Below are 57,671 nucleotides of genomic sequence, written 5' to 3' on the forward strand. Positions count from 1 at the left end.
CAGACTGGTATTTCAACGACGACTCCACCCGAACTGGCGTCCGAGCTTCACAGTCTCCCAGCTATCCTACACAAGCCGAACCGAACACCAATATCAAACTGTAGTAAAGGTCCCGGGGTCTTTCCGTCCTGCTGCGCGAAACGAGCATCTTTACTCGTAGTGCAATTTCACCGGGCCTATGGTTGAGACAGTCGAGAAGTCGTTACGCCATTCGTGCAGGTCGGAACTTACCCGACAAGGAATTTCGCTACCTTAGGATGGTTATAGTTACCACCGCCGTTTACTGGCGCTTAAGTTCTCAGCTTCGCCACCCCGAAGAGTGACTAACCGGTCCCCTTAACGTTCCAGCACCGGGCAGGCGTCAGTCCGTATACATCGCCTTACGGCTTCGCACGGACCTGTGTTTTTAGTAAACAGTCGCTTCTCGCTGGTCTCTGCGGCCACCCCCAGCTCAAGCAGCAAGTGCTATCACCAGGTGTGGCCCCCCTTCTCCCGAAGTTACGGGGGCATTTTGCCGAGTTCCTTAACCATAGTTCACCCGAACGCCTCGGTATTCTCTACCAGACCACCTGAGTCGGTTTAGGGTACGGGCCGCCATGAAACTCGCTAGAGGCTTTTCTCGACAGCATAGGATCATCCACTTCACCACAATCGGCTCGGCATCAGGTCTCAGCCACAAGTGCGACGGATTTACCTATCGCACGGCCTACACCCTTACCCCGGGACAACCACCGCCCGGGATGGACTACCTTCCTGCGTCACCCCATCACTCACCTACTGCAAGTCTGGTTCGTCGGCTCCACCACTCCCCTTCACCCGAAGGATCCGGGACGGCTTCACGGACTTAGCATCGCCTGGTTCGATGTTTGACGCTTCACAGCGGGTACCGGAATATCAACCGGTTATCCATCGACTACGCCTGTCGGCCTCGCCTTAGGTCCCGACTTACCCTGGGCAGATCAGCTTGACCCAGGAACCCTTGGTCAATCGGCGCAAACGTTTCTCACGTTTGTATCGCTACTCATGCCTGCATTCTCACTCGTGAACCGTCCACAACTCGCTTACACGGCTGCTTCACCCGGCACACGACGCTCCCCTACCCATCACGATCCCCGTTGGGGGTATATATCGCAATGACACGACTTCGGCGGTACGCTTGAGCCCCGCTACATTGTCGGCGCGGAATCACTAGACCAGTGAGCTATTACGCACTCTTTCAAGGGTGGCTGCTTCTAAGCCAACCTCCTGGTTGTCTCTGCGACTCCACATCCTTTCCCACTTAGCGTACGCTTAGGGGCCTTAGTCGATGCTCTGGGCTGTTTCCCTCTCGACCATGGAGCTTATCCCCCACAGTCTCACTGCCGCGCTCTCACTTACCGGCATTCGGAGTTTGGCTAAGGTCAGTAACCCGGTAGGGCCCATCGCCTATCCAGTGCTCTACCTCCGGCAAGAAACACACGACGCTGCACCTAAATGCATTTCGGGGAGAACCAGCTATCACGGAGTTTGATTGGCCTTTCACCCCTAACCACAGGTCATCCCCCAGGTTTTCAACCCTGGTGGGTTCGGTCCTCCACGAAGTCTTACCTCCGCTTCAACCTGCCCATGGCTAGATCACTCCGCTTCGGGTCTTGAGCGTGCTACTAAAGTCGCCCTATTCGGACTCGCTTTCGCTACGGCTACCCCACCCGGGTTAACCTCGCAACACACCGCAAACTCGCAGGCTCATTCTTCAAAAGGCACGCAGTCACGAGACACCAAGCAAGCTTGATGTCCGACGCTCCCACGGCTTGTAGGCACACGGTTTCAGGTACTATTTCACTCCGCTCCCGCGGTACTTTTCACCATTCCCTCACGGTACTATCCGCTATCGGTCACCAGGGAATATTTAGGCTTAGCGGGTGGTCCCGCCAGATTCACACGGGATTTCTCGGGCCCCGTGCTACTTGGGTGTCTCTCAAACGAGCCGTACAGATTTCAGCTACGGGGGTCTTACCCTCTACGCCGGACCTTTCGCATGTCCTTCGCCTATCCATACGGTTTCTGACTCGTCTCACAGCCGGCAGACTGTGAAAGAGAGATCCCACAACCCCGTATACGCAACCCCTGCCGGGTCTCACACGCATACGGTTTGGCCTCATCCAGTTTCGCTCGCCACTACTCCCGGAATCACGGTTGTTTTCTCTTCCTGCGGGTACTGAGATGTTTCACTTCCCCGCGTTCCCTCCACACTGCCTATGTGTTCAGCAGTGGGTGACAGCCCATGACGACTGCCGGGTTTCCCCATTCGGAAACCCCCGGATCAAAGCCTGGTTGACGACTCCCCGGGGACTATCGTGGCCTCCCACGTCCTTCATCGGTTCCTGGTGCCAAGGCATCCACCGTGCGCCCTTAAAAACTTGGCCACAGATGCTCGCGTCCACTGTGCAGTTCTCAAACAACGACCAACCACCCGTCACACACCACCTACATGGTGCTTCACCGGGGCCGGCAACTGAAGGAAAGTTCATTCCCTCAGACACCCAACAGCGTGCCCGACCAGATTCCGTCCGGAGATCATGTTTTCCACGCTCTTGCGAGCAGTACTAACAGCCTCCGGCCCGTGAAACCGGCCGAATAATCAACGTTCCACCCATGAGCAACCACCGTCGGACGTTCGCCGACGTTGTGGCCCTGGATCTCTTGCGAGATCTAGATGCTCCTTAGAAAGGAGGTGATCCAGCCGCACCTTCCGGTACGGCTACCTTGTTACGACTTCGTCCCAATCGCCAGTCCCACCTTCGACAGCTCCCTCCCTTGCGGGTTGGGCCACCGGCTTCGGGTGTTACCGACTTTCGTGACGTGACGGGCGGTGTGTACAAGGCCCGGGAACGTATTCACCGCAGCACTGCTGATCTGCGATTACTAGCAACTCCGACTTCATGGGGTCGAGTTGCAGACCCCAATCCGAACTGAGACAGGCTTTTTGAGATTCGCTCCGCCTCACGGCTTCGCAGCTCATTGTACCTGCCATTGTAGCACGTGTGCAGCCCAAGACATAAGGGGCATGATGACTTGACGTCGTCCCCACCTTCCTCCGAGTTGACCCCGGCAGTCTCCTGTGAGTCCCCATCACCCCGAAGGGCATGCTGGCAACACAGAACAAGGGTTGCGCTCGTTGCGGGACTTAACCCAACATCTCACGACACGAGCTGACGACAGCCATGCACCACCTGTACACCGACCACAAGGGGGCGACCATCTCTGGCCGTTTCCGGTGTATGTCAAGCCTTGGTAAGGTTCTTCGCGTTGCGTCGAATTAAGCCACATGCTCCGCTGCTTGTGCGGGCCCCCGTCAATTCCTTTGAGTTTTAGCCTTGCGGCCGTACTCCCCAGGCGGGGAACTTAATGCGTTAGCTGCGGCACCGACGACGTGGAATGTCGCCAACACCTAGTTCCCACCGTTTACGGCGTGGACTACCAGGGTATCTAATCCTGTTCGCTCCCCACGCTTTCGCTCCTCAGCGTCAGTAATGGCCCAGAGATCCGCCTTCGCCACCGGTGTTCCTCCTGATATCTGCGCATTTCACCGCTACACCAGGAATTCCGATCTCCCCTACCACACTCTAGTCTGCCCGTATCGAATGCAGACCCGGGGTTAAGCCCCGGGCTTTCACATCCGACGCGACAGACCGCCTACGAGCTCTTTACGCCCAATAATTCCGGACAACGCTCGCGCCCTACGTATTACCGCGGCTGCTGGCACGTAGTTAGCCGGCGCTTCTTCTGCAGGTACCGTCACTTTCGCTTCTTCCCTGCTGAAAGAGGTTTACAACCCGAAGGCCGTCATCCCTCACGCGGCGTCGCTGCATCAGGCTTTCGCCCATTGTGCAATATTCCCCACTGCTGCCTCCCGTAGGAGTCTGGGCCGTGTCTCAGTCCCAGTGTGGCCGGTCGCCCTCTCAGGCCGGCTACCCGTCGTCGCCTTGGTGAGCCGTTACCTCACCAACAAGCTGATAGGCCGCGGGCTCATCCTTCACCGCCGGAGCTTTCCACCACCAAGAGATGCCCCTAGTGGTTGTATCCGGTATTAGACCCCGTTTCCAGGGCTTGTCCCAGAGTGAAGGGCAGATTGCCCACGTGTTACTCACCCGTTCGCCACTAATCCCCACCGAAGTGGTTCATCGTTCGACTTGCATGTGTTAAGCACGCCGCCAGCGTTCGTCCTGAGCCAGGATCAAACTCTCCGTGAATGTGTACCCGTAATCGGGTGCAAACCACGAGAGCGGAACCACCGGAGGAATAGTCCGATGGTTCACAGCGTCCTCGCTGTGTTTGTTTCAAAGGAACCTCGTCCCAGCTGATGCTGGAGACGGGGTATCAACATATCTGGCGTTGATTTTTGGCACGCTGTTGAGTTCTCAAGGAACGGACGCTTCCTTTGTACTCACCCGAGTTGCTCTCGGGCTTTCCTCCGGGCAGTTTCCCTTCGGTCTTGCTGTCTTGCGTTTCCAACCTTACCAGATCCGTTTTCCGTTCCGTTTCCGGTCGGAATTCTTTTCCGGTGGCCGCTGGAGGGACCTTACCTAATTGATTGCCTTGCGGCTTTCTTTCGGTGAGTCCGACTTTATCAGAAGCTTTTGACCGGGCTGACCGGCCGTTCGTTCCTGATTCATCGGGTGGACTCGCTCGGCAATCGTGCATTCACGAGGAGTCGGTAGATTTTCACTGCCGCCCTGGGGTATGACCACCTCTAGGCAACTGTTCGAATCTACCTCCCCGCATCGGCCGTGTCAACAGCTCTTGCGGGAACGAAGAGGAGACTAACAGCCCGACGGGGGTGGACGCACATCAGGCGGCGGTGGGGACCGCGGCGCTGCGTTCGTGCTCCTCGACATCGCCCGTGTCACCGGCCCGGACGGCGCGTCCGCCCAGGACGTAGACGTACGCGAGGAAGGCGAGTTCGGCGAGGACGCCGATGGTGATGCGGGCCCACGTGGGGAGGCCGGACGGGGTGACGAAGCCTTCGATGGCGCCGGACACGAAGAGGACCAGCGCCAGGCCTATCGCCATGCCGAGGGCGGCTCGCCCCTCCTCGGCCAGGGCGGACCGACGGGTGCGGGGCCCTGGGTCGATGACGGTCCAGCCGAGCCGCAGCCCGGTGCCGGCGGCCACGAAGACGGCGGTCAGTTCCAGCAGGCCGTGCGGGAGGATCAGGCCGAGGAAGACGTCGAGACGGCCGGCCGAGCTCATCAGGCCGATGCCGACGCCCAGGTTGAGCATGTTCAGGAGCAGGATCCAGAGAACCGGCAGGCCGAGGAAGATCCCCAGGACCAGGCACATCGCGGCGGCCTGGGCGTTGTTCGTCCATACCTGGGCCGCGAAGGACGCGGCGGGATGGCTGGAGTAGTACGTCTCGTACTGACCACCGGGTCGGGTCATCTCGCGGAGCGCGTCCGGGGCGGCGATGCCGGCCTGGACTTCCGGGTGGGTACCGATCCACCACCCCAGGAGCACGGCGACAAGGGTGGAGAGCAGGGCTGTGGGAACCCACCAGTGACGGGATCGGTAGACCGCTGCGGGGAAGCCATGGGTCAGGAAGCGGGTGACGTCGCGCCAGGAGGCGCGCCGATTGCCCGTGACGGCGCTGCGCGCGCGTGCCACCAGTTGGCTGAGGCGCCCGGTGAGCTGCGGGTCGGGAGCGCTCGACTGGATCAGTGAGAGGTGGGTGGCGGTGCGCTGGTAGAGGGTGACGAGTTCGTCGACCTCGGCTCCGTCGAGGCGGCGCTGGCGGCGGAGCAGGGCGTCGAGGCGGTCCCACTCGGCACGATGGGCGGACACGAAGACATCGAGGTCCATCGGGTGTGCTGCTCCTTGTCCCTCGCACTGCGTGCCGGCTTGTCGTGCTGGTCCTGCTGATCGCACTGGTCGTACTGGGGCGCGATATGACCTCAGCTTGGCAGACTGGCCACTCTCAGGGCAGGTCAGGGGATGAATCCGGAAGGGACTACGGGTGTGAGTGAGCTAGTGACGGGCGAGGCGGTGGCGCTGGAGCTGCGCCCCGCGAAGCTGCCGAGCCGAGCGCTGGCCGTGCTGCTCGACCTGGTCGTGGCCGTGGTCGTCTACCTCGCGGTGGTCCTGGTCCTGGTGCTGTCGACGGCCGGTCTCGACGAGGCGGCGCAGATGGCGATATCCATCGCGAGCTTCCTGCTCGTCCTGGTGGGCGGGCCGATCGCGGTGGAGACGCTGAGCCATGGGCGTTCGCTGGGGAAGCTCGCCTGCGGGCTGCGGGTGGTGCGGGACGACGGGGGCCCGATCCGGTTCCGGCACGCGCTGGTGCGCGGGGCGGTCGGCGTGGTCGAGATCTTGATGACGTTCGGGGTCGTCGCCTGCATCGCCTCGCTCGTGTCGGCGCGAGGGCGTCGGCTGGGTGACGTGTTCGCGGGGACCTTGGTCGTGCGGGAGCGGGTTCCGGCCGGGCGGGCGGCGTTCGTTCCTCCGCCCCCGCCGTGGCTCGCGGGGCAGTTCTCCGCGCTGGACCTCTCCGCCGTGCCGGACGGGCTGTGGCTGGCCATCCGCCAGTACCTGACGCGGATGCGGCAGCTGGACCCGCATGTAGGCGCGGCCATGGCGGAACGTCTCGCCTCGGACCTCGCGGCCCGTACCGGGGCCCCGGCGCCCCACGGGGTGCCGCCGGGCGCGTATCTGGCGGCCGTGGTGCACGAGCGGCAGGCCCGGGATGCTCGCCAGGCCTTCCAGGGCAGGCCCGGGGTGGGTTCGGGTGCCGGTGTGGGCGCGATTGCAGGTGGTCCGGCCCCGGCTCCCGGCGGCGGCTTCGGGTACGCACCGCCTGCGGGAGCCGCTGGTCCCGCCCCCGTACCCCCACTCTCGCCCCCGCCTGGGCCTGCCGCCGGTGTTCCCGGCCCGGCCGCTCCCGGCGTCCCGCCCGCCTCCGAGCCGCCGCACGCGCCGTCTCCCGAGCGGCCGCCGAGCACCGGGTTCGCCCCGCCCGCCTGAGTCCTGGCGCCTGAGCCCTGGCGCCTGCGTCCCGGATCCGGCCGTGGGGCGCCGACACAGCGTCGGGCGGTCCGTCGGTCGCTCACCGGCGACGCGGGGCGGACCGTGCACTTCAGTCGAACGTGGACGGCGGTGTCTCCAGGTGCTCCAGCTCGATTCCGGGTGCTGCCAGGACGACGTCGCCAGCCAGGTGAACGGTGTGCCTCTCGCCTGTGTCCAGGGCTGTGACCTGGTATTCGTCCACCATCAGGGGGCCGTTGTCAGTGGCGTGTGCTTGTCTTTCGATCAAGGCCCAGGACTGGTCGAGGGTGCGCGGTGCCAGGACCGGGTCGGTGAAGGCGACGAGGCGTACGCGGGTGGCCGGGGCGGAGGGGGTGAGGCGCAGCAGGCGGGCAGTGGCGATCAGGAACGCCGGGGAGGTGCCGGTGAAGGCGTGGGCACGGACATTGCCTTCGGTGGCCTCCGTGCCGGTGGGGTCGGTGCGGACCCAGGTGACGCCGTCGAGGGCGGCGCCGCGGACCTGCCAGCTCGCGGCGTGGAGTTCGAGGCGGATGGGGCGGCCGAGTTCGTCGATGGCCAGGTCGACGGAGCCGGCGTGGTCGCCGGAGGGGGCGGTCAGTTGGGAGACGTAGCGCCAGCCGGAGGGGCCGGGCGCGCAGTGGAAGTGTTCTTCGGCGAGGAGGGTGTGGTCGTGCGGGTCATGGAGCGAATACCGGCCGCGGGGCATGGGGGTCCTGGGTCTTGACGGGCGGGTCCGGCCGACGGGACTGAGGCACCGAACGGGCAGGCCCCCGGCACGGGGGTGCGGGGGCCTGCCTGGGTGCTTCTGCCTGGGTGGGTGCGTCGAGGTGCGACGCACCCACCGCCGGGCGGATCAGTAGCGGTAGTGGTCCGGCTTGTACGGGCCCTCGACCTCGACGCCGATGTACGCGGCCTGCTCCGGTCGGAGGGTCGTGAGCTTCACGCCGAGCGAGTCGAGGTGGAGGCGGGCGACCTTCTCGTCGAGGTGCTTGGGCAGCGTGTACACGCCGATCGGGTACTCGGACTGCTTGGTGAAGAGCTCGATCTGGGCCAGCGTCTGGTCCGCGAACGAGTTGGACATCACGAACGACGGGTGGCCGGTGGCGTTGCCCAGGTTCAGCAGGCGGCCCTCGGACAGCACGATGAGCACCTTGCCGTCGGGGAACGTCCAGGTGTGCACCTGCGGCTTGACCTCGTCCTTGACGATGCCGGGGATCTTGGCCAGGCCGGCCATGTCGATCTCGTTGTCGAAGTGGCCGATGTTGCCGACGATGGCCTGGTGCTTCATCTTGGCCATGTCCGAGGCCATGATGATGTCCTTGTTGCCGGTCGTGGTGATGAAGATGTCGGCCTTGTCGACGACCTCGTCGAGGGTCGTGACCTGGTAGCCGTCCATCGCCGCCTGCAGGGCGCAGATCGGGTCGATCTCGGTGACGATGACACGGGCGCCCTGACCGCGCAGGGACTCCGCGCAGCCCTTGCCGACGTCGCCGTAGCCGCAGACCACGGCCGTCTTGCCGCCGATGAGGACGTCGGTGGCACGGTTGATGCCGTCGATCAGGGAGTGGCGGCAGCCGTACTTGTTGTCGAACTTCGACTTGGTGACGGCGTCGTTCACGTTGATCGCCGGGAAGAGCAGGACGCCGTCGCGCTGCATCTCGTACAGGCGGTGGACGCCGGTGGTGGTCTCCTCGGTCACGCCGCGGATCTCCGAGGCGAGCTGGGTCCACTTCTGGGAGCCCTCGGTGATGGTGCGGTTGAGGAGTTCGAGGATGACGCGGTGCTCCTCGTTCTCGGCGGTGTCGACCGCCGGGACCTCGCCGGCCTTCTCGTACTCGACACCCTTGTGCACCAGGAGGGTGGCGTCACCGCCGTCGTCGAGGATCATGTTCGGGCCGCCGGTGGGGCTGTCCGGCCAGGTCAGCGCCTGCTCGGTGCACCACCAGTACTCCTCCAGCGTCTCACCCTTCCAGGCGAAGACCGGGACGCCCTGCGGGTTGTCCACCGTGCCGTTCGGGCCGACCGCGATCGCGGCGGCGGCGTGGTCCTGGGTGGAGAAGATGTTGCAGGAGGCCCAGCGGACCCGGGCGCCGAGGGCGACCAGGGTCTCGATGAGAACAGCGGTCTGCACGGTCATGTGCAGGGAGCCGGTGACTCGGGCGCCGGCCAGCGGCTGGGACTCGGCGTACTCCTTGCGGATCGCCATCAGACCGGGCATCTCGTGCTCGGCGAGGGTGATCTCCTTGCGGCCGAAGGCGGCCAGGGAGATGTCGGCGACCTTGAAGTCCTGCCGGTTGTCGACAGTCGTCATTGCGAACTGCTCCTCGGTGTCGGGTCGAGGGTGGGTAGGGCTGGTCTGCGCGGCGGCGGACACAGGGGTGCCCCGAAGGAGACACGGGCATGCCCGCGTGCGCGCAGCGCAGTCCGTCGGAGGCCCTCTCTCCCTCGGTCGGTCCGCGGTGGGACCGCCCGACCGCCATCAGCAGCGACGTCTGGCTCCGTCCCAAGCTACACCGGTTGGCTCGGCCTGCCCCAGTCCGCCTGCGAACAGATCGAGCCGAAGAGAGCGGTCCGGCGGGGAACGGGCAGGGGCCCGTCGCGGTCGTTCGTGCGACGGGCCCCTGTGTTCGGCGCCTGGTGGAGCGGCCCGAAAGGGCCGGTGGGTCAGTGCTCGGCGGGAGCGGTCGGGCCGCCAGGGGCGGCTTCGGGGTCGGCGCCCCGGGCGGCTTCGGCCTCGCTGTAGATGTCGGGCTCCAGGTAGATGACGCGGGCGATCGGGACGGCCTCGCGGATGCGGGCCTCGGCCGCGTTGATGGCGTTCGCGACCTCGGTGGCCGTGTCGTCGTGCTGGACGGCGATCTTGGCGGCGACGAGGAGCTCTTCGGGGCCGAGGTGGAGGGTGCGCATGTGGATGACGCGGGTGACGGTGTCACCGTCGACGACGGCCTTCGCGATCTTCTCCACGTTCTCGGCGCCGGCGGACTCGCCGAGGAGGAGGGACTTGGTCTCGGCGGCGAGGACGATCGCGATCAGGATGAGCAGGACGCCGATGCAGAGGGTGCCGATGCCGTCCCAGACGCCGTCACCGGTGATCAGGGCGAGGCCGACGCCGCCGAGGGCGAGGATCAGGCCGACGAGGGCACCGAGGTCCTCCAGGAGGACGACCGGCAGCTCGGGGGCCTTGGCGTGGCGGACGAACTCGGTCCAGGACTTCTTGCCCCGCAGGACGTTGGACTCCTTGATGGCGGTCCGGAAGGAGAAGGTCTCGGCGATGATCGCGAAGACGAGGACGCCGACCGGCCAGTACCAGGCCTCGATCTCGTGCGGGTGCTTGATCTTCTCGTAGCCCTCGTAGAGGGCGAACATGCCGCCGACGGAGAAGAGGACGATGGAGACGAGGAAGGCGTAGATGTAGCGCTCACGGCCGTAGCCGAAGGGGTGTTCGGCGGTCGCCTCGCGTTTGGCCTTCTTGCCGCCGAGGAGCAGCAGGGCCTGGTTGCCCGAGTCGGCCAGCGAGTGCACGGACTCGGCGAGCATCGACGACGAGTGGCTGAAGAGGAACGCCACGAACTTCGCTACCGCGATCGCGAGGTTGGCGGCGAGTGCCGCCACGATCGCCTTGGTGCCGCCTGACGCGCTCATGTGTCCGAGGTGTCCCTTCGCCTACGCATACGTCTGTGCGTGGGATGGGTACCCACGCTTCGGTCCGTCACCGGCCGGGCTTTGCCCGCCTTTTGCAGGGGGCATTGTTGCAGCCCGGCCCGGTGTCGGTGCGTCGGGTCGTGGATCGGGAGGGAACGCGGACCGGAAGGGGGCGTGGATCGGAAGGTGGCGTGGATCGGGGGTACGTCAGGCCGTCACGCGATCACGGTCGCGCGGAACAGCGTGCCAGGGCCGGACACCTCGGCCTTCTCGTCCGCCGGTACGAAGACGGACTCGCCGGGGGCGAGCGTATGTTCGCCCGCGCGGACCGAACCGGCGGTGCAGAGAAAGATCTGCGGGGTGGCGCGGGTGAGGTCGTGCGGGGCGGTGGCCTCGGGTAGGACGAAGCGGGAGAGGCGGAACTCGTCGATGGGCGTCTCGTAGACCTCTTCGCCGTCGGGGGACGCCTCCGGGCGCAGCACGCCCGGGTCGGTCGCCTCGAAGCGGACGATGCGCAGGAGTTCGGGGACGTCGACGTGCTTGGGGGTGAGGCCGCAGCGCAGCACGTTGTCGGAGTTGGCCATGATCTCGACGCCGAGGCCGTTCAGGTACGCGTGCGGGATCCCGGCGCCCAGGAACAGGGCCTCGCCGGGCTGCAGGCGTACGTGGTTGAGGAGCATGGCGGCGATGATGCCGGGGTCGCCCGGGTAGTGGTGGGCGATGTCGGCGTAGGGGGCGTGGGCGCCGCCGAGGCGGGCGCAGGCGGCCGCGGCCTCGGTGACGGTGTGGGCCATCTCCTCGGGGTCGGCGCCCAGAACGGCGGTCAACACCTCGCGCAGCGCCGCCTCTTCGGGGTGGGCGTGCAGGAGGTCGACGTACGGCTTGAGGGAGTCGACGTCGAGGGCGGCCAGCAGCTCGGCGGCCCGCAGCGGTTCGCGGAAGCCGCACAGGCCGTCGAACTCCGTGAGGGCGCAGATCAGTTCCGGCTTGTGGTTGGCGTCCTTGTAGTTGCGGTGGCCCGCGTCGATGGGGATGCCGCGCCGCTGCTCGTCCTCGTACCCCTCCCTGGCCTGTTCGAGGTCGGGATGGACCTGGAGGGAGAGGGGCGCGCCGGCGGCGAGGAGCTTCAGGAGGAAGGGGAGGCGGGGGCCGAACTTCTCGACGGTCCGGGTGCCCAGCTCGCGTTCCGGTGCCTCGTCGATCACCTGGGTGAGGGGGCCGCGCCCGGTGCGCGAGGGTGCGCCGGGGTGGGCTCCCATCCACATCTCCGCCTGCGGCTCGCCGGTGGGGGCCACTCCGAGGAGCTCCGGGATGGCGGTGGTCGAACCCCAGGCGTAGGGGCGGACGGTGTTGTCGAGGCGGTCCATGGTGTGTGTTTCTCCGTACGTGGGGAGCCGGCCGGGCCCCGGTCGAGGTCGGACCCGGTCGGGATCGGGCTCCGCGTGGGTCGGGCTCCGGAAGCGTCCGCGAGGATCAGACCCCGGAAGCGAGCGACAGGTAAACGGCGGCGAAATCGGTGATGGCGATCATCTCCGCGAGGGTCTCCAGGTCGCTGCCATCCTCGGGTTCCAGCTCGCTGATCGCGGTGTCGTGGCCGAGGGCCAGCTCGCGGGCGGCCGGGACGGCGCTGAGGCCACCGGTGGGGCGGTCGCGCAGGAGCACCACGCGCGCGTGGAGGGCGGGCGTCTCCTCGACGCGGTCGCGGAAGAAGTCGTCGGGGTCGGCGCTCGCGGCGAGCGGACCGGACAGCAGCACGGTGTGCGAGGCGAGCGCCTCCGGCAGTTGTGCGGCGAGGGCCGGGCGCCCCGCCAGTTCGGCGAGCGCGGAGGCGAAACGGCGGCCCACGGGGCCTGCGGCCTGGCCCTCGGTCCAGATCACCGGGAGGGCGTCGGCCAGCTCGGCGGCGAGTGTCTTGGCCGGGTTGCTGTAGGTGGCGATGGCGGGGCCGCAGCGCTCGGCGACGTGGTCGAGGCGGTCGGCGACCTTCTGCAGGGCGTCCGGAGCGGCGGCGACCAGGCCGGTGCGGTCCAGCAGCGCGAGCATCGGGGTGAGCAGCGCCCACAGCACGCCGGGGGCGGCGGCGCCGAGGGGTACTTCCTGCTCGTACGGGCCGGTCGCCATCGGTACGAAGAGTCCGTGGGCGCCTTCCACGGCCTCGGCGACCGGGGTACGGGGCGGGGCGACGGCCACGACCGTGCAGCCGCGCCGGTAGGCCTGGTCGATCAGGAGCGACAGGCCGGGTTCGGCGCCGTCGGCGGTGGCGACCATGAGGAGGTCGACCGAGCCCGCCCAGCCCGGGAGCTCCCAGCGGAGGGCACCCGCCGCGGGGGCCACGCCGGTGGGGTGCAGGCGGGTGATGAGGCAGCTGGATCCGGCGAGGGCGCCGAGCAGGTCGGCGACGCCCGCGGAGGCCATGCCGGGGCCCGCCATCAGGAGGGCGCGGGGCCTGCCGTCGGGTTTCAGGTCGGGGATGCCGGCCTCGGTGCCGAGCCGGATGGCCGTGCGGACCCTGGCGCCCGCCTCGGCGGCGCCGCGGAGCAGGTCGCGGCGGTCCGCCTCCGACAGGGCGTCGGGGGTGTCTAGCAGCGATTCGTCGAGCATGGGCGGCAGCCTCCGATGGCCGGGTGCTCTGATACGCCTCTTCGCCGGGTTTCCCGGCTCGTGCGGGGTTACGCCTCGCACGGGAGCGTGATCGCGCGGGACCTGCGGGTCACGCGGGGCGGCGGGCCTCGTCGACGAGGAGTACGGGGATGCCGTCCCGGATCGGGTAGGCGAGGCCGCAGGTCTGGCTCGTGCAGGTCAGCTCGGTGTCCTCCTCCGTGAGGGGGGCGTGGCACGCCGGGCAGGCGAGGATCTCCAGGAGGCCGGCTTCGAGCGGCATGTCGGGGTCCCTTCGGGGGCAAGTTCGTGCGGTGCGGCCTGGTCAGAGTACCGCCGTGCGAGGGTTGGCGCCGGGGTTGGGGGCCGGTGCCGTTTGCGCCCGCGCCGCCCTCACCCGTCCCGCCTCAAGGGGCTGCGCCCCGTTGGCCCCCACACGTCCGCCCGGTGGGGCTTCTCGCGCAGTTTCCCGCGCCCCTGGAAAAGCAGGGGCTGCGCCCGGTGCTCTTCCAGATCAGGACCTGATGATCGCCAGGACCTCGTCCCTCACCCTTGCCATCGTCGCCTCGTCCCTCGCCTCCGCGTTCAGTCGCAGGAGGGGTTCCGTGTTGGAGGGGCGGACGTTGAACCACCAGTCGGTCGCGGAGACCGTGAGGCCGTCGAGGTCGTCGAGGGTGATGTCCTCGCGGTTGCCGTAGGCGGAGCGGATCGCGGCCAGGCGGCCCGACTGGTCGGCGACCGTGGAGTTGATCTCGCCGGAGCCGGCGTAGCGGTCGTACTCGGCGAGGAGGCCGGAGAGGGGGCCGTCCTGGCTGCCGAGGGCGGCGAGGACGTGGAGGGCGGCCAGCATGCCCGTGTCGGCGTTCCAGAAGTCCGCGAAGTAGTAGTGGGCGGAGTGCTCGCCGCCGAAGATGGCGCCGGATCTGGCCATCTCGGCCTTGATGAAGGAGTGGCCGACTCGGGTGCGCACCGGCGTACCGCCGTTCTCGCGCACAACCTCCGGGACGGACCAGGAGGTGATCAGGTTGTGGATGACCGTGCCCTTGCCGCCGTGCCTGGCGAGTTCGCGGGAGGCGACCAGGGCGGTGATCGCGGAGGGCGAGACGGCGTCGCCCCGCTCGTCGACCACGAAGCAGCGGTCGGCGTCGCCGTCGAAGGCGATGCCGAGGTCGGCGCCCTCCTCGCGGACGCGCTTCTGGAGGTCGACGATGTTCGCCGGGTCGAGGGGGTTGGCCTCGTGGTTCGGGAACGTGCCGTCCAGCTCGAAGTACATCGGGACCAGGTCCAGCGGCAGGCCCGCGAAGACCGTGGGGACGGTGTGGCCGCCCATGCCGTTGCCCGCGTCGACGACGACCTTCAGGGGGCGGACGGAGGTGAGGTCGACGAGGCCGCGCAGGTGCGCCGCGTAGTCCTCCAACGTGTCCCGGTGGGTGATCGTCCCCGGTGTGGCGGCCGGGGCCGGGGCTCCCGACTCGCTCCAGGCCTCGACCAGCTCGCGGATCTCGGCGAGACCTGTGTCCTGGCCGACGGGGGCGGCTCCGGCGCGGCACATCTTGATGCCGTTGTACTGGGCGGGGTTGTGGGAGGCGGTGAACATCGCGCCGGGCAGGTTCAGCGCGCCGGACGCGTAGTAGAGCTGGTCCGTGGAGCAGAGGCCGATCTCGGTGACGTCCACGCCGAGCGCCGCCGCGCCGCGTGCGAAGGCTCGGGACAGGCCGGGCGAGGAGGGCCGCATGTCGTGGCCGATCACGACGGCGTCCGCGCCGGTCACCTGGGCGAAGGCCGCGCCGAAGAGTTCGGCCAGGGGCTCGTCCCACTGGTCCGGGACCACCCCGCGTACGTCGTACGCCTTCACGATCGTCGACAGATCAGCCGCCACGGCCACACCCTCCTGAAGTCCCCACCGGATCACCCCAAACTACCCGGGCGCACCGACAGCCGACGGTGCTACCTCCGAGTGGCCGCCCGGGAGGGCGCCGGTGCGGCTGGAGGCCCCTCAGGGAAGCATCCATTCCAGTACGGGCGTGCTCTGCCCCACCACGATCAGGCACATCACCAGCAACAGCCCGAGGCTCCATGGCAGCACCTTGCGCAGCAGGTCGCCCTCGCGCGCGGCGAGGCCGACGGCGGCGCAGGCGATGGTGAGGTTCTGCGGGGAGATCATCTTGCCGAGGACCCCGCCGGAGCTGTTGGCGGCGGCGAGCAGTTCCGGCGACAGGCCCGACTCGCGGGCCGCGCTCACCTGGAGGGCGCCGAACAGGGCGTTGGCGGAGGTGTCCGAGCCGGTGACCGCGACGCCGAACCAGCCTAGGACGGGCGACAGGAAGGCGAGGCCCGCGCCGGCCGCCGCCACGAAGTGGCCGATGGTGGCCGCCTGTCCGGAGAGGTTCATGACGTAGGCGAGGGCGAGCACGGACGTCACGGTGAGGATCGCGAACCGCAGTTCGTGGACCGTCGCGGCCCACTCCCTGACCGCCACGCGCGCGTGGACACCCAGGACGACGGCCGTGCACACACCGGCGAGCAGCACCAGCGTGCCGCCGGTGGACACGATCGGCCAGGTGAAGACGTTGCCCCCGACGGGGTCGCCGGCGGGGTCCGTGACGTTCAGGAAGGGCCAGTCGTACGTCCGTGTCGCCCCGGCCAGCCAGTTCTTCACCGCCGGGATCTGGGCGACGGAGAAGATCACGACGATCAGCGCGTACGGGGCGTAGGCGCGCAGGACTTCGCGCCGGGAGTCCCGCTCGTCGAGGTCGTGGCTGCGTACGCCGGTCAGGACGGCGGCGCGCACGGGCTCGGCGGCGGGCCGACGGGCCCGCGGTACGGCGACGAGGGCGGCCGCCCCCAGCAAGGCGGCCCCGATGTCGGCGAGTTGCGCGGAGACGTAGTTGGAGGCGATGAACTGGGCGACGGCGAAGGCGAGTCCGCACGCGAGGGCGGGTGCCCAGGTCTCGCGCAGCCCGCGCCGCCCGTCGACGAGCCAGACCAGGACCAGGGGCACCACGAGGGCGAGCAGCGGTGTCTGGCGGCCGACCACGGACGCGACGGTGTCCAGGGGCAGTTCGGTGACCTGGGCGAGGGTGACGACCGGGGTGCCCATGGCGCCGAAGGCGACGGGCGCGGTGTTGGCGACCAGGGCGACCACGGCGGCCTTCACCGGTTCGAAGCCGAGCGCGACGAGCATGACGGAGCAGATGGCGACCGGCGCGCCGAAGCCGGCGAGGGCTTCCAGGAGCGCGCCGAAGCAGAACGCGACGACGAGCGCCTGGATGCGCGGGTCGTCGGAGAGTCGTCCGAAGGAGCGGCGCAGGATGTCGAAGTGCCGGGTGTGGACGGTCATCCGGTACACCCACAGGGCGTTGACGACGATCCACATGATCGGGAAGAGGCCGAAAGCGGCCCCCTGGGCGGCGCTGGAGAGCGTCTGGGCGAGCGGCATGCGGAAGGCGAGCCAGGCGACCAGAAGGGCCGTCAGGAGGCCGATGAGGCCTGCCAGATGGGCTTTCAGTCGCAGACCGCCGAGCAGGACCAGGACGGTGGCGAGAGGCAGGGTCGCGACGAGGGCGGACAGGCCGAGTGAACCGGCCACGGGTTCCAGTTGCTGGACGTACACGGAGCCTCCCCGGATTCCGCGATGCGGAAGCGGCTTCTCACGGCACGGGCACCCGGAATGATCGCGTCCGCACCGACACGACGTCAACGGGTGCGCGCCACGGAGCGGAACGGCGCGATCGGAAACAGCCACGACGGGATGGAGGGCGGTGGGATGGATTCGCCGATTCGCGGACTCACGGGCTCACGGGCTCACGGGCTCACGGGCTCACGGGCTCACGGCAACGAGCCCTCGCGGGGCTTCAGTTCGCCGTCGGAGAGCGCGTGCTCAGTTGTCCGGTGAGCGCAGCACCCGGAGGTGGCCGCGGCGGGCGACCTCCATCGGGTCGGCCGTGCGGGCGCCGCCACCGGCCTCGGCCGCGCGCTGCTGCGGGCGGGCCGCCTCGCGCACGGCGTTGGCGAGGGCCTCCAGGTCGTCACCGCTGGGGCGCGCGGGGGCCGAGGCGTCCAGCAGCCGTACGACCTCCCAGCCGCGCGGCGCGGTGAGGCGCTCGGAGTGCTCGGCGCACAGGTCGTAGCAGTGGGGTTCGGCGTAGGTGGCGAGGGGGCCGAGGACCGCGGTCGAGTCGGCGTAGACGTACGTCAGCGTCGCGACGGCGGGGCGGCCGCAAGCGGTGCGCGAACAGCGACGTACAGGGCTCACGACGTTGGACGGTACCGCACTCTTGAGCGGGCCGCGACGACTCTGCACCAGGTCACTCCCCCGTGTCGTGCTGTGAAACGCCCCACACACCCCTCCGAACCCACGGCGTTGACCTGCGAGTAACCCCGCGTCCGGAGTGCCGAACGACGCCGAACGCGATCAATTTCCTGTACAAACCAGTCCAATTGGCGCGAGTTCGCCGGTCTCGTGGAGATACGGAAACGAGCCCAACCTTGGCTGGAATGGTCATCCCGCGACATGCCCAGCGGCGCGCCGATGTGTCGCCGTACGGCGCGCCGGTTGGACGTGCCAGGTCAGCGGTGTGGGTCCGGAGGCGTGGCCGGGAGTGTGGAGCCGGACGGGCGGACCGTCCGGGGACTACGCTTCACAGGTGATGGACGACCTCGTACCGCCCCGCGCCGCCTCCGCACCCGGGCCCCGCCGCCGTGATCGGCACGGCAGGGGGATGCGCGGGCCGATCGCGCCGCCGCAGGTGCCGCTCGCGGCGAGCCGCGCGGACGTCTTCGCCGATCTCGTGCAGGACTCCGTGGAGCGGCTGGAGCGGCGGTGGCCGCAGCTGGCCGACGTCGACTTCCTCGTGCTGGAGGTGCCGCGGCTCGACGGGCCGTCGGACGGGGCGTGGAACGACGAGGCGGTGCCGCTCGGGGGGATCGTGGGGGCGCGGGAGGGGCGGCCGGCCCGTGTGGTCGTGTATCGGCGGCCGGTGGAGATTCGTACCAAGGGGCGCGAGGAGCGGGCCGCGCTGGTGCATGAGGTCGTGGTGGAACAGGTGGCCGAGTTGTTGGGGCTGAATCCGGAGACTGTGGATCCTCGGTACGGGGAGGACTGACCCGGGGGTGGGGATTCGCCCCGGAGGGATTTCGCCCCTGCCGCCCCTACCCGTCCCATCCTCGCAAGGGGCTGCGCCCCTTCGACCCCCGCACGTCCGTCCGGGGCTGGTCGCGCAGTTCCCCACGCCCCTGAAAAGCGGGGGCTGAAGCGTTCAGTTGTCAGGCGAGCCCCGGCCCTCTCTAGCGCTGCATGATCGACAGGTCCTGGTGGGCCTTCGGGACCGCTACCGTTCCTCGGTCGTTCGGGAGGGTCTGGATGGTGAAGGCGGGGATGCCGTCGAACTTGGATTCCAGGGTGCGGGAGGCGTAGACGGGGGCGCCTGACGTCGACTCCACGGTGAGCGCGTAGGCGCCCTTGAGGCCGTTCGGGGCGGGCATCTCCACGTTCTGGGTGGTGCCGGCCTTGATCGTGAAGCTCTTCGTCGTGGCCTCACCACCTCCGCTGCCCGCAGAGGCCGTGATCTTGACCTTGGCCGCGGCGGTGGGCGCGGTGAGCGCCAGGGTCGTGCCCTTGGCGCGGTTGTCCGTGACCGTGGCGCGCGCCCCGACCGCGCGGGTCGCCGGGATGAAGGCCGTCTCCTGGCTCGCGCCCTTGCCCCGGACGACCCGCAGCGCGGCCACCACCGGGACCGAGTCGCCGGTGGGGGTGAGGACGAGGGACCCGGGCTCGCCGCGTGTGATGTCGCCCAGGTCGGCGGTGGCGGTCATGCCGCCCTTGACGTGCAGCGTCTCGTTGCCGGCCGGGGTGATCGGGCCGTTGGGCGAGGTGAGGCGGAGCTTCAGGTCGGCGTCGGTCTCGCCGGGGGTGAAGGCGACCAGGGTCACGGAGGCGGCGTCCTTCGGGATGCCGGGGAAGACGAGGCTGCCGGCCGGGTCGGCCGCGGCGGACAGCCAGTCGCCGCCCTGCTTGTCGTCGAGGGCCTGGACCGCGGCGGCGACCCGGCCGCTGCGGACGTTGACGTGGACCGTGAGGTCGGCCTCCTTCGCGGTGGCGAGCGTCGACAGCAGGACCGGCTCGTCGGAGCTGGGCTGCACCGTGATGCCGTCGCCGACCGTCGACTTCAGGGCGCCGTCCTTGCCGAAGAGCTCGATGTCGACGACGGCCGCCGAGTCGTCCGGGTTGACGAGGTGGACGTAGTCGGTGCGGCCGGCGGCCGTGCTCGCTCCCGGGAACCAGAACTCCGTGTCAGGGGCGGCGCAGTTGACGCCGAGCAGACCGCGGCCGGTGCCGGCGGCGACCTCGGTGGTCTCCTGGACCGTCCAGCCGGGCGCGAACTTCCCCTCGGCGGTGCCGATCAGCGCGGGCGAGTCACCGCCGTCGGTGCTGTCGGCGACGGGCTTGCCGGGCTCCTTGACCTCGATGACCGGCTTGGCGGCCTTGCCCTTGCCGCTGTCGCCGCCCTTGTCGTCCTTGTCGCCCTTGTCGTCCTTGTCGTCCTGCTCGGCGTCGCCGCTCTTGTCAGGGGCTGTCGCTTCCCCGCCCGCCGCGACGAGTTCGGCACCGCCCTCTTCACCGGTGCCCTCGGTGACGGGGGTGAAGGCGGTGTACGCCGTCTCCGCGACGTCGGAGGTGCTGGGCTGGGGGCAGAGCAGGCTCGTGCGCTGCACGGGCAGCTGGGCGGCCGCCTTCGCGGTCGTGTCGCCGCCGGAGGCGTCGGGCGCGGAGAGCGTGGCGAAGCCGGTGACGGCGGCGAGGGCGGTCGCGCCGGCGATCAGGGACAGGGTCTGGCGGTTCACTGCTGGCTCCCGTCGGGGCGCTCGGTGTCGGCGCCGGTGCGGTGCGACGGGTCGTACGTCGCGTCGTAGCCCTGGGCGTACGTCTGGTCGTACGAGGCCGTGTGGTTGCCGTAGGTGGCGTACGGGTCGTACTGGGCGCCCTGGTAGGGGTCGGCCTGGTAGTGCTGCTGGTCGTAGGTGCCCGCCGGGTACTGCTGTCCACTCTGGTAGGCCTGGTCGTAGTGGCCGTACTCGGCGCCCGCCTGGTCCGCGGTCGCCCACTCCCCGTACGGCTGCTGCTGCGGGACGGGGTCCCCGGCCGGTACCTCCTCCGCGGGGGGCGGGAAGCCCGCGTCGGTGGACTGTTCGGCCTCCGCCTCCGCCTGGGCGCGCAGTCGGCGGGCGCGTCGGCCGTCACCGGTGAGGTCCTGGGCGGGCACGGCGACGGGCTCGTCGGGGAGGTCGTCGTCGACGTCCCGGCGACGGCCCGGCAGGGCGAGGACCACGAGGACGACGGCGAGCGAGCCCTGGGTCCACAGCCAGCCGGTGTGGGTCACCGGCGCGTCGAAGGTGACGTCCAGCCTGCCGCCGTCGACGGGCAGTTGAAAGCCCTGGGCCCAGCCGTCGACCGTGGTCGGGGTGAGGGGCCTGCCGTCGAGGGTGGCCGTCCAGGACTCGTCGGCGGTGTCGGCGAGACGCAGGACCCGGCCCGAGCCGCCGGCCGGAATGGTGGTGTGCACCTCGACGGGGCCGGCGGCGACGGCCCGGGGGGCGCCGGAGGAGGCCTCGATCGTGACGCGCGCGACCTGGCGGTCCACCCGCCACAGGGCGCTGCCGTCCTGCTGGCTGAGCCTGCTCAGACCGGGCGTGGCGTCCAGGACGCGGCTGACCTCGCGGGGCGCGCCCGGCCGTACCAGGACGTAGCGCACGGCGAAGCCGCCGAGTTCGTCGGTCTGGTCGGCGCCGGAGCCCGCCACGAGGTTGGCGACGACCTTGCCGAGCTGCTCGTTCTCCCCGGCGCCGGCGGTGAGTTCGGCGTCGCCGAGACGGACGCCGGAACCGCGGACCAGGGTGTAGCCGACCTCGGCGGTGGAGTCGCTGTCGAGGACCAGGGTGCGGGCCTGGTCGCGGGTGCCGCTCTCCTCGGCGACGAACGCGGGCACCTGGACGGGGTCGCGGCGCTCCAGGGGGCCGCCGGCTCCGCCGAGCACCCAGCCGGCGGCGGCCAGCAGCGGGCCGACGGCGGCGGCGAGCGCGATGAGCACGGCGACCGGCTGACGCCAGCCGAAGCTCTGCTCGGCCACGCGGTGGCGGGCCCCGTCGGCGCCCAGGGTGGCGGCGGCGAGGAGGGCGATGCCGTAGACGAGGGTCGCGGGGCCGGCCCAGGTGGAGCCGTTGGAGAGGACCGCGAGGACGAGGGCCACCAGGGCGGCCGTCCAGGCGGTCCGGATGGCCGGCTGCCGTTCCGCGCGCAACAGGGCGGCCAGGGCGGCCAGGGCGACGCCGATGAGCGTCAGGCCGCCGACCGTGCCGGGTCCGCCGGGGCTGATGCCGAGCAGGTCGGTCGCCGAGGCCGTGCCGGAGCCGTACTCCAGGCCGGCCTCCTCGAAGAAGCCGAACGGCAGCAGCGTCAGCGACCAGGGGGCGAGGATCAGCAGCGGCGTGCCCAGCTGGGCGAGGAAGCGCAGGCCGTAGGCGGTGATCTCGCGGCGGCGCACGGCGAGGAGCCCGAGGCCGAGGAGCAGCGCGATGGGCCACACGATCGGGGTGAACGCGGTGGTGATCGTCAACAGCAGCGCGTACGCCCAGGTGGCGCGCCAACTGCCGCGCGCCCTCGTGCTGTTCGTGAGCCCGGCGGCTGCGGCGCCCGCGCGGGCGATGAGGGGCAGCAGGATCGCGAGGACGGCGGTGCCCAGACGGCCGGTCGCGAGCGCGCCGGTGACGGCCGGCAGGAAGGCGTAGACGATCGCTGCCCAGGCGCGCAGCAGCCGGGACTCGACCAGGCGGCGGGAGGCGAAGTACGCGGTGAAGCCGGCCAGCGGTACGGAGGCCACGAGGAGCACGGTGACCGCGAGCCCGGTGGAGCCGAAGAGCAGTGAGGCGAGCAGGGCCACGACGGCCAGATAGGGCGGAGCGGCCTCGGCGTCGCCCGCGCCGACCGGGTGCCAGGCGTCGAGGTAGCGCGACCAGAGCTCGGCGGAGTCCGCGGGCGCTGGCAGCAGGGCGCCGCCGGCCAGCGCGCCGCCGCCGAGCAGTCCACGGCAGGCGACCAGCGAGGCGAGCAGCAGGAGGGCGAAGAGGACGGGGCCGGGGGCGCGTGCGACGCGCTTGAGTCGGGCGAACTGCTCGACCTGGAGGAACTCGGCGTCGTCGTCGCCGGGGCCGGACTCGATCGCGCCGCCGTGCCGTCCGGCCGGGGAGGTCTCGGCGTCGGAACGGCCGAACAGATCACCGGCGGCCTGTTCGACCGTGGCCCGGACGGTCGCCCCGGGCGGCGGGAACAGCGGCCGCAGCTCGCCCTTGTCCAGCTGCGAACGGCCTCGTCTGCGCCGCCCGGCGATGATCCGCTCGGGCCGCAGCAGCACGCTCAGCAAGCCCCGGACCTCGTCGACGGCCTGTCCGGGGACCTTGCCGACGAGATACGCGACGACCCTGAGCAGGGTGCCGAGGACGATGCGCAGCAGCACCCAGGGGAGCTGTGCCGTAGGGGAGTTGACGAGGAGGGTGTAGACCGCGCCCGCCTTGTCGACCATGTGCGGGGAGGCGGCGCTGCGGCCCACGCAGTCGACGGTGCGGCGCTCGCGCGAGGAGGCCTCGGCGTGCCGGACGACGGCCTCGGGGGCGACCAGGACACGGTGTCCGGCGGCGGTCGCGCGCCAGCACAGGTCGACGTCGTCCCGCATGAGGGGCAGTCGGCGGTCGAAGCCGCCCAGCTGCTCGAAGACGTCGCGGCGGATCAGCATGCCGGCGGTGGACACGGCGAGGCTGGGCCTGACGTGGTCGTGCTGGCCCTGGTCCTGCTCGCGGCGGTCCAGGCCGGTCCAGCGGCGGCCGGAGGGGGCGATGGTGACGCCGACCTCCAGGAGCTGACGGCGGTCGTACCAGCCGCGCAGCTTGGGGCCGACGACGGCGACGTCGTCGCGGCCCAGCTCGCGTTCGTTCTCCACGGCCCGCAGCAGCTGGGCGAGGGCATCGGGTTCGGGGGCGCAGTCGTCGTGCAGCAGCCACAGCCACTGGACCGGCTCCCCGTGGGGGAGCTCGGGCATGTCGTACGCGTCGTCGCGCCAGCTGCGGGTGACCGGGTCCCAGCCGCTGGGGCGGCGGAGGTAGGCGAGGTCGTCCTGGGTGAGGACGCCCGCGGTCCGGTTGGCCTCCTCGACGGCCTGGCCGAAGCCGGTGCGCCGGGCGAGGTGCAGGACGCGGTCCGCGCCGAGGGCGTCGGAGAGGAGCTGGGCGGAGTCGTCCGCGCTGCCGGTGTCGGCCGCCATGGCGCTCTGGACGGGACGCTCCTGGCCGAGCAGCCCGGCGAGCGCGTCGGGCAGCCAGCGCGCGCCGTCGTGCGCGACGAGGACCGCGGTCACCACATGACGTGGGAATTCGGGCGTTGCAGCGTCGTGGTGGGCTGCGGTGTGGCTGTGCACGGACATCGAGGTACGGGCCCCGGTTCGGTGGACTGCGGTGGACGTCTGTGTCCGGCGAGGACAGCGGGACGTCTCGGACGAGGGCCCACACTAACGGCTGAGCAGCACAGCGGCCCGCCGCCTGTGGACAACCCACGCGCGACGGGCCGGACATGTTCGGTTGTTTCTGTTCGACTGTTCCCGGGACGGGTCGGGTCTTCCGGGACGGGTCAGACCGCCGCCTTCTTGAGGCGACGGCGCTCGCGCTCCGACAGGCCGCCCCAGATGCCGAACCGCTCGTCGTTCGCGAGCGCGTACTCGAGGCATTCGGAGCGGACCTCGCAGGCGAGGCAGACCTTCTTGGCCTCGCGGGTCGAGCCGCCCTTCTCGGGGAAGAAGGACTCGGGATCGGTCTGGGCGCACAGCGCGCGCTCCTGCCAGCCGAGTTCCTCGTCCGCGTCGTCGACCAGCAGTTGCTGCACGAGCTCGGTCATGTGCGCCCCTCGTCCGTCTTTCGCGTCCCCGTCGTGCGGCCGTTACCGATTTCGGCTGAACGACACGAGTGAAATTACAAGTGTGCTGCTACGGGCGAGTCAAGCCGAGATCTGCTAATGAGCCCCTTATTCACTCTGCGGAACCAAGGCTATGCGGAAAGTGTTCAAATCGGCATAAACCCTGACAGCAGCGCGGCCGCAGAGGGGAGTGCTCACCGGATCACCCTTCCTTACGGGGAAAGACGCCCAGGAGTTCGATCTCGTTCCGGCCCGATCCGACTCGCTCGTTCCGGGTTGTGCGCCATGTGTCCCCGACTCCCCCAGCACAAACCTTTCGCCGCACGGTTGCACCGGAAGAGGTGAACGGACATCCACATACCGGACGCGAAGTTGACAGCGGAGGTGTGAACCGCTGTGCTTGTGGGCATGCTCGCGCACTTGGCACTCACCACGACCCGGACCGCCGGGTCCCACGGTGCTGCCCGCTGCCGCTGTAGCTGTTGCTGTCCCAGCTGTTGAGCCTTCCCCGCTCCGGCTGCCACTGAGCCCGTCCCGGCTCGGCTGCTGTTCCCACACGCGAAACCCAGCCCTCTCCCACGCACTCATCGTCGAGGACCACTTCTCTTCATGAACAGCGACAGCGACCTCCAGATCGCCGGCGACCTCCTCGAAGTACCGCACCTCCTCCAGGAGCCGCGCCAACACCCCGTCACCGTGGCCGAGTTCGCCGGCCTGGCCCGATCCCTCGCCGACGACCGCTCCCGGTGGGAGCACCTCGTCGAGTACGACGCGACCACCCGCTGGTACCACCGGCTGCAGACCGGCCCCGGGTACGAGGTGTGGCTGCTGTCCTGGCTGCCGGGCCAGGGCACCGGGCTGCACGACCACGGGGGCTCCTCCGGCGTGCTGACCGTGCTCGACGGCACGCTGACCGAGCGCACCGACCGGAGCACGCGCGTGCTCGGCGCGGGCGCGCAGCGGGTGTTCGCGCCGGGCTACGCGCACGAGGTCGTCAACGCCACGCTGGAACCGGCCGTCAGCCTGCACGTCTACTACCCCGGCCTGACGGACATGCCGATGCACACGAAGGCCTGCACGGCGCGAGCGGCGACCGTCACGGCCTGAGCGGTCACCCGGGGCACGCGGGGCCCGCAGGGCCCGCCCACCGGCGAGCGCGTGAAACCGGCCGTGATCGCGGCCGGGGGACCCGTTGTCGCACCCGCCTGCGAGACTGAGTGCCATGCGCATTGTGGTTCTGGCAGGCGGCATCGGTGGTGCCCGGTTCCTGCGCGGTCTGAAGCGGGCCGTGCCGGACGCGGACATCACGGTCATCGGCAACACCGGGGACGACATCCACCTCTTCGGGCTGAAGGTCTGCCCGGACCTCGACACGGTGATGTACACCCTCGGCGACGGCATCAACGAGGAACAGGGCTGGGGCCGGGCCGACGAGACCTTCCACCTCAAGGAGGAGCTCGCGGCGTACGGCGTCGGTCCCGAGTGGTTCGGGCTCGGCGACCGGGACTTCGCCACGCACATCGTGCGGACCCAGATGATCGGCGCCGGATATCCGCTGAGCGCCGTCACCGAGGCGCTGTGCGACCGGTGGAAGCCGGGCGTGCGGCTCATCCCGATGACCGACGACCGCGTCGAGACCCATGTCGCCGTCGAGCAGGACGGCGAGCGCAGGGCCATCCACTTCCAGGAGTACTGGGTACGGCTGCGGGCCTCCGTGCCGGCCGAGGCGATCGTGCCCGTCGGCGCCGAGCAGGCGAAGCCGGCGCCCGGGGTCCTGGAGGCGATCGCCGAGGCGGACGTGATCCTCTTCCCGCCGTCGAACCCCGTCGTCTCCGTCGGCACCATCCTCGCCGTGCCCGGCATCCGGGAGGCCATCGCCGAGGCGGGGGTCCCCGTCGTCGGCCTCTCCCCCATCGTCGGCGACGCGCCCGTGCGCGGTATGGCCGACAAGGTCCTCGCCGCCGTCGGCGTCGAGTCCACGGCCGCCGCCGTCGCCGAGCACTACGGCTCCGGGCTGCTGGACGGCTGGCTCGTCGACACGGTGGACGCGGACGTCGTCGAGCGGGTCGAGACGGCCGGGATCCGGTGCCGGGCCGTGCCGCTGATGATGACCGACGTGGACGCGACGGCGCAGATGGCGCGTGAGGCGCTGGCACTGGCGGAGGAGGTGCGGGGAGCGTGAGCGACGGGCTGAGCGAGGGGCTGAGCGGCCGGCTCGGGGGTACGGGCGCAGAAGGCCGGGTGGCCTCGGACGGTCTGCCCGGTCCCGCCTACCGGGTCTGGGCGCCGACCGGGATCCCCGAGGTCCAGCAGGGGGACGATCTGGCCAAGCTGATCGCCGCCGCCGAACCTCGGCTGGCCGACGGGGACGTGGTGCTCGTCACCTCCAAGATCGTGTCCAAGGCGGAGGGGCGGGTGGTCGAGGCGTCCGACCGGGAGGCCGCGATCGACGCCGAGACCGTGCGGGTGGTGGCCCGCCGCGGGCCGCTGCGGATCGTGGAGAACCGGCAGGGGCTGGTCATGGCCGCCGCAGGGGTCGACGCCTCCAACACCCCTTCCGGGACCGTGTTGTTGCTGCCCGAGGACCCCGACGCCTCCGCGCGGGCGATCCGGGACGGCATCCGGGACGCGCTCGGCGTCGACGTCGGGGTCCTGGTCACCGACACGTTCGGACGACCCTGGCGCAGCGGGCTGACGGACGTCGCCATCGGCGCGGCCGGGGTGCGGGTCCTCGACGACCTGCGCGGCGGCACCGACGCGCACGGCAATCCGCTCAGCGCGACCGTCGTCGCCACCGCCGACGAGCTGGCCGGCGCCGGTGACCTGGTGAAGGGCAAGGCCGCCGGGCTGCCCGTCGCCGTCGTCCGGGGGCTCGCGCAGGTGGTGGCCGAGGACGCCGGCGAGGGGACCCGGGCCCTGGTCCGGGGCGCGGCGGACGACATGTTCCGGCTCGGCACCTCCGAGGCCGTACGGCTGGCGGTGACCCAGCGGCGTACGGTCCGGGCGTTCACGGACGAGCCGGTCGACCCAGGCGCGGTGCGGCGGGCCGTGGCCGCGGCCGTGACCGCGCCGGCGCCGCACCACACGACGCCGTGGCGGTTCGTGCTGCTGGAGTCCGCGGAGTCGCGGGTGCGACTGCTCGACGCCATGCGGGACGCGTGGATCGCGGATCTGCGGCGGGACGGCAAGAGCGAGGAGTCCATCGCGAAGCGGGTGCGGCGCGGGGACGTGCTGCGGGGCGCGCCGTATCTGGTGGTGCCGTGTCTGGTGATGGACGGCTCGCACATGTACGGGGACGCGCGGCGGGACACGGCCGAGCGGGAGATGTTCGTCGTCGCCACCGGGGCCGGCGTGCAGAACTTCCTGGTCGCGCTGGCCGGGGAGCGGCTGGGGTCCGCGTGGGTGTCGTCGACGATGTTCTGCCGGGATGTCGTACGGGAGGTGCTGGGGCTGCCGGAGGAGTGGGATCCGATGGGGGCGGTGGCCGTGGGGCACGCGGCCGGGGCGCCTCCGGCCCGGGGGGAGCGGGATGCGGGGGCTTTCATCGAGGTGCGGTGACGCGGGTGGGGCCGGGCGCCTTCGGTTCGGGGCGGCTGGGGTTCGGTTGGCGGGTGCGGGCGAGTGGGGCTACTCGCGCAGTTCCCCGCGCCCCTTGGGCGTCACCGCTGCGCGGTTCCTCCCGCTCCTGAAACACCCCTACGCTCATAGGGCGCCCCTCACTACCTAGGACCTCTTCGTGGCCGGACGTTTTCCTCAGCGGCCCACTCGTACGACCGTGCGGGGTGGGCATGTCGTCGTGCCCGGTGGGGTGCCCCGGCAGGGGACGGTGGCCGGGCGGCGGCGGACCTGGGTGCCCGAGGGGGCGCTCGATCTGGGGCTCGTGCTGGGCCCGCTGCGGCGGGGGCCCGGGGATCCGACCTTCCGCGCCATGCCGGACGGGTCCGTGTGGCGGGCCAGTCGTACACCGGTCGGCGTCGGGACGCTGCGGGTCGCGCTGCGGGGCGGGGTCGTCGAGGCGGAGGCCTGGGGGCCGGGGGCCGAGTGGCTGCTCGATCAGGTGCCCACGCTGCTCGGCGCGTCGGACGAGCCCGAGGCCTTCGCGCCCCGGCACCGGGTCGTGGCGATGGCCTGGCGGCGGCGGCCGGGGTTGCGGCTGACGCGGACCGGGCTGGTGTTGGAGTCGTTGATCCCGTCGGTCCTGGAGCAGAAGGTCACGACGGACGAGGCGTACCGGGCGTGGCGGCTTCTCGTACGGCAGTTCGGGGAGCCGGCGCCGGGGCCCGCGCCTGGGCGGATGTGTGTGATGCCCGGGGCACGGGAGTGGGCGCTGATCCCGTCCTGGGAGTGGCATCGGGCCGGCGTCGACGACAAGCGGGCGTCGACGATCCTGCGGGCGGTGCGGGTGGCGGGTCGGCTGGAGGAGGCCGTGGGGATGTCGCCGGTGGAGGCGCGGGCGCGGTTGGAGGTGGTGCCGGGGATCGGGCCGTGGACCTCGGCGGAGACCGTGCAGCGCAGTCATGGGGCGGCGGACGAGGTGACCACGGGGGATCTGCATCTGCCGGGGATCGTGGGGTTCGCGTTGGCGGGGGATCGGGATGCGGACGACTCGGTGATGTTGTCGTTGTTGGAGCCGTATGCGGGGCAGCGGCATCGGGCGGCTCGGTTGATTCTGTTGTCGGGGCGGGTGCCGGCGCGGAGGGTGCCGCGGATGCCTCGGGGGGACATCGGGAAGTTGTAGCGCCCCCGCCGCGAAGGGCTGCGCCGCTTGAACCGTCGCCGTCCGTCCGGTGGGGGCTGGTCGCGCAGTTCCCCGCGCCCCTGAAAGAGGCCTGCGGCCCTTTCGGGGCGAAAAGCACGGGGCGCAGCCCCTGCTTTTCAGGGGCGCGGGGAACTGCGCGAGAAGCCCCACTCACCCGCACCCGACAACGTGACCGGCAGTTACTGGTCCGACGAGAAGCGGAGCGCTCCCGTGGGGATTTGGGCGTCGCACCAGACTCGGACGCCTGTGCGGAGTTCGTTGTCGGCGCCGATGATCGCGCCGTCGCCGACGACCGTGCCCGTGAGGACGGAGCGTTCGCCGATGCGGGCGCGGGCGCCGATCAGGGAGTCGGTGATGACGGCGCCGGGTTCGACGACCGCGCCGGCCAGGACCGTGCTGCCGGAGACCCGGGCGCCCTCGCCGACGAACGCGCCCTCGCCCACCACCGTGCCGCCGGTCAGCTTGGCGTCGCCCGCGACCCGGGCGGTGGGCAGGATCAGCCGGTCGCCGCAGCGGCCCGGGACTGCCGGGGACGGGGCGCGGCCGAGGACCAGGTCGGCGGAGCCCCGGACGAAGGCCGCGGGGGTGCCGAGGTCCAGCCAGTACGTGGAGTCGACCATGCCCTGGAGGTGGGCACCCGCGGCGAGGAGGTCCGGGAACGTCTCGCGTTCCACCGAGACCGGGCGGCCCGCCGGGATCGTGTCGATGACCGAGCGGCGGAAGACGTACGCCCCCGCGTTGATCTGGTCGGTGACGATCTCCTCGGGGGTCTGGGGCTTCTCCAGGAAGGCCAGGACCCGGCCGGTCTCGTCGGTGGGGACGAGGCCGTAGGCGCGGGGGTCGGTCACCTGGGTCAGGTGGAGGGAGACGTCCGCGCCGGTGGACTCGTGGGTGGCGACCAGGCGGCGGATGTCCAGACCGGTCAGGATGTCGCCGTTGAAGACGAGGACGGGGTCCTCGGGGCCGGAGTGGAGGTGCGAGGCGGCGTTGCGGATCGCGCCGCCCGTGCCCAGCGGCTCTTCCTCCGTGACGTACTCGAGGTGGAGGCCGAGGGCGGAACCGTCGCCGAAGTGGGGTTCGAAGACCTCGGCGAGGTAGGAGGTGGCGAGGACTATGTGGTCCACGCCCGCCGCTCTGGCTCTCGCCAACTGGTGCGTGAGGAAAGGGACTCCGGCCGCCGGGACCATGGGCTTCGGAGTGTGCACCGTGAGCGGACGCAGCCGGGTACCTCTGCCGCCGACCAGGAGGATCGCTTCTGTCACCTGTCGTCTCTGCTTCCTGCCGGGACCGGCCGAACTGTCATTCGACCGGCCAGTGTATGCAGACCGTTCCATGGCGCCTTCGCGGCCGTGCGTAGAGCCGTTGACGTGCCAAGAGGCACGTCAACGGTGGTGTGCGTCGAGGGCGCGACGGGCGCGCCCTCGACCTGTGCTGTGTGTCGTGTCCGCGTGGCCTCCGGACGGTCACCGGCCCTGCAAGCGGGCCGCCTCCGAGCGGGCCGTACCGAGCTTTCCGTAAAGGCGCCCCCCCGGGCACTCGGTCGCGAACCCGTCACGGTGGCCGGAGATCACGTTCAGTCGTACCTTCTTACCTTTTGGGTAGAGATTGCCGCCACCCGAGGTGAGGTATGTCTTCCCCTTCGGGTTCGCTCCGTAAAGACCCAGTTTCCAGGCTGTTAGTTGCGCGATCGCCTTGACCGTCGCGGCGGGCGGCTTGGTGCTGCCGAAACTGCCGATGACCGCGACACCCATGCTGTTCGTGTTGAAACCGAGGGTGTGGGCACCCATGACGGGCTTCGCGACACCACCCGCGCGTCCCTCGTAGATGTTTCCGCACTTGTCGACGAGGAAGTTGTAGCCGATGTCGCGCCAGCCGCTGCTCACGACGTGGTAGCGGTAGATACTGCGGATGACTGAAGCAGCCTGCGCGCACTTGTAGTTGTTGCCCGAAGCGGTGTGGTGGACGAAGGCCGCGCTGACCCGCTTGGTGTAGCGGAAGTCGCGCTCGCGCAGCTTCTCGTCGGCCCCCCAGCCGGCCCGCGTGACGATGCGTGGACGCGGCCCGATGTACGGCTTCGCACCGGGAACCGCCGTCGCCAGCCGCTCCACCGTCTCCTTGCGCGACAGCGCCGGGATCGCGGTCGAGCCGAGCGGCGCGAGATCGGCGTTCACGGCGGAGGCGGCGGCCGACTCGACGGTCAGCGCGCCCAGCCTGGGGGCGTCCACGGTGCCGACGGGCGGGGGTTCCGCGCTGTGCGCGGCACCCGTCGCGGCAGCCGGGCCCGCCGCGCCGTCGGGGGCGCCGACGCCGGGGTCGACCAGCTCCAGACGTAGGCCGTCCGGGAGCAACTGGACGCCCGGAGCGGCCGTACGGCCCCGGGTCTCGGCGCGCACGCGCACCTCGACGCCGTCCGAGTCGCCGACCCACAGCGGAGCGGTGGAGCCGCGCACCCGGCCCGAGGAGCGTTCGGCGGTGTCCGGGTCGGCGGCGTGCTCGTGGTTGTGCGTCTCGACGTCCTGCCAGCCCGACCAGCGGGCGGTGTCCGTCGAACGGGTACGGACCTGGACGCGGCCCTCAAGCTCGGCGTCCGGGTTGTCCCAGACGACGCCGACCAGGGAGAACGACCGTACGTCCCGCTTGCCGAGGCCCTGTTCGGGGGCGGCCGGGCCGAGGTTGCGGTCCACTCCCAGGGGGACGAGGGGGAGTGACTGGGTGCTGCCCGGCACGGGGGCGAGCGCGAGCGGACGGGTGGGGGTCGAGGATCGCGCCAGGGTGTGGACCGCCGCGGAGGACGAGTCCGTCGGGGTCGCCGCGGAGGCCGTCGCCGGGAGGGCCGCCGGGAGGGCGAGTGCCGCGGCGCAGGTGACGCCGATCGAGGACGCGAGGAATCGTGATCTACGCATGCTTCCGATCCTGGACATATTCATACATATCTGTCCATCGCGGAATTGACGGGTCGTCGGCTCCGCTGCGCCGAACCGGTTAGCTTTCGGGTCCGCAGGGAACCACGGGCGCGGGCGTCCCCGCGTACCCTTACGCGGATGAACACCACCGACCGCACCCCTGCCGACCTGCTGCGATCCGCACTGACCGCGGATCCCGCGCGCCCGCTGGTGACCTTCTACGACGACGCCACGGGCGAGCGGGTCGAATTGTCCGTGGCCACCTTCGCCAATTGGGTGGCCAAGACCGCGAACCTCCTCCAGGGCGAGTTGTCCGCGGAACCGGGCGACCGGGTCGCGCTGCTGCTGCCTGCGCACTGGCAGACGGCGGTGTGGCTGCTCGCGTGTTCGTCGGTCGGGGTGGTCGCCGAGGTCGGCGGGGACCCGGCGGCGGCCGACGTCGTGGTGAGCGGGCCGGACACGCTGGACGCGGCCCGGGCGTGCTCCGGGGAGCGGATCGCTCTCGCGCTGCGGCCGCTCGGAGGGCGGTTCCCGCAGGCGCCCGCCGGGTTCGCGGACTACGCCGTCGAGGTGCCGTCGCAGGGTGACCGGTTCGTGGCGTACGCGCCGGTGGATCCCGAGGACGCGGCGCTGGTCGTGGCCGGGCGGGAGTTCAGCGGGGCGGAGGTCGTGGAGCGGGCCCGCGCCGAAGCCGCCGGACTGGGGCTGACGGGGCCGGGGTCCCGTCTGCTGTCGGGGCTGGGGTACGACACGTGGGAAGGGCTGGCCGCCGGGTTGTACGGACCGCTCGCCAGCGGGGGGTCCGTGGTGCTGTGCCGGCATCTTGAGGGGTTGGGCGAGGACGCGCTCGCCAAGCGGATCGAGAGCGAGCGGGTGACCTCGGTTTCGCGGTGACGCGGTCTCGGGGGTTGGGGTAGTTGGGCCGCGGGGCCACCGTGGGGGGTGAGGTCGGCCGGCGGCTGCGGGTGCGTCGTGGTTGCTCGCGCAGTTCCCCGCGCCCCTTCGGGGCGCGACCATCCCCCGTTCGGCCCAGCACCGGCCGCCGCCACCCCCGTCCCGGGCCATCGTCGTAGGAGCAACGACTCGCTCGTACGCCGTGAGGGGTGGCCGGAAGTGGACGACGTCGGAGGGCAGGCGCGTGGGCTGGGGCCCGGTGCGGGCGGTTCGCCCACCGGGCTCGGACCCCGGCGTCACCGTCGGCGTCGGTGGGCGCGGTGGGTCGGGGCCGGCGCCGTCCTGGTGGTCGCCGGCGCCCTGGGCGCGGGGTGGGCGGCGTACCAGAAGCTGGACGGGAACATCACCTCGGACCGGACGGCGGCGGACGAGCTGGCGCGGTACGAGAAGGAGCGGCCGACGGCGCTGGTGCGGGGCGCGCAGAACATCCTCGTCATCGGGTCGGACTCGCGGTCGGGCGACGAGAACGGCGAGTACGGGCGGGACTCGGGCACCGAGCGGTCCGACACGACGATCCTGCTGCATCTCGCGGCGGACCGGCGCAGCGCGACCGCGGTGTCGCTGCCCCGGGACCTGATGGTGGACGTGCCGAGCTGCCGGCGGCCGGACGGCAGTCGGACCGAGCCGGTGTTCACCATGCTCAACTACGCGTTCCAGAGCGGCGGTTCGGCCTGCACGATTCGCACGGTCGAGCGCATGACCGATATCAGGATCGACCACCACGTCGTGGTGGACTTCAACGGCTTCAAGGAGATGGTCGACGCCGTGGACGGGGTGGAGGTGTGCCTCACCGAACCCATTCACGACAAACAGGCCGACCTGCGGCTGCCCGCGGGCAGGGTGAAACTCGACGGGGAACAGGCACTGGGATATGTGCGGGCCCGCAAGTCACTGGGTGACGGCAGCGACACGGAGCGGATGGACCGGCAGCAGCGGTTCCTCGCGGCGCTGGCGACGAAGGTACGCGGCAATGACGTCCTGCTGAATCCCGTGAAGCTGTATCCGGTGCTCGACGCGGCCACCTCATCGCTCACCACGGACCCGGGATTGGCGAGTCTGCGCGGACTCTACGACCTTGTGCGCGGGCTGCGCACGATCCCCATGGAAAAGGTGCAATTCCTGACCGTTCCCCGGAAGTCGTATGCGTACGACGCCAATCGTGACGAGCTCGTCGAGCCGGCGGCGCGGAGCCTTTTCGCACGGCTGCGCGCCGACGCGCCCGTGGCGGTGGCCCGCGAACTCCCCGAGGGGACACGGGAAGGGCATTCGGAAGAGCTTTCGGGGAGCCTCTCCGGGACACCCGATCCCGTACCGACTTTCCGCGGCAGTACGGCCGCCGAGAAGGACTGCGGATGACTCCTGGGGGGTTCCGCGTGTAAAGCGCACGTCAACACAAGGAACAAATGCTCTAGGAAATGGGCGAATTGCCCGGTTGTATGGACGTGCAATTTGTCACCGCCGTCGCTGGACACCTGATCGTGCGGCTAGTGTGAGCGATCCGGTGTGTCAGGCCTTCCGGTCACGCACCACTTGCAGCGAGACCCGAGCGTCTTTTGAGGGGGAAGACGCCGCGTGGCCCCGACGGAGGAATCAGACAACCGTGGACGCGCAAGGCCGTGGGCGGGCGGACGACATCGACCCCGCAGACCAGTGGGTACTCAACCCGAGCACCGGTGAATACGAACTGCGACTGACCCCTTCCGCACCGCAGTCGGCGGTGCCGAGGCCGCGCCGGGCCACGGCCGCGGCGGCGGGGGCCAGGGCCGCGGGCGGCGGAACGTCCGCGCGCTCCGCGTCGGCGGGCACGGACACCCGGGAGATCCCCGACACGCTGCCGGGACCCCGGCGCCGGCGGGGCACGCCCGAGGAGGACCCGCTGCCGGGCCGCCGGGGCGGCCGGGGCAGGACGAAGCCCAAGAAGTCGACGGGCAAGCGGATACTGGTGTGGACCGGCGGCACGCTGGCGTTCGTACTGGTGGGCGTGACTGGCGCTGCCTACCTCTACTACCAGCACCTCAACAACAACATCCAGAAGATCTCGGACGACGGCGCGGGCACCGGCGGCTTCAGCAAGGACCGGGCGATCAACCTGCTGGTGATCGGCACGGACAAGCGGACCGGCGCGGGCAACGGGAGTTACGGCGACAAGGACAGCGTCGGCCACGCCGACACCACGATCCTGCTGCACGTCTCCAAGGACCGCACGAACGCGACCGCGATGAGCATCCCGCGCGACATGATCGTGGACATCCCGGAGTGTCCGACGACGCAGGAGGACGGCTCGACCAAGGACATCGCGGCCACGCCCAACGTCCGGTTCAACACGAGCCTCGGTCAGTACGGCCGCACGCCGAGCTGCACGATGCGCACCGTGGAGGAGCTGACCGGCATCAAGTCCGACCACTTCATGGTCGCCGACTTCAACGCGGTGAAGACGCTCTCCACGGCCATCGGCGGTGTCGAGGTGTGCCTGGAGAAGGACATCAAGGACTCCAAGTCCAAGCTGGACCTCACCGCGGGCAAGCACACCATCGAGGGCGAGGAGGCGCTGGCGTTCCTGCGCACCCGCTACAGCGTGGGCCTCGGCAGCGACCTGAGCCGGATCGAGCTGCAGCAGCAGTTCCTCAGCTCGATGATCCGCCAGATGAAGTCCAAGGACACGCTGACCGACCCGACGAAGGTACTGGACCTCGCGGAGGCCGCCACCAGCGCGCTCTCGGTCGACTCCAAGATCTCCGACATCAAGGTGCTGGCCTCGCTCGGCCAGGAGGTCGGCAAGGTGAAGACGAAGAACATCACCTTCACCACCGTTCCGGTCGTCGACAACACGGACGGCGCGACCGTGCTGCCCACCCCGGGCAAGGCCGAGCAGCTCTTCCAGACCATCAGGAACGACGTCTCGCTCACCGAGGTGAAGAAGCAGCAGAAGGAGAAGGAGGCCGCGAAGCTCAAGGGCTCGCGCGCCGACGCCTCCGAGGTCCGGGTCAACGTCTACAACGGCGGTGCCAAGGCCGGCAGCGCACAGTCCACCCTCAGCTGGCTGCAGAATGATGTCGGCGTGACCAAGTCCAGCCAACTCGGCAACGCCGACAAGACGTTGAAGAAGACGACCCTCGCGTACGACCCGGACCAGGCCGACCAGGCGCGCAAGCTGGCCGACCTGATGGGTCTGTCCGCGTCCGCGCTGAAGCCCGGCAAGGGCAACAGCGAGACCAACTCCCAGGGACTGCCCTCGATGGTGCTGACCCTGGGCGAGGACTTCAAGGGAGCCGGGGTGCCGCTCAGCGGCGGCTCGGCGGCGGATCTGGACGTCCAGAAGAACACGGCGGACAAGGAAAAGTGCGCCAGTTGATGACCTGAGGGGGTCATGGCGCGTCCTACCGGACGCGAGCAGTACAGGACAGCCGAGAGATCCGGTGATGCGCCGGGCGGGCGCGACGACGCGCCCGCCCGGTCGGTTCTGAACGTCGTCGAAAATGCCGTGGGGCGGTACGTGCCGCCGCCGACCCGTGTCCGCATGTCATCCGGTCGGAACACATGACGCGTTCAACAGAACATGAGTACATCCAGGTTGGGTTCTCGACGGTCCAACAGGAGGCGGGGACGGCCCCGCCACGGCAGGGTGGGGAGGGGCAGGGAGATGGTACGGAGCGACGTGCGCGGGGACGGGGGGCGACCGCGTGTCGAGGAACCCGGCGAGCAGGACGGGGACCTGGATCCGAAGGGGGACCCGGGTTCGGAGGGGGAGCCGGGTCCGAAGGCAGACCCGGGTCCGAAGGGCGAGGCGTCCGGCTCGGACGGCGACACGGACGTCAGGGTGCCCGAGCAGGGCGGACGGAAGCGCCGAGACGGCTCCGGCGGTGGCCGGGGGCGCGCGAAGGCCCCCGGAAGGCCCCGGCGCAGACGGGTGCTGCGCTGGTCGGCGACGGTCCTGGCGGTGGTGATACTCGGCACCGCCGGTGCCGGCTACCTCTACTACCAGCACCTCAACGGCAACATCAAGAAGGAGAAGCTGAACCTCGGCGACACGAAGATCGCCGAGCCGACACCGAACGCGGCCGGCCAGACCCCGCTGAACATCCTGCTGATCGGTTCGGACGCGCGGGACACCGCCGAGAACCAGAAGCTCGGCGGCGCCAAGGAGAACTTCAACGGACCGGCACTGGCCGACGTCCAGATGCTGCTGCACCTGTCGGCCGACCGCACCAACATGTCGGTCGTCAGCATGCCCCGCGACACCCTGCTGGACATCCCCAAGTGCACCGACCCGGACAGCGGCGAGGTGTACGAGGCGCTCACCCACGTGATGACGAACCAGTCGCTGGAGCGCGGCGGCCCCGGCTGCACGGTCGCCACCTGGGAGAAGCTGACCGGGATCCGCATCGACCACTTCATGATGGTCGACTTCTCCGGCGTGGTGTCGATGGCCGACGCGATCGGCGGCGTGCCCGTCTGCGTCGACGCCAACATCTACTCGCACACCAGCGACGGCAAGGGCTCGGGGCTGAAGCTGGAGAAGGGCACCACCTACATCAAGGGCAAGCAGGCCCTGCAGTGGCTGCGCACCCGCTACGGCTTCGAGGACGGCAGCGACATCGCGCGCGCCAGGGCCCAGCACCAGTACATGAACGCGATGGTGCGCGAACTGCGCGAGAACGCCACGATCACCAACCCGAACAAGCTGCGCAGGCTCGCCGAGGAGGCCACCGACGCGCTCACCGTCGACGAGGGCCTCGGTGACGTCGCCAAGCTGTACGACCTGAGCACGGAGCTGCGCAAGGTCGAGCCCGCCCGGATCACGATGACGACGATGCCGTACACGTACGCCGGCGCGCGCGTCGTCCCCAAGGAGGGCGACGCGGAGAAGCTGTTCCGGCTGGTGCGCGAGGACATCTCCCTGGACGGCAAGGACAAGAAGAAGGCCGCCACCGAGGACGCGACGTCCGACGACCCGGCGGCGGCGAAGGACGAGATCGGGGTGCTGGTGGTCAACGGCACCATGACCTCCACCCTCGCCCCGGTCGCCGGCCGCGCGCACACGGTGTCCCAACTGCTGGTGGAGGACGGCTTCGCCAAGTCCTCGTCCGACGCGACCACCGCGACCGCCGAGGACAAGACGGTCGTGCGCTTCCCGAGCGCCGAGCTGGAGGGCGACGCCCAGGCCGTCGCCAAGGCCCTCGGCATCCCGCTGGGCCAGGTGGAGAAGTCCACGAACGTCAGCGGTGTCACGCTCGTCGTCGGGGCCGACTGGCGGGAGGGGAAGTCGTACGAGGCCGAGAAGGAGGACGACAAGACCCCGGAGTCGGCGGAGGCCCTCAACGGCGCGAACAAGGAGGCCTGCATGAAGGTCAATCCGGGGTTCACCTGGTGAACGCACCGGCCGCCCGTGACTGAACCGGGCAGCGAGCCGTCCATAGCCGAGCAGGGCCCCTCACGCCATCGACGTGAGGGGCCCTGCTCGTCCGTCCGTACGGGGGTGCTCAGCCCTCGGCCGGCACCGCGGGGCGGCGGGACGCGATGACCTTCTTCGCCAGGGACCGGGGGCTGGTGAGGAAGCCGAAGCCCCAGGACATGTGCATGGTGGCGAGGGCGACGGGGATCTGCAGGCGGGCCTTGAGCGGCAGCCCCCTGCCCGCCGGGATCGAGCCCGCGACGATCGCCGCGAGATAGCCGCCGGGGACGACGAAGCCCAGCGGGGTCACCAGGGCGCCCACCAGGGTGCCGGCCACGATCGCGCACACCGCGGTCGGCGGGGCGAGGTAGCGCAGGTTGATGGAACCCTCGTGGTAGCGGGCGACGACGTGCCGCCAGCGCCCGTAGTCCTTGTACTGCTTGGCGAGCGCCTTCACGCTGGGCCGTGGCCGGTACGACACCCGCAGCTCGGGCGAGAACCAGATCAGGCCGCCCGCCTCACGGATCCGGAAGTTCAGCTCCCAGTCCTGGGCGCGGATGAACTCCACGTTGTAGCCGTCCTGCCGCTCCAGCGCCTCGCGGCGGAAGACACCCAGGTAGACCGTCTCGGCCGGACCCGCCTCGCCGCCCGTGTGGAAGGCGGCGTTGCCGACCCCGATCTTCGAGGTCATGGCGGCTGCGACCGCGTGCTCCCAGTCGTTCTCGCCCTCGGCGTGCATGATGCCGCCGACGTTCTGCGCGCCGGTCTCCTCCAGGAGCCGGACCGCGGTGGCGATGTAGTTCGGGGAGAGGATGCCGTGGCCGTCGACCCGGACCACGATCGGGTGGCGGGATGCCTTGATCGCGGCGTTGAGGGCGGCGGGCGTCCGGCCGGTGGGGTTCGGGACCGTGTGGACGCGCGGGTCTTCGCGTACGAGCTCGGCGGCGATCTCGTCCGTGCGGTCCGTGGACGGACCGAGGGCGATCACGACCTCCATCTCGCCGGCGTACTCCTGCGCGAGGATCGCTTGGACGGCTCCGCGCAGATGCCGCTCCTCGTTGAGGACGGGCATGATCACGGACACGGCGGGGAGCTGCACGTCGGGCTTGGCGTTCATAGGGGGCTCACGTTACCGCGAACGGGGGACACGAACGCGCGCCGCCCGGTCGCGTGCGCGGGGCGCGGAGACCGGGACCCTACGGTGCTCAAGGTTCTCTGACTTCTCCCCTTCCCCTGACCGGTCTCGCGGAGGTGTCCCCCGTGTCCACACCGCCCCGCCGTCCTGCCCGTCCGCAGCAGCCCCGGCCCCCCGCGCGCCCCCGGCGGCGGGGCTGGGCCATGCGGGCGGTGACCACGCTCTCGGTGGTGGTGCTGGCCGCCGCGGGCATCGGGCACGCGGTGGTGACCCGCCTGGACGGCGAGATCAAGCGGGTGGACGCCTTCAAGGACATGAAGAACCGCCCCGAGGCGGGCCACGGCATGAACGTGCTGCTGGTCGGCACCGACGGCCGCGACCGGATCAGCGAGGAGGAGCGGCGCAGGTACCGGCTGGGCGGGGCCCCCTGCCACTGCACGGACACGATGATGATCGTGCACATCTCGGAGGACAGGGAGCGCGCGAGCGTCGTGAGCCTGCCGCGCGACTCGTACGCCGAGACGCCCGAGCACACCGACCGCGCCACCGGCAAGGTCTCACGCTCCCACCCGATCAAGCTGAACGCGGCCTACGCGGAAGGCGGGCCGCAGCTGACCGTGCGCACGGTCGAGCACATGACCAGGGTGAAGATCGACCACTACGTCGAGGTCGACTTCACCAGCTTCATGCGGACCGTCGACGTCCTCGGCGGCGTCGAGATCTGCACCACCCGTCCCCTCAAGGACTCCTACACCGGCCTCGACCTGGACGCGGGCACCCATGAGCTGGACGGCGGCGAGGCCCTCCAGTACGTCCGTTCCCGGCACGCCGACGGCTCCTCCGACCTGGGCCGCATGAAGCGCCAGCAGCGGTTCATGGCGTCCCTGATGTCCCAGGCCACCTCCTCCGGGGTGCTGCTCAACCCGATGAAGTTCCGCGACATCACCCAGGCCGTCCTCGGTTCCGTCCGCGCCGACAAGGAGTTCGGCACCGGTGAGCTGATCGACCTCGGCCGCGCGATGCGGAACCTCTCCCCGGCCTCCTCCGAATTCACCACCGTGCCCATCGGGCGCATGGGGTACGCCGTGGAGGGCGTCGGCTCGACCCTGAAGTGGGACGACGCCAAGGCCGCGCGGCTCTTCGACGCCCTGCGCGACGACCGCCCCCTCGCGCCCTACAAGGCGCGCGGCTCGTACGCGCTCGTCGACGTGGCCCCGCAGCAGATCCGCGTGCAGGTGGAGAACGGCACCGCCGTCCCGGGCCTCGGCAAGAAGGTCGACCGTCAGCTGGCCGCCACCGGCTTCCGCACCACGAAATCCCCGGTCAACGCCGCGCAGCCGAACGCCACCCGCACCCTGGTCTTCCACGACCCCCGCTGGGACCGTTCCGCCCGCTCCCTCGCGGCCGCCCTCCCCGGCTCGCAGCTCCGCCCGGTCCGCGCCCAGGGCCCGGTCATGAAGGTGGTCGCCGGCACGGACTTCAAGGGCGTCCGCAAGGTACGCGCCGAGGACCCGGAGCGCGGCGAGTCGGGCGTGGTGCACGGCGACCAGGTGACGTGCGCCCCGTAAGCCACACACGACCCGCACCCGCCCTCAAACCGCTCCCCCCAGCTCAACAGGCGCCCCGGCCCCTACAAAACCGTGCAATTTGTGTCGGCTTCGCAACAGCCTCGCCTTTGTTTTTCATCGACCCTTGTAAAGCCCACAGGGCGACCCGGCACACTGGGGCGCATGAACGATTGGCCCGAGGGATGGTCCGGCAACAACCGCGGCGGCGACTACGCCCAGCCCGAGGGACCGCGCGTGATGCGCCAGGTCCGTCGCGGCCCGTCGGCACCCCCTCAGGGTGGCGTGCCCCAGCAGCCCTCGTACGGCGACTCGTACGGTGACGGCTACGGCAACAGCGGCCCCGACCAGCAGCAGTACGGCGGCGGCTACAACAGCGACTACAACACCGGCCAGGTCTACGGCGCCGGCGGCGTGGGGGGCGGCGGCCACGGCGGCGGCCGGGGCGAGCGTGGCACGCCGAACTGGGGGCGCCGCATCAAGCTGACCGCGATCACGGTCACCGTCGTACTGCTCGCCACGACGATCGGCACCTACTTCTGGGCCGACTCCAAGCTGAACCGCGAGGTCGACCTCTCCAAGGTCATCGACCGGCCGGCCGAGGGCGAGGGCACCAACTACCTGATCGTCGGTTCCGACAGCCGCGCGGGCCTGTCCGACGAGCAGAAGAAGGAGCTCCACACCGGGTCCGCAGAGGGCAAGCGCACGGACTCGATGATGATCCTGCACACCGGCTCGAACGGCCCCACCCTGATCTCGCTGCCCCGTGACTCGAACGTGGAGATACCGTCGTTCGTGGGCTCGGAGTCCGGCAAGACCTACAAGGGCACCGGCCGTCAGGTGAAGCTGAACGCGGCGTACGCGGAGGACGGGCCCGAGCTGCTCGTGCGTACCGTCGAGGCCAACACGGGACTGCGCATCGACCACTACGTGGAGATCGGTTTCGCGGGCTTCGCGAACATCGTCGACGCGGTCGGCGGGGTCGAGATCGAGATCCCGAAGGGCGGCATGAAGGACACCAAGTCCGGTGCCGACTTCGAGGCGGGCAAGCAGACCCTCAACGGCGAGCAGGCCCTCGCGTTCGTCCGGACCCGCTACGCCCTCGCGGGCAGCGACCTGGACCGTACGAAGAACCAGCAGAAGTTCCTCGCGGCCCTCGCCAGCCAGACGGCGACGCCGAGCACGGTGCTCAACCCCTTCAAGCTGTACCCGACGATGAGCGCGGGTCTGGACACCCTGATCGTCGACGAGGACATGAGCCTGTTCGACCTGGCCGACATGTTCTGGGCGATGAAGGGCGTGACGGGCGGCGACGGCAAGTCGATGAACATGCCGATCTCCGGCAACTCCGCCAACGGCAACCTCCAGTGGGACACCGCGAAGGTGAAGCAGCTGGTGGAGCAGTTGAAGAACGACGAGACGGTGACGGTGTCGGGCAACTGACCCGGCGGATCGCGTGACCGAGGGGCACCACCCGCTGTCGGGGGGGTGCCCCTCGGTCGTGCGGTGGTGTTCAGGCGGTCGCGCCCGCCATCGTCCGGCACATCTCGGAGCAGCGGCGACACGCCTCGGCACAGCGCATCATCTGCTGATCGTCCGGCATGGACATACACGCCTCGGCGCACATGTCACAGGCGCGGGCGCACATCGCGCACATCTCGGCGGACAGCGGCGAGCGGCGCATCATCATGTCCGCGCACATACGGGTCATCTCGGCGCAGTCCATCAGGGCGCGCATGATCTGCATCTGGGCCTGACCGCCGGCCTGCATGCAGGAGCTCATGGTCTCCTCGCACACGCTGTGGCACGTCATGCAGGCGTTGACGCAGTCCTGCATCTCCTTGCTCATCGCGGTCATGTTCCCGGCCTGCTGCGTCATGGCTCCTCCTGGGGGTGGTGGGAGAACGGGATCCGGGGCCGGACCCCGCGCACTTCCGTCCTACGCCTCCCCGCCCCCGACCGCCATCGGACGGACGGAAACAGTCCGCCCCACCGGCCCCGTACGACAACGGCCTTCGGCGGGCGCCGGGGGCCGAGCACGGAATGCGCCGGAGGGGTTACGAAGGCGCGCAACGACCGTGCACGCCGGCCATCGGCAACGAACCCGCCAACTCACTCCGGAGCCGCTCCACTTCCCCCAACCTCACCTCGGGAAGTCGCCCACGAAAAACCGAGACCACCCAGCGTGACGAAGCACTACCAGGTCGTTTCGAGCCTCGCCGCGAGCTCGTCCAGACATGCCTCCCAGCCTCCGGAGGCGCTGTCGGCGATCGAGGGGTCGGCCAGGACATGCGTGAACACCAGCAGGCAACCGGAGTCTTCGTCGCGCAGCTCGATCCTGAGGTGGTCGTCGTGCTCGCGCTTCTCGCCGTCCGGGGCGTGCTCGTCGAAGGCGAACAGCCGCAGCGGCTCGAAGTGCGTGACGGTGGCCGTGTAGACCGTGCCCTCGCCATCGTCGAGGGCAATCCGACCGCCGACCCTGGGCTCCAGCTCCGTCACCCGCATCGGGTACCACTGGCTCAGATGGCGGGGGTCGGTGACGGCCGACCAGACTTTCTCCCGGCTGTGCTTCAGATGACGTTCGAATCGCAGGGCAGGTCGGCCGTCGACAGTGATGGTCCTGGTCGCGCTCATCTCTTCACTGCTCCTCAGCCGCCTGACACGGCTCCTCGGGGACGTCGGGCATCCTGCCCAGGTGCTCTTCGAGCGCATCCAGGCGTTCCGTCCAGAGCCGACGGTACGGAGCGAGCCAGGAGTCGAGGTCGGCCAACGGCTCAGGGCGGAGCTCGTACCAGCGACGCTGCGCTTCCGCCCGCACCGTGACCAGCCCGGCTTCACGCAGCACCCGCAGGTGTTTGGACACCCGAGGCTGGCTCATCTCCAGCTCATGGGCGATCTCACCCACGAGACGGGGACGCCCGAGCAGCAGCCCGAGCATCCGCCGCCGCATGGGGTCGGCCAGCGCATCGAAAGGCAGGGACACACCCTCAATATGCACCTAGCGTTATATAACGTCAAGGGCATACATTAGGGAGGTGCTGATCGGCGTACGGGAACAGCCCCCGGCAGTACGCCGGGGGCTGCGTCGTTCGCGCGGGTCATCGGCCGTTTGTCAGCCCGCATCCGCACCTGACCCGGAAGAACCCGCTAGGGAAGGTTCCTTGCCATCACGATCCGCTGCACCTGGTTCGTGCCCTCGTAAATCTGCGTGATCTTGGCGTCGCGCATCATGCGCTCGACCGGGTAGTCACGGGTGTAGCCGTAGCCGCCGAGGAGCTGGACGGCGTCCGTGGTGACCTCCATGGCGACGTCGGAGGCGAAGCACTTGGCGGCGGCGCCCTGGAAGGTGAGGTCCTTGTCGCCGCGCTCGGACTTGGCGGCGGCCTGGTAGGTCAGCGCGCGGGCGGCCTCGATCTTCATGGCCATGTCGGCGAGCATGAACTGGATGCCCTGGAAGTCGGCGATCGGCTTGCCGAACTGCTTGCGCTCCTGGACGTAGCCCTTGGCGTAGTCGAGGGCGCCCTGGGCGACGCCGAGGGCCTGGGCGGCGATGGTGATGCGGGTGTGGTCCAGGGTCTTCATCGCCGTGGCGAAGCCGGTGCCCTCCTCGCCGATGATGCGGTCGGCGGGGATGCGGACGTTGTCGAGGTAGACCTCGCGGGTCGGGGAGCCCTTGATGCCGAGCTTCTTCTCCGGGGCGCCGAAGGAGACACCCTCGTCGGACTTCTCGACGACGAAGGCGGAGATCCCCTTGGAGCGCTTGTCCGGGTCCGTGACGGCCATGACCGTGTAGTACTCGGAGACGCCGGCGTTGGTGATCCAGCGCTTGACGCCGTTGAGGATCCAGTGGTCGCCGTCGCGGACCGCCCGGGTCTTCATCCCGGCCGCGTCCGAGCCCGCGTCAGGCTCGGAGAGGCAGTACGAGAACATCGCGTCGCCCTTGGCGAGCGGGCCCAGGTACTTCTTCTTCAGCTCATCGGAGCCGGAGAGGATCACGGGCAGCGAGCCGAGCTTGTTGACGGCCGGGATGAGGGAGGAGGACACACAGGCGCGGGCCACCTCCTCGATCACGATGACCGTGGCGAGCGCGTCGGCGCCGGCGCCGCCGTACTCCTCGGGCACGTGCACGGCGTGCAGGTCGTTGGCCACCAGCGCGTCCAGGGCCTCCTGCGGGAAGCGGGCCTCCTCGTCCACGGCGGCGGCGTAGGGCGCGATCTTCGCCTCGGCGAGGGAACGGATCGCGTCACGGAGCATGTCGTGCTCCTCGGACGGGCGGTACAGGTCGAAATCAGCCGATCCGGCCAAGGTCTCTCACGCTCCTGACGCTAACTACCGTTAAGTAACTCAAATTTTAAAGGTCTGGCCACGCCACTGGTACGTGAGTTTGACGACAGGGGCGACGGGCTCGGCCCCCGGGGAATCTGCCCGGTCAAGGACTCGAACACGCCCCGACTATGCTCACGTGCACGCCCGCACGCGGCTGTGCGGACGTGCACGCCCCCTCGGCCGGACATCCCAGGAGCACCCATGGCCCTCAAGATCACCGTGATCGGCACCGGCTATCTCGGCGCGACGCACGCCGCGGCCATGGCCGAGCTGGGGTTCGAGGTACTCGGGCTCGATGTCGTCGAAGAGAAGATCGACATGCTCCGGCGCGGTGAGGTCCCGATGTACGAGCCGGGCCTGGAGGAGCTGCTGCGCAGGCATGTCGCCGGGATCGAGGGATCCAGCGGGCGGCTGCGCTTCACGACCGACTACGCGGAGGTCGCGGCCTTCGGCGACATCCACTTCGTCTGCGTCAACACCCCGCAGCGGCACGGCGAGTACGCCTGCGACATGTCCTACGTCGACGCGGCCTTCGCCTCGCTCGCCCCCCATCTGACGGGCCCGGCCCTGGTCGTCGGCAAGTCGACGGTGCCGGTGGGGTCCGCCGACCGGCTGGCCGCGTATCTCGCCGAGCACGCGCCCGCCGGGGAGGACGCCGAGCTGGCCTGGAACCCGGAGTTCCTGCGCGAGGGCTTCGCCGTGAACGACACGCTGCACCCTGACCGGATCGTGGTGGGTGTGCGCAGCGAGAAGGCCGAGAAGCTGCTGCGCGAGGTGTACGCGACGCCGATCGAGGAGGGATCGCCCTTCGTCGTCACCGACTTCCCGACCGCCGAGCTGGTGAAGACCTCCGCGAACTCCTTCCTCGCCACCAAGATCTCCTTCATCAACGCCATGGCCGAGGTGTGCGAGGCCGCCGGGGGCGACGTCGCCAAGCTGGCGGAGGCCATCGGGCACGACGACCGGATCGGGAAGAAGTTCCTGCGGGCCGGCATCGGCTTCGGCGGCGGCTGTCTGCCCAAGGACATCCGGGCGTTCATGGCGCGCGCCGGTGAGCTGGGCGCCGACCAGGCCCTGACGTTCCTGCGGGAGATCGACTCCATCAACATGCGCCAGCGCGGCCAGATGGTGGAGCTGGCCCGGCAGGCGCTGGGCGGCGGGTCCTTCCTCGGCAAGCGGGTCGGTGTCCTCGGCGCCACCTTCAAGCCGGACTCCGACGACGTACGCGACTCCCCCGCCCTCAACGTGGCCGGGCAGATCCACCTCCAGGGCGGCCAGGTCACCGTCTACGACCCCAAGGGCATGGACAACGCGCGGCGGCTCTTCCCGACGCTCGGGTACGCCGACACCGCGCTGGACGCCGTACGGGGCGCCGACATCGTGCTGCACCTGACCGAGTGGAGCGAGTTCCGCGAGCTGGACCCGGCGGCGCTGGGCGAGGTCGCATCGACCCGGCTCGTGCTGGACGGCCGCAACGCGCTGGACCCGGAGCTGTGGCGCCGGGCGGGGTGGACGTACCGGGCGATGGGGCGGCCGACCGCGTAGGGCCACGTGGGCGGGGGTCCCGGCCCCCGCGCAGGGCAGCGGAGGGTGACGCCGTTCCGGCCGAGGCTCAGTCGGCCGGAACGGCGTCTTTTCCTATTGTCCACGTTCCGGCGCCCTGCGGGGGCGAAGCGCTTACTTCGCTCGGTAGCGGCGCATCTTCGCACGGGCGCCGCACACCTGCATCGAGCACCAGCGGCCGCGGCCGGCCGGGCTGCGGTCGTAGTACGCCCAGTGGCAGTCGGGGGCCTGGCAGGCCTTGAGGCGTTGCCAGGTGCCCGCCGTGAGGGCCTCGGCGACGGCCGCGGCCACGCGGGAGAGCAGGGGGGCCGGTTCGGCGGCCGGGCGCAGGCTCGCCGAGCCGTCCTCCGCGGAGACCGCGACGACGAGCGGTGCCGCGGCCAGCAGGGTGCCGAGCGGGGTCACCGTCCGGTGCGGGACGTGACCGGCGTGGGCCAGCAGGGTCGCGCGGAGGGACTCCCGCAGCTCGCGCACGGCCGTGAGGTCCTCGTCCGCCGCCAAACCCAGGCCGGCGCGCGCCTCCGGGGTCTCCAGGCTGTCGGCGCCCGTCTCCAGGTCCAGCGTGTTGACCAGGCTCTCGACGAGAGCCAGGGCGCCGGGGGCGGACGCTCTCTCACTCATGCCGCGAGGTTACCTCTTAAGGGGATGCATGAGGTAACCGTTACTGGTTACTCTCCTCTTCAGGTAACTGAAGTTCGGATGAGGTAGAGAACGAACTAAGGAGAAGGCCATGGCCATCGCCACGCTGGATGTCGTCGTTCTGGACTGTCCCGACCCGGCCGCCCTCGCCGGGTTCTACGCCGAGGTGGTCGGCGGGAAGATCAGCGGAGAGGGTGACTGGGTGGATCTGGAGGTGCCGGGCGGGGGTGCGCGGCTGGCGTTCCAGAAGGCGCCGGGGTTCGTGGCGCCCGAGTGGCCCTCGGCGGAGCGGTCGCAGCAGTTCCATCTCGACCTGAACGTGGAGGACATGGACGCCGCGGAGAAGGAGGTGCTGGCGCTGGGGGCGACGGTACTGGACGCGGCGGACCGTGAGCGGGGGTTCCGGGTGTACGCGGATCCGGCGGGGCATCCGTTCTGCCTTTGCCGCGCCTGAGCTCCGCTGTTGCCGAGTTCGCGGTAGGGGAAGGGGCGCGGGGTGTGTTCGGCGGCTGCGGGTCGTACGTGGCTTGTCGCGCAGTTCCCCGCGCCCCTGAAAAGAGGGCTGCGCCCCTTTTCAGGGGCGCGCGCTCTCGTCAGCCGTCCAGTTCCGCGATCCTCGCCGTCGAGGCTTCCCGGCGGTCGCGTGCCGCCCTCGCGGTGAAGTCGGCGGTGCGCAGGACGCGTTGGACGTTGCCCCAGGTGAGGAGGGCGAGGTCGGGTTCGGGCCAGCCCCGGTGCATGAGTTCGGCGACGAGGCGGGGGTAGCACGAGGCGTCGGTGAGGTCCCGCGGGTGGGCGGCACCGGAGTCGTAGGTGCCGGAGAGGCCGACGCACTCGGGGCCGGCGATCGCGCGGACGTGGTCGAGGTGGTCGGCGACGTCGCGGACCGAGGGGCCGGTCTGCTCGGCGGTGAGCGGCACCATGCACAGGCCCCGTGCCTCGCCCAGCGCGGCGAGGAGGTCGTCGGGGAGGTTGGCCGGGTGGGACCGCAGCGCGGCGGCCGCCGAGCGGGTGCACACCACCGGGGCGCGGGAGACCGCGAGCGCCCGGCGGACCGTCTCCTCACAGGCCCCGGAGAGGTCGGCGAGGACGCCGAGGCGGTTCATCTCGCGGACCACCTCCTCACCGAACCTGCTCAGCCCGGACTCGCCCGCCCAGGAGGCTCCGGCGAGAGTGAGGGCCTTGAGGCCGAGCGCGTGCAGGGAGCGCAGGATGGCGAGGGAGTCGCCGATCGCCGGGGCTCCGGCGGGGCCCAGCAGGACGGCCACCCGACCGCAGTTGCGGGCGTCGGTGGTCTCGCCGGCGCTGTACGTGAGCCGCAGGCCCTCGGGGTGGGCGTCGACGACCGTCCTGACCAGGTCCAGCTGCTCCAGCGTGGCTCCCACGGCCCGCTCGCCTTCGAGGCCCTCCGGGAGGTGCAGCGACCAGAACAGCGCGCCGATGTGCCCCTTGCGCATGCGCGGCACGTCGGTGTCCACGCCGCCCTCGCCCAGTTCCAGGTCGTACCGGGGCAGCTGACGCAGCACCCACGGCAGTCCGCTGTAGCCGTCGGCGACGGGGTGCGCGTCGAGGAAGGCGTCCGCCTCGGCCAGCTCCGAGGAGGGCGAGGACGGGGATGCGGCGGGTCCGGCCACCACGACGGCTTCGCCGTCGGCGGCCCCGGGGACGTCCGCTCCACCGCGCCGGACGTCATCCGCTCCACCGCGCCGGACGTCGGTCGCACCGTGGGGGCGGACGTCGTCCGCCTCGCCGTCGTCGGGGTGGCCGTCGGCGCCGGGGGGTATCGGCTCCGCCACCGGTGGGCGCCGGTCGCGTTCGCGCGCGGGATCGGCGCGGGTGGGGGCGGGAGGCGTGTCGAGTTCGCCGGCCTCCCCGGCGGCTTGCAGTTCGTCCTGCAGATCTGCCATGGCAAACCTCCGTAGCCGTTGGGTGATCGCAGTACTCGTCACCGTGGCACGGAGGCCGCCCGCCTTCCTGGTGGGTGGGGCGTTCGGGTTGAACGGCCGTCACGGGGCCGCCACTACGCCACCCGGGTGAGGCCCGCGCGGCGCCCGGCGTCACCCGTCCAGCTGTTCCAGCGTCGCGTGGGACGGGCTCGTGCGGGCCTGGAGGTCCCGGGCCACGTCCTCCGCCGCGCCCAGCACCCGGACCGCGTTCCGCCAGGTCAGCTTGGCCAGGTCGGTCCGCGACCAGCCCCGGTCGAGCAACTCGGCGATCAGGTTCGGGTAGCAGGAGACGTCGCCCAGGCCGTCCGGGGTGAAGGCGGTGCCGTCGTAGTCGCCGCCGATGCCGAGGTGGTCGATGCCGGCGACCTCGCGCATGTGGTCCAGATGGTCCGCGACCGTGGCCACCGTGGCGACCGGGCGGGGGTTCTGCTCCTCGAAGGCGCGGTGGACCGCCATCGCCTCGGGGGTGGTCTCGAGGTGGTGCAGACCGTGGACCCGCATGTTCTCGTCGGCGGCGGCCGTCCAGTCGACGGCGGCCTGGAGCACGAACTTCGGGACGAACGTCACCATCGCCACTCCCCCGTTGGCCGGGAGCCGCTCCAGGACGTCGTCCGGGATGTTGCGGGGGTGGTCGCAGACGGCCCGCGAGGAGGAGTGGGAGAAGATCACCGGGGCGACGGACGCGTCGAGCGCGTCCCGCATCGTCGTCGCGGCCACGTGCGAGAGGTCGACGAGCATCCCCTCGCGGTTCATCTCCCGCACCACCGCGCGGCCGAAGTCGGTGAGGCCGCCGACGGCCGCCTCGTCCGTCGCGGAGTCCGCCCAGGCGATGTTGTGGTTGTGGGTGAGCGTCATGTAGCGGACACCGAGGGCGTACAGCACCCGCAGCGTGCCGAGGCTGTTGTCGATGGAGTGCCCGCCCTCGGCGCCCATCAGGGAGGCGATGCGGCCCTCGGCGCGGGCCGACTCCATCTCGGCTGCGGTCAGCGCGGCCCGCAGCTCCGCGGGGTGACGGTCGAGCAACCGCCGTACGCAGTCGATCTGTTCGAGGGTCGCGGTGACGGCGCCCGGCCGGTCGGAGGGGACGTACACCGACCAGAACTGCGCCCCCACCCCGCCCGCGCGCAGCCGCGCCAGGTCGGTGTGGAGGAAGGCGCTCTGGTCACCGGTGATGTCCCGCGCGTCCAGGTCGTAGCCGACCTGCTCACGCAGCGCCCAGGGCAGGTCGTTGTGCCCGTCCGCGACCGGGAACTCCCGCAGCAGCTCCCGGGCCGCCTCCAGCGATGTCATGGTCGTCTCCCCCGTGTCCCCGTCATGTCGTTACGTCTACTTCCCGAAGCCGAAGCCGCTGCCCGCTCCCTCGACCTTGGTGCGCAGGCGCTTGCCCTTCTCGGTCGCCTGGTCGTTCAGCTCCTGCTGGAACTCCCGCATACGGCCGAGGAGTTCCTCGTCGTGCGCGGCGAGGATGCGCGCGGCCAGCAGGCCGGCGTTGCGGGCGCCGGCGACGGAGACCGTCGCGACGGGCACACCGGCCGGCATCTGCACGATCGACAGCAGGGAGTCCATGCCGTCGAGGTACTTCAGCGGCACCGGCACGCCGATGACCGGCAGCGGGGTCACGGACGCGAGCATGCCGGGCAGATGGGCGGCACCGCCCGCACCCGCGATGATCACCTTGATGCCCCGGTCCGCGGCCTCCTCGCCGTACGCGATCATCTCGCGCGGCATCCGGTGCGCCGAGACGACGTCGACCTCGTACGCGATCTCGAACTCGTCGAGGGCTTGCGCGGCGGCCTCCATGACGGGCCAGTCGGAGTCCGACCCCATGACAATGCCTACGACGGGGCTCACAGGGCTCATTCGGTGATCGTGCCTCTCAGGTATCCGGCGGCGTGACGGGCGCGCTCCAGCACGTCGTCGAGGTCGTCGCCGTAGGTGTTGACGTGACCGACCTTACGGCCGGGCTTCACGTCCTTTCCGTACATGTGGATCTTGAGCCGCGGGTCGCGGGCCATGCAGTGCAGGTACGCCGAGTACATGTCCGGGTAGTCGCCGCCGAGGACGTTGACCATGACGGTCCACCGGGCGCGGGGGCGCGGGTCGCCGAGCGGGAGGTCGAGGACGGCCCGTACGTGGTTGGCGAACTGCGAGGTGATCGCGCCGTCCTGGCTCCAGTGACCGGAGTTGTGGGGGCGCATCGCCAGCTCGTTGACGAGGATGCGGCCGTCGCGGGTCTGGAACAGCTCGACCGCCAGGTGGCCGACCACGTCCAGTTCCTTGGCGATGCGCAGGGCCATCTCCTCGGCGCGCAGGGCGAGCGCCTCGTCCAGGTCGGGCGCCGGGGCGATCACGGTGTCGCAGACGCCGTCGACCTGCCGCGATTCCACCACCGGGTAGGCGACGGCCTGGCCGTGCGGCGACCGTACGACATTGGCGGCCAGCTCCCGGACGAAGTCGACCTTCTCCTCCGCGAGGACCGGGACGCCGGCGCGGAAGGGCTCGGCGGCGTCCTCGACCGAGCGGACGACCCACACGCCCTTGCCGTCGTAGCCGCCGCGGACGGTCTTGAGGATGACCGGAAACCCGTCGCCCTCTGCGCCCTCGGGGAGCCCCTCGGCGGCGAACGCGGCCACGTCGGCGGGGTCGGCGACGATGCGGTGCCGTGGGCAGGGCACCCCGATCTCGACGAGCTTGGCCCGCATCACCCCCTTGTCCTGGGCGTGCTGGAGCGCCTCCGGGCCGGGGCGCACGGGGATGCCGTCCGCCTCCAGTGCCCGTAGATGCTCGGTGGGTACGTGTTCGTGATCGAAGGTGATCACGTCGCAGCCCTGCGCGAACGCACGCAGCGTGTCCAGGTCGCGGTAGTCGCCGATGACGACATCACCGACGACCTGCGCCGCGGAATCCTGAGGGGTGTCACTGAGGAGCTTGAACCTGATGCCGAGCGGGATGCCCGCCTCGTGTGTCATACGAGCGAGCTGGCCACCGCCGACCATGCCGACTACCGGGAACGTCACGCCCCCAGGGTATCGGCCACGGAATCGGCCACTCCCGGGTGCCCGATATCCCCGTGCATTTCCCCCCGGAACCGGCCCCGGACCTCCTCGGTGTCCGGGCTGTGAGGTTCTGCACAGGCAGGGTCCGGGGCCGCTGGTTAGCATGGCTGAACCAGTGGATATCGACGGAAGATCAATTCTTTTCCGTTCGTCCAGATCTTTTCGGACGGGACAGCGACCCGGCTGACCACCGGCACGACGCCGACCGGAACCGAGCGACGGGGGCCGCACACGATGGGAAGTACCAGCACGGGGTTCGATACGAGGCCCCGTGGCGCTCTGCGCCGCCGACTCGACCTGCTGGTCCGTGAGGTCGCCAAGTTCGGCGCGGTGGGCGGTGCGGGGCTCCTGGTGAACCTCGGGGTCTTCAACCTCGTGCGGCACACCACCGAGCTCCAGGTGGTCCGGGCCAGCGTCATCGCCACGGTCGTCGCCATCGCGTTCAACTACGTGGGCTTCCGGTACTTCACGTACCGGGACCGCGACAAGAGCGGCCGCACCCGGGAACTGACACTGTTCCTGCTGTTCAGCGCGGTCGGCCTGGTCATCGAGAACGGCGTCCTCTACACGGCCACGTACGGCTTCGGCTGGGACAGCCCCCTGCAGTCCAACATCTTCAAGTTCCTCGGCATCGGCGTCGCGACCCTCTTCCGGTTCTGGTCGTACCGCAGCTGGGTGTTCCGGGCCCTCCCGGCCCGCGAGACGGTGGCCGACGCGGAATCGTTCCTGGAAGCGGAATCCGCCCACCCACGGACGGTCGCGGGCAAGCGCCGCTGAGAACCGGAGCGGGCGCGGGCCGCGCCTCTCAGGGCGCGAGGAACTGCGCGAGAAGCCCCACCGGCCCGCAGCCGCCGTCCTACGCCCCGGAAGGCCACGGCGCACCCGCGTACCTCCGCACCGACCTCCGGGAGCCATGTGGCCGCCGGGCTACCGAACGGGCCGGTCCTCGCGGGCAGGCGTCCGCACCGGCGTGCGCGACAGGAACAGTCCGAAGACCGGCGGCTGCGCCTGGAGCATCTCCAGGCGGCCGCCGTCGGCCTCGGCGAGGTCGCGTGCGACGGCCAGCCCGATGCCCGTCGAGTTGCGTCCGCTGATCGCCCGCTCGAAGATCCGCGCGCCGAGGTCGGCCGGTACGCCGGGGCCCTCGTCGGTGACCTCGATCACGGCCTGGTTCCCGGTGACACGAGTGCGCAGCGCCACCGTGCCGCCCCCGTGCATCAGCGAGTTCTCGATCAGCGCGGCCAGCACCTGCGCGACCGCGCCGGGCGTGCCCACGGCCTGGAGGTGCCGCTTGCCGGAGCTGACGACGGCCCGCCCGGCGCTGCGGTAGGCCGGCCGCCACTCCTCCAGCTGCTGCTTGATGACCTCGTCGAGCTCGAAGGAGACGGCGGAGCCGTTGCGGGGGTCGCGGGAGTTGGTCAGGAGCCGTTCCACGACGTCCGTGAGCCGCTCGACCTGGGTGAGCGCGATGTGCGCCTCCTCCTTCACCGTGTCGATGTCGTCGGTGAGGGTGATCTCCTCCAGCCGCATCGACAGCGCGGTCAGCGGTGTGCGCAGCTGGTGGGACGCGTCGGCGGCGAGCCGCCGCTCGGCGGTCAGCATGCGGCCGATGCGCTCGGCGGAGGCGTCCAGCACGTCGGCGACCCGGTCCAGCTCGGGGACGCCGTAGCGCTTGTGGCGGGGGCGCGGGTCGCCGGAGCCGAGCCGTTCGGCGGTCTCGGCGAGGTCGGTGAGGGGGGAGGCGAGGCGGTTGGCCTGGCGTACGGCGAGGAGGACGGCCGCGATGACGGCCAGCAGGGCGACGGCCGCGATGATCAGCAGTGTCCGGCCGACCTCGCGGCTGACCGCCGACCGGGACTCCTCGACCGTGACGACCTCGTCCTTCTCGCCCTTGGCCTTGTAGCTGATGACGTCGCCGACGGGCTTCTCGCCGATCTCGATCGTGGACTGGCCGGGAATCTCGATACGGGCGTAGCGCTCGTCGCCGACCTGGTCCCGGAGGACCTCGGCGGTGATCCTCTCGTCGCCGATGATCCGGCTGTCCACGATGCTCGTCAGCTGGACCGCCTCGGACTCCACGCGTTCCTCGGCGCTGTTGCTGATCGTCCGGGTCTCGACGATGACCAGGGATACGCCGAAGACGGCGATGACTACGAGGACCACGGCGAGGGTGGACTGGATGAGACGGCGACGCACGGTTGCCCTCCGGGCGGGCGGGTGTTCCTGGACCTCTGATTGTGCGGCACCCGGAGCCCGCCGCGGAGCGGGGGCCGGTGCCGGGTGCGAAGCCCCGTCAGGGACGCGGAGAACTGCGCGGCCAGCCACGACGTACCCGCGGCCGCCCCACGACCCGCACCGGGAGCCATGATGCGCCCGGCTCCCTCGCACCGCGAGCCTGGGGCGCCCGGCTCAGCCCTCGGCGGCGGTCAGTTCTTCTCGAACCGGAAGCCGACCCCGCGCACCGTCGCGATGTACCGCGGGTTCGCCGCGTCGTCGCCCAGCTTCTTGCGCAGCCAGGAGATGTGCATGTCGAGGGTCTTCGTCGAGGACCACCAGGTCGTGTCCCAGACCTCGCGCATCAGCTGGTCGCGGGTCACGACCCGGCCGGCGTCGCGCACCAGCACCCGCAGCAGGTCGAACTCCTTGGCCGTGAGCTGGAGTTCCTCCTCCCCCATCCACGCCCGGTGGGACTCGACGTCGATCCGCACGCCATGGGTGGCGGGCGGCTGCGCCGGCTCCGCCGAGCCACGCCGCAGCAGGGCCCGGACGCGGGCGAGCAGCTCGGCGAGGCGGAAGGGCTTGGTGACGTAGTCGTCGGCGCCCGCGTCGAGGCCCACGACGGTGTCCACCTCGTCCGCGCGCGCGGTCAGGATGAGGATCGGCACGGTGTGGCCCTCGGCCCGCAGCCGTCGGGCCACCTCCAGGCCGTCCATGCCGGGCAGCCCCAGGTCGAGGACGACCAGGTCGACGCCACCCTGCATTCCGGCGTCCAGCGCGGTGGGGCCGTCCTCGCGGACCTCCACCTCGTACCCCTCCCGGCGCAGTGCGCGGGCCAGCGGCTCCGAGATGGACGCGTCGTCCTCGGCGAGCAGTACACGGGTCATGGGGTGATGGTAGTCCGCCGAGAACCGCAGGTGGAGGGTGATCGGCAAGCACGATTCACACCTTTGTCCAACGGTTCTCTTACTCTCCCGGGGCATGATCCACTGCGCTGGGCGTTTCGTCCGTCACCGGTGAAGATCCACGTCGCCGCGTGGAGATGGCGGCCGGGTCCGGCGGGGATGCAGCGCCGGTCCGGTGAACAGGGCGTGGCCGCGCCGCGCCCTGTGGGCCCGCTTCCTGCGCCCACACGACCCGAACCCCCCATCGACCTTCGAATATGCGATCACCAGGGCCTTCTTACCTGTGATCCGGCTCTCAAGCCCTTCCGGTTCCTGCATCCTCCTGACGTATGGTGACGGAACGCCTGTAGCTACACGTGGGGACCTTTGGCGGCATATACGCGCTGAAGGTCTCTTTTGTGTGCGGAACCACCTGTGGGCGCGCCCCCACGTGCGCCGTCCCGAACTGCAAGGAACAACCATGGCGTCCAGCCTGACGAAGGACTCGGCCGGCCGGGGAACCCCGGGCACCGAGGGCACCTTCTTCGGCCACCCCCGCGGACTGGCCACACTCTTCATGACCGAGATGTGGGAGCGATTCTCCTACTACGGAATGAAGGCACTCCTCCCGCTGTACCTGGTGGCCTCCAGCGGCCTGAACCTCGGTGCGGCGACCGCGATCACCATCGGCTCGGTGTACGCGTCACTGGTGTATTTGCTCACCCTGCCCGGCGGATGGGTCGCGGACCGCTTCCTCGGCCCTCGCAGGGCGGTGGCCCTCGCGGGCCTGGTCATCATGGCGGGACATCTGACGCTGGCCCTGCCGTCGGCCGGCACCTTCTACATCGGCCTGGCGCTCGTCGCGATCGGCTCGGGCCTGCTGAAGGCCAACATCTCGACGATGGTCGGCCACCTCTACGACGGCCCCAACGACCCGCGCCGGGACGGCGGCTTCACCCTCTTCTACATCGGCATCAACGCGGGCGCCTTCGCCGCGCCGCTGCTCATCGGCACCGTCGGCGAGAAGGTGAACTGGCACCTCGGGTTCGCTCTGGCCGCGCTCGGCATGGGACTGGGTCTGGCGCAGTTCCTGATCGGCAGCCGCCATTTGAGCGAGCGCAGCGAGATCGTCCCGACGCCGATGTCGGCCGAGGAGAAGTCGGCCATCCTGCGCAAGGGTCTGCTGTGGCTGGCCGTCCCGGTGATCTTCTACGCCGTCGTGGGCTTCGCCGGCCTCTACACCCTCAACTGGGCGATCATCCCGCTCACGGTGATCGGCCTGATCATCCCGATCTGGGTCATCGCCCGCATCAAGCGGGACCGTGCCCTGGACTCCGTCGAGCAGTCCAAGATGTCGGCGTTCATCTGGTTCTTCGTCGCCGCTGCGGTCTTCTGGATGATCTACGACCAGGGTGCCTCGACCCTGGCGATCTTCGCCAAGGAGTCGGCCGACAACACTGTGCTCGGCTGGGAGTTCCCGGTCTCGTGGTACCAGTCCCTCAACCCGGTCATGATCATGGCGGCGGCGCCCGTCTTCGCCTGGTTGTGGGTGTGGCTGAACCGGCGGGGCCAGGAGCCCAGCACGATCGCCAAGTTCGCCACAGCGCTGCTGCTGATCGGTGCGTCCTTCTTCCTCTTCCTCGCCCCGCTGGCGATCGCCGGGGATGGGCAGAAGGCCGCCGCGTCGTGGATCGCCGCGATCTACTTCGTCCAGACCCTCGGTGAGCTGACGCTCTCCCCGGTGGGTCTGTCGGTCACCACGAAGATGGCACCGGCGAAGTACGCCTCCCAGATGATGGGAGTCTGGTTCCTCGCGGTCACCGCGGGCGACTCCGTCACCGCGCTGCTCTCCAACCCGGCCGTCGGCGGCGTCAACCTCGATCGGAGCGGCTTCGTCGCCGTCGAGGCCACGCTGGCGGCGATCGCCGGTGCCGCACTGTTCCTGTACCGCGGCAAGGTCAAGCGGCTGATGGGCGACGTCCGCTGACGTCGACGCCTTCGCGGGGCCCGGCTCGCCAGGAAACGAGACGTGCCGGGCCCGCGACGCATCACACGCACGAGCCGTTCATGAGGGCTACTTCCTCCGCGTCTCCACTCCGCCGCCCATCAGGAAGTTCTTGA

44 protein-coding genes and 2 rRNA genes (2 of these 46 only partly in view) are annotated in these 57,671 nt (G+C 70.2%); 16 read left to right on the plus strand and 30 right to left on the minus strand.

The annotated features are described in order from the left end of the window. The 3 genes from GWK25_RS37075 to GWK25_RS37085 form a co-directional block, all read right to left on the minus strand. A 23S ribosomal RNA gene (locus GWK25_RS37075) occupies positions 1-2,405 on the minus strand; it reaches 719 nt to the left of the window's first position. A 301-nt stretch (positions 2,406-2,706) separates the two neighbouring features. After that, positions 2,707-4,232, minus strand: a 16S ribosomal RNA gene (locus GWK25_RS37080). Together the 16S and 23S rRNA genes form the textbook arrangement of a ribosomal RNA operon. 598 nt (positions 4,233-4,830) lie before the next feature. Continuing rightward, a complete protein-coding gene (locus GWK25_RS37085; RefSeq protein WP_215455848.1) occupies positions 4,831-5,838 on the minus strand; it encodes a stage II sporulation protein M in 1,008 nt (335 codons plus the stop codon). Between the two features lie 156 nt (positions 5,839-5,994). Between GWK25_RS37085 and GWK25_RS37090 the strand changes: the two genes are divergently transcribed. Next, the gene (locus GWK25_RS37090; protein WP_215455849.1) at positions 5,995-6,996 is read left to right on the plus strand and encodes an RDD family protein; all 1,002 of its coding nucleotides are present in this window, start codon (positions 5,995-5,997) and stop codon (positions 6,994-6,996) included. Positions 6,997-7,108: 112 nt separating this feature from the next. Here GWK25_RS37090 and GWK25_RS37095 read toward each other — a convergent pair whose 3' ends face one another. The 9 genes from GWK25_RS37095 to GWK25_RS37135 all read right to left on the minus strand — a co-directional run bounded on the left by GWK25_RS37095 (position 7,109) and on the right by GWK25_RS37135 (position 17,560). Further along, positions 7,109-7,723 (minus strand): hypothetical protein, encoded by a 615-nt coding sequence (locus GWK25_RS37095; protein WP_215455850.1) that lies wholly within the window; start codon positions 7,721-7,723, stop codon positions 7,109-7,111. 147 nt (positions 7,724-7,870) lie between these two features. After that, the gene (ahcY, locus tag GWK25_RS37100) at positions 7,871-9,328 is read right to left on the minus strand and encodes an adenosylhomocysteinase (RefSeq protein ID WP_215455851.1); all 1,458 of its coding nucleotides are present in this window, start codon (positions 9,326-9,328) and stop codon (positions 7,871-7,873) included. Between the two features lie 353 nt (positions 9,329-9,681). Next, a complete protein-coding gene (locus GWK25_RS37105) occupies positions 9,682-10,659 on the minus strand; it encodes a cation diffusion facilitator family transporter (RefSeq protein ID WP_215455852.1) in 978 nt (325 codons plus the stop codon). Positions 10,660-10,874: 215 nt separating this feature from the next. After that, complete coding sequence (gene manA, locus GWK25_RS37110) at positions 10,875-12,026, minus strand: mannose-6-phosphate isomerase, class I (RefSeq protein ID WP_215455853.1); 1,152 nt, start codon at positions 12,024-12,026, stop codon at positions 10,875-10,877. 106 nt (positions 12,027-12,132) lie between these two features. Further along, positions 12,133-13,260 carry an SIS domain-containing protein gene (locus tag GWK25_RS37115; RefSeq protein ID WP_215455854.1) on the minus strand — a complete coding sequence of 376 codons (1,128 nt, stop codon included), beginning with the start codon at positions 13,258-13,260 and terminating at the stop codon, positions 12,133-12,135. Between the two features lie 109 nt (positions 13,261-13,369). Beyond that, positions 13,370-13,540, minus strand: coding sequence for a Trm112 family protein (locus tag GWK25_RS37120; RefSeq protein ID WP_215455855.1), 171 nt, complete (start codon positions 13,538-13,540; stop codon positions 13,370-13,372). A 231-nt stretch (positions 13,541-13,771) separates the two neighbouring features. Continuing rightward, positions 13,772-15,136, minus strand: a complete 1,365-nt coding sequence (locus GWK25_RS37125; protein WP_215455856.1) for a phosphomannomutase/phosphoglucomutase — start codon at positions 15,134-15,136, stop codon at positions 13,772-13,774. A 117-nt stretch (positions 15,137-15,253) separates the two neighbouring features. Continuing rightward, positions 15,254-16,870: an L-lactate permease gene (locus GWK25_RS37130; RefSeq protein ID WP_215455857.1), complete on the minus strand. Its 1,617-nt coding sequence runs from the start codon at positions 16,868-16,870 to the stop codon at positions 15,254-15,256. 267 nt (positions 16,871-17,137) lie between these two features. Then, complete coding sequence (locus GWK25_RS37135; RefSeq protein WP_086804662.1) at positions 17,138-17,560, minus strand: DUF3499 domain-containing protein; 423 nt, start codon at positions 17,558-17,560, stop codon at positions 17,138-17,140. Positions 17,561-17,906: 346 nt separating this feature from the next. Here GWK25_RS37135 and GWK25_RS37140 point away from each other — a divergent pair, with 346 nt between their 5' ends. Continuing rightward, positions 17,907-18,362 (plus strand): metallopeptidase family protein, encoded by a 456-nt coding sequence (locus tag GWK25_RS37140; protein WP_215457857.1) that lies wholly within the window; start codon positions 17,907-17,909, stop codon positions 18,360-18,362. 181 nt (positions 18,363-18,543) lie between these two features. On the opposite strand, the gene GWK25_RS37145 is transcribed toward GWK25_RS37140, so the two are convergent. From GWK25_RS37145 to GWK25_RS37155, 3 genes are all read right to left on the minus strand, one after another. Further along, entirely contained in the window at positions 18,544-20,100 is a 1,557-nt protein-coding gene (locus GWK25_RS37145; RefSeq protein ID WP_215455858.1) for a DUF5719 family protein, read from the minus strand. After that, a complete protein-coding gene (locus GWK25_RS37150) occupies positions 20,097-23,726 on the minus strand; it encodes a glycosyltransferase family 2 protein (protein ID WP_215455859.1) in 3,630 nt (1,209 codons plus the stop codon). Before GWK25_RS37150 ends, GWK25_RS37145 begins: the two co-directional genes overlap by 4 nt. A gap of 203 nt (positions 23,727-23,929) precedes the next feature. Continuing rightward, complete coding sequence (locus GWK25_RS37155; protein ID WP_003975777.1) at positions 23,930-24,193, minus strand: WhiB family transcriptional regulator; 264 nt, start codon at positions 24,191-24,193, stop codon at positions 23,930-23,932. A 627-nt stretch (positions 24,194-24,820) separates the two neighbouring features. Between GWK25_RS37155 and GWK25_RS37160 the strand changes: the two genes are divergently transcribed. The 4 genes from GWK25_RS37160 to GWK25_RS37175 all read left to right on the plus strand — a co-directional run bounded on the left by GWK25_RS37160 (position 24,821) and on the right by GWK25_RS37175 (position 28,949). After that, positions 24,821-25,318, plus strand: a complete 498-nt coding sequence (locus tag GWK25_RS37160; protein WP_215455860.1) for a cysteine dioxygenase family protein — start codon at positions 24,821-24,823, stop codon at positions 25,316-25,318. 115 nt (positions 25,319-25,433) lie between these two features. After that, positions 25,434-26,393, plus strand: a complete 960-nt coding sequence (gene cofD, locus GWK25_RS37165; RefSeq protein ID WP_215455861.1) for a 2-phospho-L-lactate transferase — start codon at positions 25,434-25,436, stop codon at positions 26,391-26,393. A 59-nt stretch (positions 26,394-26,452) separates the two neighbouring features. After that, positions 26,453-27,769: a coenzyme F420-0:L-glutamate ligase gene (locus tag GWK25_RS37170; protein ID WP_215457858.1), complete on the plus strand. Its 1,317-nt coding sequence runs from the start codon at positions 26,453-26,455 to the stop codon at positions 27,767-27,769. Between the two features lie 178 nt (positions 27,770-27,947). Continuing rightward, complete coding sequence (locus GWK25_RS37175; protein WP_215455862.1) at positions 27,948-28,949, plus strand: DNA-3-methyladenine glycosylase; 1,002 nt, start codon at positions 27,948-27,950, stop codon at positions 28,947-28,949. Between the two features lie 200 nt (positions 28,950-29,149). Here the strand turns inward: GWK25_RS37175 and GWK25_RS37180 are convergent, their stop codons facing one another. Continuing rightward, positions 29,150-30,232, minus strand: a complete 1,083-nt coding sequence (locus tag GWK25_RS37180) for an NDP-sugar synthase (RefSeq protein ID WP_215455863.1) — start codon at positions 30,230-30,232, stop codon at positions 29,150-29,152. 201 nt (positions 30,233-30,433) lie between these two features. Then, positions 30,434-31,891, minus strand: coding sequence for a peptidoglycan recognition protein (locus GWK25_RS37185; RefSeq protein ID WP_215455864.1), 1,458 nt, complete (start codon positions 31,889-31,891; stop codon positions 30,434-30,436). A gap of 120 nt (positions 31,892-32,011) precedes the next feature. Between GWK25_RS37185 and GWK25_RS37190 the strand changes: the two genes are divergently transcribed. The 4 genes from GWK25_RS37190 (at position 32,012) to GWK25_RS37205 (ending at position 38,198) form a co-directional block, all read left to right on the plus strand. Beyond that, the gene (locus tag GWK25_RS37190; RefSeq protein WP_215455865.1) at positions 32,012-32,767 is read left to right on the plus strand and encodes a TIGR03089 family protein; all 756 of its coding nucleotides are present in this window, start codon (positions 32,012-32,014) and stop codon (positions 32,765-32,767) included. Positions 32,768-32,986: 219 nt separating this feature from the next. Then, positions 32,987-34,183 (plus strand): LCP family protein, encoded by a 1,197-nt coding sequence (locus GWK25_RS37195; protein WP_215455866.1) that lies wholly within the window; start codon positions 32,987-32,989, stop codon positions 34,181-34,183. A gap of 244 nt (positions 34,184-34,427) precedes the next feature. After that, complete coding sequence (locus GWK25_RS37200) at positions 34,428-36,179, plus strand: LCP family protein (protein ID WP_215455867.1); 1,752 nt, start codon at positions 34,428-34,430, stop codon at positions 36,177-36,179. A gap of 288 nt (positions 36,180-36,467) precedes the next feature. Then, positions 36,468-38,198: an LCP family protein gene (locus GWK25_RS37205; RefSeq protein WP_215455868.1), complete on the plus strand. Its 1,731-nt coding sequence runs from the start codon at positions 36,468-36,470 to the stop codon at positions 38,196-38,198. Between the two features lie 109 nt (positions 38,199-38,307). Here GWK25_RS37205 and GWK25_RS37210 read toward each other — a convergent pair whose 3' ends face one another. Next, positions 38,308-39,336, minus strand: a complete 1,029-nt coding sequence (locus tag GWK25_RS37210; RefSeq protein ID WP_215455869.1) for a glycosyltransferase family 2 protein — start codon at positions 39,334-39,336, stop codon at positions 38,308-38,310. A gap of 221 nt (positions 39,337-39,557) precedes the next feature. Between GWK25_RS37210 and GWK25_RS37215 the strand changes: the two genes are divergently transcribed. Together GWK25_RS37215 and GWK25_RS37220 are read left to right on the plus strand one after the other, a co-directional pair. Then, positions 39,558-40,922 (plus strand): LCP family protein, encoded by a 1,365-nt coding sequence (locus GWK25_RS37215; protein ID WP_215457859.1) that lies wholly within the window; start codon positions 39,558-39,560, stop codon positions 40,920-40,922. Positions 40,923-41,084: 162 nt separating this feature from the next. Beyond that, complete coding sequence (locus GWK25_RS37220) at positions 41,085-42,362, plus strand: LCP family protein (RefSeq protein WP_215455870.1); 1,278 nt, start codon at positions 41,085-41,087, stop codon at positions 42,360-42,362. Between the two features lie 70 nt (positions 42,363-42,432). On the opposite strand, the gene GWK25_RS37225 is transcribed toward GWK25_RS37220, so the two are convergent. From GWK25_RS37225 to GWK25_RS37240, 4 genes are all read right to left on the minus strand, one after another. Beyond that, on the minus strand, positions 42,433-42,798 hold the full coding sequence (locus GWK25_RS37225) for a four-helix bundle copper-binding protein (RefSeq protein ID WP_215455871.1): 366 nt from the start codon (positions 42,796-42,798) through the stop codon (positions 42,433-42,435). Between the two features lie 317 nt (positions 42,799-43,115). Then, a complete protein-coding gene (locus tag GWK25_RS37230; protein ID WP_215455872.1) occupies positions 43,116-43,553 on the minus strand; it encodes an SRPBCC domain-containing protein in 438 nt (145 codons plus the stop codon). 4 nt (positions 43,554-43,557) lie between these two features. After that, on the minus strand, positions 43,558-43,902 hold the full coding sequence (locus tag GWK25_RS37235; protein ID WP_215455873.1) for a helix-turn-helix transcriptional regulator: 345 nt from the start codon (positions 43,900-43,902) through the stop codon (positions 43,558-43,560). 164 nt (positions 43,903-44,066) lie between these two features. Beyond that, entirely contained in the window at positions 44,067-45,224 is a 1,158-nt protein-coding gene (locus tag GWK25_RS37240; protein ID WP_286014573.1) for an acyl-CoA dehydrogenase, read from the minus strand. A 222-nt stretch (positions 45,225-45,446) separates the two neighbouring features. Here GWK25_RS37240 and GWK25_RS37245 point away from each other — a divergent pair, with 222 nt between their 5' ends. Further along, positions 45,447-46,790, plus strand: coding sequence for a UDP-glucose/GDP-mannose dehydrogenase family protein (locus GWK25_RS37245; protein ID WP_215455874.1), 1,344 nt, complete (start codon positions 45,447-45,449; stop codon positions 46,788-46,790). 132 nt (positions 46,791-46,922) lie between these two features. Here GWK25_RS37245 and GWK25_RS37250 read toward each other — a convergent pair whose 3' ends face one another. After that, the gene (locus tag GWK25_RS37250; RefSeq protein WP_215455875.1) at positions 46,923-47,429 is read right to left on the minus strand and encodes a CGNR zinc finger domain-containing protein; all 507 of its coding nucleotides are present in this window, start codon (positions 47,427-47,429) and stop codon (positions 46,923-46,925) included. A gap of 109 nt (positions 47,430-47,538) precedes the next feature. Here GWK25_RS37250 and GWK25_RS37255 point away from each other — a divergent pair, with 109 nt between their 5' ends. Further along, complete coding sequence (locus GWK25_RS37255; protein WP_215455876.1) at positions 47,539-47,901, plus strand: VOC family protein; 363 nt, start codon at positions 47,539-47,541, stop codon at positions 47,899-47,901. A gap of 139 nt (positions 47,902-48,040) precedes the next feature. Here GWK25_RS37255 and GWK25_RS37260 read toward each other — a convergent pair whose 3' ends face one another. The 4 genes from GWK25_RS37260 to GWK25_RS37275 form a co-directional block, all read right to left on the minus strand. Further along, on the minus strand, positions 48,041-49,354 hold the full coding sequence (locus tag GWK25_RS37260) for a dipeptidase (protein WP_251829213.1): 1,314 nt from the start codon (positions 49,352-49,354) through the stop codon (positions 48,041-48,043). A 150-nt stretch (positions 49,355-49,504) separates the two neighbouring features. Then, positions 49,505-50,683, minus strand: coding sequence for a dipeptidase (locus GWK25_RS37265; protein ID WP_215455877.1), 1,179 nt, complete (start codon positions 50,681-50,683; stop codon positions 49,505-49,507). Positions 50,684-50,719: 36 nt separating this feature from the next. Next, positions 50,720-51,253, minus strand: coding sequence for a 5-(carboxyamino)imidazole ribonucleotide mutase (purE, locus tag GWK25_RS37270; protein WP_215455878.1), 534 nt, complete (start codon positions 51,251-51,253; stop codon positions 50,720-50,722). Then, positions 51,250-52,410 carry a 5-(carboxyamino)imidazole ribonucleotide synthase gene (locus GWK25_RS37275; RefSeq protein WP_215455879.1) on the minus strand — a complete coding sequence of 387 codons (1,161 nt, stop codon included), beginning with the start codon at positions 52,408-52,410 and terminating at the stop codon, positions 51,250-51,252. Before GWK25_RS37275 ends, purE begins: the two co-directional genes overlap by 4 nt. 273 nt (positions 52,411-52,683) lie before the next feature. On the opposite strand from GWK25_RS37275, the gene GWK25_RS37280 reads away from it, so the two are divergent. Further along, a complete protein-coding gene (locus GWK25_RS37280; RefSeq protein ID WP_215455880.1) occupies positions 52,684-53,226 on the plus strand; it encodes a GtrA family protein in 543 nt (180 codons plus the stop codon). Positions 53,227-53,376: 150 nt separating this feature from the next. Here the strand turns inward: GWK25_RS37280 and GWK25_RS37285 are convergent, their stop codons facing one another. Both GWK25_RS37285 and GWK25_RS37290 read right to left on the minus strand, forming a co-directional pair. Further along, positions 53,377-54,645, minus strand: coding sequence for an ATP-binding protein (locus tag GWK25_RS37285; RefSeq protein WP_215455881.1), 1,269 nt, complete (start codon positions 54,643-54,645; stop codon positions 53,377-53,379). A 230-nt stretch (positions 54,646-54,875) separates the two neighbouring features. Beyond that, entirely contained in the window at positions 54,876-55,553 is a 678-nt protein-coding gene (locus GWK25_RS37290) for a response regulator transcription factor (RefSeq protein WP_215455882.1), read from the minus strand. A gap of 478 nt (positions 55,554-56,031) precedes the next feature. On the opposite strand from GWK25_RS37290, the gene GWK25_RS37295 reads away from it, so the two are divergent. Then, the gene (locus GWK25_RS37295) at positions 56,032-57,537 is read left to right on the plus strand and encodes a peptide MFS transporter (protein ID WP_215455883.1); all 1,506 of its coding nucleotides are present in this window, start codon (positions 56,032-56,034) and stop codon (positions 57,535-57,537) included. 87 nt (positions 57,538-57,624) lie between these two features. On the opposite strand, the gene GWK25_RS37300 is transcribed toward GWK25_RS37295, so the two are convergent. After that, on the minus strand, positions 57,625-57,671 hold the end of the coding sequence (locus GWK25_RS37300) for a hypothetical protein (protein ID WP_215455884.1). Its footprint extends 316 nt past the window's final position; the window shows 47 of its 363 coding nt (coding positions 317-363); its start codon lies off the right edge, out of view — the gene reads right to left on this strand; it ends in the stop codon at positions 57,625-57,627.

The sequence above is a fragment of the Streptomyces sp. ATCC 21386 genome, from assembly GCF_018728545.1.
In the GTDB taxonomy this organism is placed as follows: domain Bacteria; phylum Actinomycetota; class Actinomycetes; order Streptomycetales; family Streptomycetaceae; genus Streptomyces.

Bases quoted from the DNA above. Each gene is read 5' to 3' on its own strand.
- GWK25_RS37120 (WP_215455855.1), bottom strand. From the start codon at position 13,540: ATGCCGCTCGAAGCCGGCCTCCTGGAGATCCTCGCCTGCCCGGCGTGC.
- GWK25_RS37230 (WP_215455872.1), bottom strand. From the start codon at position 43,553: ATGAGCGCGACCAGGACCATCACTGTCGACGGCCGACCTGCCCTGCGA.
- GWK25_RS37095 (WP_215455850.1), bottom strand. From the start codon at position 7,723: ATGCCCCGCGGCCGGTATTCGCTCCATGACCCGCACGACCACACCCTC.
- GWK25_RS37155 (WP_003975777.1), bottom strand. From the start codon at position 24,193: ATGACCGAGCTCGTGCAGCAACTGCTGGTCGACGACGCGGACGAGGAA.
- GWK25_RS37250 (WP_215455875.1), bottom strand. From the start codon at position 47,429: ATGAGTGAGAGAGCGTCCGCCCCCGGCGCCCTGGCTCTCGTCGAGAGC.
- GWK25_RS37220 (WP_215455870.1), top strand. From the start codon at position 41,085: ATGAACGATTGGCCCGAGGGATGGTCCGGCAACAACCGCGGCGGCGAC.
- GWK25_RS37150 (WP_215455859.1), bottom strand. From the start codon at position 23,726: ATGTCCGTGCACAGCCACACCGCAGCCCACCACGACGCTGCAACGCCC.
- GWK25_RS37115 (WP_215455854.1), bottom strand. From the start codon at position 13,260: ATGCTCGACGAATCGCTGCTAGACACCCCCGACGCCCTGTCGGAGGCG.
- GWK25_RS37255 (WP_215455876.1), top strand. From the start codon at position 47,539: ATGGCCATCGCCACGCTGGATGTCGTCGTTCTGGACTGTCCCGACCCG.
- GWK25_RS37085 (WP_215455848.1), bottom strand. From the start codon at position 5,838: ATGGACCTCGATGTCTTCGTGTCCGCCCATCGTGCCGAGTGGGACCGC.
- GWK25_RS37215 (WP_215457859.1), top strand. From the start codon at position 39,558: ATGCGGGCGGTGACCACGCTCTCGGTGGTGGTGCTGGCCGCCGCGGGC.
- GWK25_RS37185 (WP_215455864.1), bottom strand. From the start codon at position 31,891: ATGTCCAGGATCGGAAGCATGCGTAGATCACGATTCCTCGCGTCCTCG.
- cofD (WP_215455861.1), top strand. From the start codon at position 25,434: ATGCGCATTGTGGTTCTGGCAGGCGGCATCGGTGGTGCCCGGTTCCTG.
- GWK25_RS37295 (WP_215455883.1), top strand. From the start codon at position 56,032: ATGGCGTCCAGCCTGACGAAGGACTCGGCCGGCCGGGGAACCCCGGGC.
- purE (WP_215455878.1), bottom strand. From the start codon at position 51,253: ATGAGCCCTGTGAGCCCCGTCGTAGGCATTGTCATGGGGTCGGACTCC.
- GWK25_RS37140 (WP_215457857.1), top strand. From the start codon at position 17,907: ATGGACGACCTCGTACCGCCCCGCGCCGCCTCCGCACCCGGGCCCCGC.
- GWK25_RS37160 (WP_215455860.1), top strand. From the start codon at position 24,821: ATGAACAGCGACAGCGACCTCCAGATCGCCGGCGACCTCCTCGAAGTA.
- GWK25_RS37260 (WP_251829213.1), bottom strand. From the start codon at position 49,354: ATGGCAGATCTGCAGGACGAACTGCAAGCCGCCGGGGAGGCCGGCGAA.
- GWK25_RS37105 (WP_215455852.1), bottom strand. From the start codon at position 10,659: ATGAGCGCGTCAGGCGGCACCAAGGCGATCGTGGCGGCACTCGCCGCC.
- GWK25_RS37280 (WP_215455880.1), top strand. From the start codon at position 52,684: ATGGGAAGTACCAGCACGGGGTTCGATACGAGGCCCCGTGGCGCTCTG.
- GWK25_RS37225 (WP_215455871.1), bottom strand. From the start codon at position 42,798: ATGACGCAGCAGGCCGGGAACATGACCGCGATGAGCAAGGAGATGCAG.
- GWK25_RS37190 (WP_215455865.1), top strand. From the start codon at position 32,012: ATGAACACCACCGACCGCACCCCTGCCGACCTGCTGCGATCCGCACTG.
- GWK25_RS37245 (WP_215455874.1), top strand. From the start codon at position 45,447: ATGGCCCTCAAGATCACCGTGATCGGCACCGGCTATCTCGGCGCGACG.
- manA (WP_215455853.1), bottom strand. From the start codon at position 12,026: ATGGACCGCCTCGACAACACCGTCCGCCCCTACGCCTGGGGTTCGACC.
- GWK25_RS37290 (WP_215455882.1), bottom strand. From the start codon at position 55,553: ATGACCCGTGTACTGCTCGCCGAGGACGACGCGTCCATCTCGGAGCCG.
- GWK25_RS37205 (WP_215455868.1), top strand. From the start codon at position 36,468: ATGGTACGGAGCGACGTGCGCGGGGACGGGGGGCGACCGCGTGTCGAG.
- GWK25_RS37265 (WP_215455877.1), bottom strand. From the start codon at position 50,683: ATGACATCGCTGGAGGCGGCCCGGGAGCTGCTGCGGGAGTTCCCGGTC.
- GWK25_RS37210 (WP_215455869.1), bottom strand. From the start codon at position 39,336: ATGAACGCCAAGCCCGACGTGCAGCTCCCCGCCGTGTCCGTGATCATG.
- ahcY (WP_215455851.1), bottom strand. From the start codon at position 9,328: ATGACGACTGTCGACAACCGGCAGGACTTCAAGGTCGCCGACATCTCC.